Origin of the sequence: Mongoliibacter ruber (genome assembly GCF_003003005.1) — a bacterium.
GTDB lineage: Bacteria > Bacteroidota > Bacteroidia > Cytophagales > Cyclobacteriaceae > Mongoliibacter > Mongoliibacter ruber.
Genome location: NZ_PVTR01000004.1, coordinates 355788 through 399647, shown reverse-complemented (window position 1 = coordinate 399647; position 43860 = coordinate 355788). Strand labels below are relative to the sequence as shown.

Annotated in this window: 44 protein-coding genes, 1 tRNA gene and 1 pseudogene (1 of these 46 cut by a window edge); 38 read left to right on the top strand and 8 right to left on the bottom strand. The window is 38.5% G+C overall.

All coding sequences use genetic code 11. The annotated features are described in order from the left end of the window. Window positions 1-468: 468 nt before the first annotated feature. Entirely contained in the window at window positions 469-1845 is a 1377-nt protein-coding gene (locus tag CLW00_RS09130) for a TIGR00341 family protein (protein ID WP_106133365.1), read from the bottom strand. Window positions 1846-2375: 530 nt separating this feature from the next. On the opposite strand from CLW00_RS09130, the gene CLW00_RS09125 reads away from it, so the two are divergent. From CLW00_RS09125 to CLW00_RS09110, 4 genes are read left to right on the top strand one after another with little or no spacing between them, the layout of a single operon-like run. Further along, the gene (locus tag CLW00_RS09125; protein ID WP_106133364.1) at window positions 2376-2741 is read left to right on the top strand and encodes a response regulator; all 366 of its coding nucleotides are present in this window, start codon (window positions 2376-2378) and stop codon (window positions 2739-2741) included. 20 nt (window positions 2742-2761) lie between these two features. After that, complete coding sequence (locus CLW00_RS09120) at window positions 2762-3559, top strand: MlaE family ABC transporter permease (protein ID WP_106133363.1); 798 nt, start codon at window positions 2762-2764, stop codon at window positions 3557-3559. Continuing rightward, entirely contained in the window at window positions 3552-4313 is a 762-nt protein-coding gene (locus tag CLW00_RS09115; RefSeq protein ID WP_106133362.1) for an ABC transporter ATP-binding protein, read from the top strand. Before CLW00_RS09120 ends, CLW00_RS09115 begins: the two co-directional genes overlap by 8 nt. Then, on the top strand, window positions 4313-5284 hold the full coding sequence (locus tag CLW00_RS09110) for an MlaD family protein (protein WP_106133361.1): 972 nt from the start codon (window positions 4313-4315) through the stop codon (window positions 5282-5284). Before CLW00_RS09115 ends, CLW00_RS09110 begins: the two co-directional genes overlap by 1 nt. Window positions 5285-5335: 51 nt before the next feature. On the opposite strand, the gene CLW00_RS09105 is transcribed toward CLW00_RS09110, so the two are convergent. Next, entirely contained in the window at window positions 5336-6373 is a 1038-nt protein-coding gene (locus CLW00_RS09105; RefSeq protein WP_106133360.1) for an endonuclease/exonuclease/phosphatase family protein, read from the bottom strand. A gap of 133 nt (window positions 6374-6506) precedes the next feature. Here CLW00_RS09105 and acnA point away from each other — a divergent pair, with 133 nt between their 5' ends. The 6 genes from acnA to CLW00_RS09075 all read left to right on the top strand — a co-directional run bounded on the left by acnA (window position 6507) and on the right by CLW00_RS09075 (window position 14176). Further along, the gene (gene acnA, locus CLW00_RS09100) at window positions 6507-9281 is read left to right on the top strand and encodes an aconitate hydratase AcnA (RefSeq protein WP_106133359.1); all 2775 of its coding nucleotides are present in this window, start codon (window positions 6507-6509) and stop codon (window positions 9279-9281) included. A 194-nt stretch (window positions 9282-9475) separates the two neighbouring features. Then, complete coding sequence (locus CLW00_RS09095) at window positions 9476-9883, top strand: DUF2116 family Zn-ribbon domain-containing protein (RefSeq protein ID WP_106133358.1); 408 nt, start codon at window positions 9476-9478, stop codon at window positions 9881-9883. Between the two features lie 49 nt (window positions 9884-9932). Further along, window positions 9933-10682: an EcsC family protein gene (locus CLW00_RS09090; protein ID WP_106133357.1), complete on the top strand. Its 750-nt coding sequence runs from the start codon at window positions 9933-9935 to the stop codon at window positions 10680-10682. A gap of 563 nt (window positions 10683-11245) precedes the next feature. Then, the gene (locus tag CLW00_RS09085) at window positions 11246-13420 is read left to right on the top strand and encodes a DUF5916 domain-containing protein (protein WP_106133356.1); all 2175 of its coding nucleotides are present in this window, start codon (window positions 11246-11248) and stop codon (window positions 13418-13420) included. A 32-nt stretch (window positions 13421-13452) separates the two neighbouring features. Next, window positions 13453-13686 (top strand): VF530 family protein, encoded by a 234-nt coding sequence (locus tag CLW00_RS09080; protein ID WP_106133355.1) that lies wholly within the window; start codon window positions 13453-13455, stop codon window positions 13684-13686. A 271-nt stretch (window positions 13687-13957) separates the two neighbouring features. Continuing rightward, window positions 13958-14176 carry a hypothetical protein gene (locus tag CLW00_RS09075; protein WP_106133354.1) on the top strand — a complete coding sequence of 73 codons (219 nt, stop codon included), beginning with the start codon at window positions 13958-13960 and terminating at the stop codon, window positions 14174-14176. Between the two features lie 83 nt (window positions 14177-14259). On the opposite strand, the gene CLW00_RS09070 is transcribed toward CLW00_RS09075, so the two are convergent. Beyond that, window positions 14260-14877: a hypothetical protein gene (locus CLW00_RS09070; protein WP_106133353.1), complete on the bottom strand. Its 618-nt coding sequence runs from the start codon at window positions 14875-14877 to the stop codon at window positions 14260-14262. 230 nt (window positions 14878-15107) lie between these two features. Between CLW00_RS09070 and CLW00_RS09060 the strand changes: the two genes are divergently transcribed. Both CLW00_RS09060 and CLW00_RS09055 read left to right on the top strand, forming a co-directional pair. After that, complete coding sequence (locus CLW00_RS09060; RefSeq protein WP_106133351.1) at window positions 15108-15368, top strand: DUF2459 domain-containing protein; 261 nt, start codon at window positions 15108-15110, stop codon at window positions 15366-15368. A gap of 305 nt (window positions 15369-15673) precedes the next feature. Continuing rightward, window positions 15674-15758 (top strand) — tRNA-Ser (locus tag CLW00_RS09055). 212 nt (window positions 15759-15970) lie between these two features. On the opposite strand, the gene CLW00_RS09050 is transcribed toward CLW00_RS09055, so the two are convergent. After that, window positions 15971-16201 carry a type II toxin-antitoxin system Y4mF family antitoxin gene (locus tag CLW00_RS09050; protein ID WP_106133350.1) on the bottom strand — a complete coding sequence of 77 codons (231 nt, stop codon included), beginning with the start codon at window positions 16199-16201 and terminating at the stop codon, window positions 15971-15973. Between the two features lie 788 nt (window positions 16202-16989). On the opposite strand from CLW00_RS09050, the gene CLW00_RS09045 reads away from it, so the two are divergent. From CLW00_RS09045 to CLW00_RS09030, 4 genes are all read left to right on the top strand, one after another. Beyond that, window positions 16990-17349, top strand: coding sequence for a hypothetical protein (locus CLW00_RS09045; protein ID WP_106133349.1), 360 nt, complete (start codon window positions 16990-16992; stop codon window positions 17347-17349). 122 nt (window positions 17350-17471) lie between these two features. Then, a complete protein-coding gene (locus tag CLW00_RS09040) occupies window positions 17472-18002 on the top strand; it encodes a hypothetical protein (RefSeq protein ID WP_146131390.1) in 531 nt (176 codons plus the stop codon). A 134-nt stretch (window positions 18003-18136) separates the two neighbouring features. Further along, window positions 18137-18880, top strand: coding sequence for a TerC family protein (locus tag CLW00_RS09035; protein WP_106133347.1), 744 nt, complete (start codon window positions 18137-18139; stop codon window positions 18878-18880). A gap of 217 nt (window positions 18881-19097) precedes the next feature. Continuing rightward, window positions 19098-19280, top strand: coding sequence for a hypothetical protein (locus tag CLW00_RS09030; protein ID WP_211300175.1), 183 nt, complete (start codon window positions 19098-19100; stop codon window positions 19278-19280). Window positions 19281-19369: 89 nt separating this feature from the next. On the opposite strand, the gene CLW00_RS09025 is transcribed toward CLW00_RS09030, so the two are convergent. Next, window positions 19370-19813: a hypothetical protein gene (locus CLW00_RS09025; protein ID WP_106133346.1), complete on the bottom strand. Its 444-nt coding sequence runs from the start codon at window positions 19811-19813 to the stop codon at window positions 19370-19372. A 320-nt stretch (window positions 19814-20133) separates the two neighbouring features. Beyond that, the gene (locus CLW00_RS09020) at window positions 20134-20490 is read right to left on the bottom strand and encodes a LytTR family DNA-binding domain-containing protein (RefSeq protein WP_170073197.1); all 357 of its coding nucleotides are present in this window, start codon (window positions 20488-20490) and stop codon (window positions 20134-20136) included. Window positions 20491-20552: 62 nt separating this feature from the next. On the opposite strand from CLW00_RS09020, the gene CLW00_RS09015 reads away from it, so the two are divergent. From CLW00_RS09015 to CLW00_RS09005, 3 genes and pseudogenes are all read left to right on the top strand, one after another. Then, entirely contained in the window at window positions 20553-20942 is a 390-nt protein-coding gene (locus CLW00_RS09015) for a helix-turn-helix domain-containing protein (protein WP_106133344.1), read from the top strand. 88 nt (window positions 20943-21030) lie between these two features. Further along, window positions 21031-21093: pseudogene (locus CLW00_RS21845) on the top strand (STAS-like domain-containing protein); the annotation flags it as partial. 94 nt (window positions 21094-21187) lie between these two features. Then, entirely contained in the window at window positions 21188-21637 is a 450-nt protein-coding gene (locus CLW00_RS09005; protein ID WP_245917205.1) for a hypothetical protein, read from the top strand. Window positions 21638-22241: 604 nt separating this feature from the next. Here the strand turns inward: CLW00_RS09005 and CLW00_RS08995 are convergent. Next, window positions 22242-23462 (bottom strand): hypothetical protein, encoded by a 1221-nt coding sequence (locus CLW00_RS08995; protein ID WP_106133342.1) that lies wholly within the window; start codon window positions 23460-23462, stop codon window positions 22242-22244. Between the two features lie 450 nt (window positions 23463-23912). Next, the gene (locus tag CLW00_RS08990; protein WP_106133341.1) at window positions 23913-24272 is read right to left on the bottom strand and encodes a hypothetical protein; all 360 of its coding nucleotides are present in this window, start codon (window positions 24270-24272) and stop codon (window positions 23913-23915) included. Window positions 24273-24728: 456 nt separating this feature from the next. Between CLW00_RS08990 and CLW00_RS08985 the strand changes: the two genes are divergently transcribed. The 19 genes from CLW00_RS08985 to CLW00_RS08890 all read left to right on the top strand — a co-directional run. Continuing rightward, on the top strand, window positions 24729-25682 hold the full coding sequence (locus tag CLW00_RS08985) for a CobW family GTP-binding protein (protein ID WP_170073196.1): 954 nt from the start codon (window positions 24729-24731) through the stop codon (window positions 25680-25682). Between the two features lie 356 nt (window positions 25683-26038). Beyond that, on the top strand, window positions 26039-26617 hold the full coding sequence (locus CLW00_RS08975; RefSeq protein ID WP_106133338.1) for a YdeI/OmpD-associated family protein: 579 nt from the start codon (window positions 26039-26041) through the stop codon (window positions 26615-26617). Between the two features lie 145 nt (window positions 26618-26762). After that, a complete protein-coding gene (locus tag CLW00_RS21525) occupies window positions 26763-26924 on the top strand; it encodes a hypothetical protein (protein WP_211300174.1) in 162 nt (53 codons plus the stop codon). Window positions 26925-27093: 169 nt separating this feature from the next. Further along, the gene (locus tag CLW00_RS08965; RefSeq protein WP_106133337.1) at window positions 27094-27711 is read left to right on the top strand and encodes a TetR/AcrR family transcriptional regulator; all 618 of its coding nucleotides are present in this window, start codon (window positions 27094-27096) and stop codon (window positions 27709-27711) included. 52 nt (window positions 27712-27763) lie between these two features. Further along, window positions 27764-29104, top strand: coding sequence for a TolC family protein (locus CLW00_RS08960; RefSeq protein ID WP_106133336.1), 1341 nt, complete (start codon window positions 27764-27766; stop codon window positions 29102-29104). 2 nt (window positions 29105-29106) lie between these two features. Beyond that, the gene (locus CLW00_RS08955) at window positions 29107-30162 is read left to right on the top strand and encodes an efflux RND transporter periplasmic adaptor subunit (protein ID WP_245917204.1); all 1056 of its coding nucleotides are present in this window, start codon (window positions 29107-29109) and stop codon (window positions 30160-30162) included. Beyond that, the gene (locus CLW00_RS08950) at window positions 30159-33206 is read left to right on the top strand and encodes an efflux RND transporter permease subunit (RefSeq protein ID WP_106133335.1); all 3048 of its coding nucleotides are present in this window, start codon (window positions 30159-30161) and stop codon (window positions 33204-33206) included. The genes CLW00_RS08955 and CLW00_RS08950 overlap by 4 nt, the downstream gene beginning before the upstream one ends. A gap of 10 nt (window positions 33207-33216) precedes the next feature. After that, window positions 33217-33996, top strand: a complete 780-nt coding sequence (locus tag CLW00_RS08945; RefSeq protein ID WP_106133334.1) for an SDR family NAD(P)-dependent oxidoreductase — start codon at window positions 33217-33219, stop codon at window positions 33994-33996. Between the two features lie 602 nt (window positions 33997-34598). Then, window positions 34599-35237, top strand: a complete 639-nt coding sequence (locus tag CLW00_RS08940; RefSeq protein WP_106133333.1) for a Pvc16 family protein — start codon at window positions 34599-34601, stop codon at window positions 35235-35237. Further along, window positions 35234-36070 carry a hypothetical protein gene (locus CLW00_RS08935; RefSeq protein ID WP_146131389.1) on the top strand — a complete coding sequence of 279 codons (837 nt, stop codon included), beginning with the start codon at window positions 35234-35236 and terminating at the stop codon, window positions 36068-36070. The genes CLW00_RS08940 and CLW00_RS08935 overlap by 4 nt, the downstream gene beginning before the upstream one ends. A gap of 9 nt (window positions 36071-36079) precedes the next feature. Next, entirely contained in the window at window positions 36080-37585 is a 1506-nt protein-coding gene (locus tag CLW00_RS08930) for a phage tail sheath family protein (RefSeq protein WP_106133331.1), read from the top strand. Window positions 37586-37610: 25 nt separating this feature from the next. Continuing rightward, on the top strand, window positions 37611-38081 hold the full coding sequence (locus tag CLW00_RS08925) for a phage tail protein (RefSeq protein WP_106133330.1): 471 nt from the start codon (window positions 37611-37613) through the stop codon (window positions 38079-38081). A 98-nt stretch (window positions 38082-38179) separates the two neighbouring features. After that, the gene (locus CLW00_RS08920) at window positions 38180-38641 is read left to right on the top strand and encodes a phage tail protein (protein WP_106133329.1); all 462 of its coding nucleotides are present in this window, start codon (window positions 38180-38182) and stop codon (window positions 38639-38641) included. Between the two features lie 11 nt (window positions 38642-38652). Then, window positions 38653-38847: a DUF5908 family protein gene (locus CLW00_RS08915; RefSeq protein ID WP_106133328.1), complete on the top strand. Its 195-nt coding sequence runs from the start codon at window positions 38653-38655 to the stop codon at window positions 38845-38847. Next, window positions 38847-39563, top strand: coding sequence for a CIS tube protein (locus CLW00_RS08910; RefSeq protein ID WP_106133327.1), 717 nt, complete (start codon window positions 38847-38849; stop codon window positions 39561-39563). The genes CLW00_RS08915 and CLW00_RS08910 overlap by 1 nt, the downstream gene beginning before the upstream one ends. 6 nt (window positions 39564-39569) lie before the next feature. Next, window positions 39570-41366 (top strand): phage baseplate assembly protein V, encoded by a 1797-nt coding sequence (locus CLW00_RS08905; protein WP_106133326.1) that lies wholly within the window; start codon window positions 39570-39572, stop codon window positions 41364-41366. Window positions 41367-41373: 7 nt separating this feature from the next. Further along, window positions 41374-41700, top strand: a complete 327-nt coding sequence (locus CLW00_RS08900; protein WP_106133325.1) for a PAAR domain-containing protein — start codon at window positions 41374-41376, stop codon at window positions 41698-41700. A gap of 1 nt (window position 41701) precedes the next feature. Then, window positions 41702-42118 carry a GPW/gp25 family protein gene (locus CLW00_RS08895; protein WP_106133324.1) on the top strand — a complete coding sequence of 139 codons (417 nt, stop codon included), beginning with the start codon at window positions 41702-41704 and terminating at the stop codon, window positions 42116-42118. Between the two features lie 38 nt (window positions 42119-42156). Next, window positions 42157-43860, top strand: partial view of a baseplate J/gp47 family protein gene (locus CLW00_RS08890; protein ID WP_106133323.1) — the 5' portion only. 2022 nt of this gene lie beyond the right edge of the window; 1704 of the gene's 3726 nt are visible here — the first part of the coding sequence; its start codon is at window positions 42157-42159; its stop codon lies off the right edge, out of view.

The following is a 43860-nucleotide window of genomic DNA, read 5'->3' as shown; positions in this document are numbered from 1 at the left end:
CCCTGGTCAGGTAGCGGGTACGTACTTCTATATTTTCAGAGGGACGGACAGGACAGGCAGGACACATGAGTTCAAAGGCTGGATCCAGGTGGTCAAGGAACAGGATTAAAGTGAAATGACGGATTGACCAATAATGGAAAGTAAAACTGCCGGGGGTGAAAACTCCCGGCAGTTTTTGTTTGGAATGTTTTAGGGATACATGATACCATTTTTTTGCCTTATAAAAATGACACCATACTCTTGGTCAAAATTGTATCCTTGATTATCGTACTAGGACACCCTTGTTAAAAACCGAGTTTTTCCCAATCTCTGTTCTTCTGACAGGATTATAGGTTTTCTGACAATATTGTTGATAGGAAAAATTAGATTTTAAGCTTACACTGAGGGAAACTAAACTGTATAATAGAAGGTCTTTAATAAGCTTTTGAATTCCTATCTTTAGCCTTGAATATGATGCCATCTCCCAGTCTAATCCACTATCAAAGTAAGAGAGTCAGATTTGGTTCTTAGCTTTAGCCATTCTTCAAATTTAATCAGTTCCTGTCTGTTTGGGAGCCGGCCAAACTTTGCATAAGCCATCAGGATGGTGTCTTGTCTATTTTCTGTGAGATTAGCGATGACAGCCCTATTCATAGAGAAATTTTCCAAGCTAGTGTGGTTTACCCTAGCCTCTTTTGCTATATCCATGACTTGCTTGTTGCTTTGTCCATATTCTTCCAGTTCTCTTTCAAGCAAAGCAATTCGCCTATCCTTATCCTGGATCTGAAGTTCGTTTCTTTCATACAAGTCCTTGAGGATATCAGACCTGAGGATGTTAAGGTCTGTTCCAGAGTCACCACTTTGTTTAATATTAAGATATGTCTTTTGTAAATTGAAAGCCTCTAATTTCCTCTGTAAAATGCCTATTTCCGCATCGGATACCCTTTCTCCAATCAAGCTGATATCAATGACTGCAGAATCTGAATCATAATTCAAATTGGAGGACAAGACCTGAGTATTCGGAAATTCTAGTTCGGTTGTGATAAATTGGTTTGCGGATTTTTCCCAGATGGTCCTTTTTACAATATTGTAAGCAAGATAGACACTAGGAACAATGGTTAGAATTGTGAAAACGGTGATGTAGGTTTTTACTGTTTTTTCCCGCTTACGATCCATAAATTCCTTTTGGGGGAATTTCATAAACCTTACAATAATATAAGTCGAAAGGCTGATGAAAACTGAATTGATGAAAAAGAGATAAAAAGCACCAAGGAAATAGTAAAGATTTCCAGTAGCCAAGCCATAGCCAGCAGTACATAAAGGAGGCATCAAAGCCGTGGCAATAGCCACACCTGGAATTGCGTTGCTTTTCTCTTTTCGTGATCCAGCAACTATTCCGGCAAGGCCTCCAAACAATGCAATCAAGACATCCCAAATGGTAGGTTCCGTCCTGGCTAATAGTTCGGATTGGGCATCATCGAGCGGAGTAAAAGAGAAATAGATTGTGCTAGTCAAGATTGATATCAAAACAGCGATACCTAAGTTTTTTAATGATTTTTGCAACAGCTCAAAGTCATTGATTCCTGCTGCTAACCCTATCCCCATGATAGGTCCCATGAGTGGAGAAATCAACATGGCGCCGATAATGACAGCGGTGGAATTCACATTCAAACCAACCGAAGCTACAAAAATTGCGAAGATCAAAATCCAAAGATTTGCACCTTTGAACTCGACATTTTTTTTGATGTAGTCGATGGTTTCAAGTTCATCTTCTTTACCTTCATGCAAGTCAAACCTGTCCTTGAAGAAGAGTAGAGTTTGTAAAATTCTTCTTCTAATGTCTAAAGCTTTTTTGTTTGCTTCCATATATTCTGATGCTTCGAATTAAGTGGCAATCTAATTAAATCCTTAATATTAGAAATGGTAAAAATTACTTTTAGTGTGGACTTTTTTATAATTCCATTGTGGAATCTGTGATCCAAATTGAGGTCAATAGGCTATGCCAAAAGCCTAAATCTTTTCGCGATTTGATTGACATCGTATTGCTATTGATGGGTAATTAAAGCGATAATTGCTTTTTAATTATCAAATTTTTTCCTTAAATAAGTATAATATTGGTAGCGATAAAATGCTTAATTTAATTTGAGTTTACTATTGTTAAATAGTTGATTTAAAGATTTATATAGATGTTTTAGTCGGGGCTTATATAGGGGTGACTAAATAAATTAGATAAGACTAAAAAATGAAATCAAGTAAGATTTATCCTCTGTCCCTATCAATTGTTTTTATATTTGTATCAGATCAAAAATTCAAGCTTGCATGAAATTTGAATGTTTATGATCTAATGTTGGTAAATTTTCGTTTTTAAAATTCGATTTGGTTCAAACAACTAGCTTATGATTAATAGAATTATTTTCGTAGATGATGATACCATACAGCATATGATTAACAAGAAAAACCTGATGAGGTTGAAGCCGGAGTTGGAGCTTTTCTTTTTTGAAAATCCATATAAAGCTTTGGAATGGTTGGAATCAAATCAAGCGGATATGCTGATATTGGATGTAAATATGCCAGAGATGAGAGGTTGGGATTTTTTGGATTTGATGAATGCCAAAGGAATAAAGATGGAGGTAAAAATGTTAACCTCTTCGATGGATCCTGAGGATATTCAGACAAGTATGAATTATGACATGGTTTCAGGTTTTCTGATCAAACCTTTGAAAAATGAAATCATGGCGGAAATACTAGAAATTGAAAACTAATTGTATTTGAAAAGTTTTATATGTCTTTAACAAGTAATGATAACAAACCTGTAATCAGCAAAAAAATAGACCGGTTTTTCATAGGTCTTGCCAGTGCATTTACCTTTGTCAAACGTTTTTTTCAGGAGGTTTTTAAACCTCCTTTTGAGTTCAGGGAAATCATGCGGCAATGTTATGAAATAGGGTACAGGTCACTTCCATTAATATCTCTTACAGGTTTTATTGTAGGGATAGTATTTACAAACCAATCCAGACCATCTCTCTCGGAATTTGGTGCTACAAGTTGGCTTCCTGCCTTGATATCCATAGCGGTTGTTAGGGCAATGGGGCCATTGGTGACAGCATTGATTGCAGCGGGAAAGGTTGGATCTGGAATAGGTGCTGAAATAGCATCCATGAAGGTGACAGAGCAGATAGATGCAATGGAAGTTTCGGCAATCAATCCATTCAAGTTTTTGGTCGTCACACGTACGGTAGCCACCACTTTGATGATACCTGTGTTGGTGATGTATACTGATTTTGTGGCTTTGATAGGGTCCTTTCTTAGTGTAAATTCAAAAGAACTGGTCAGCTTGTCCACATTCTTTGTGCAGGTATTTGAGGCCATATCCTTTTTAGATGTGTTTTCATCCATCATCAAGTCACTGGTCTTTGGATTTACGATCGGAATAGTAGGTTGCTATAAAGGCTATAACTCATCTAAAGGAACAGAGGGAGTAGGAAAAGCTGCCAATGCATCTGTTGTAATGGCGATGTTTTTAATCTTCATAGAGGAATTGTTAGGTCTTCAAATCGTAAACGCCATTCGAAATGCTTAAAGAAGAAAGAGAATTGGTGGTAAAAATGAGAGGCCTGAAAAAGTCTTTCGACGAGAATCATGTACTGACGGGTGTGGACCTGGACTTGTATAAAGGTGAAAATCTTGTGGTCTTGGGAAAGTCCGGAAGTGGAAAGTCTGTCTTGATTAAGATAATGGTGGGGCTTTTACAGCAAGATGAGGGAACTATCGAAATTCTAGGGAAAAATACAGCAGGACTTTCGCTGAAAGAATTGAATAAACTCAGGTTAAAAGTTGGTTTTTCATTCCAACATTCAGCTTTATATGATAGTATGACAGTCAAGGAAAACCTTGTGTTTCCTTTGACCCGAAATGTAAAAGGTCTTACCAGGAAAGAAATTGACAAAAAAGTAGATGAGTTGTTAGATGCGGTTGGATTACCTCAGTCGGTCAATCAAATGCCTTCCGAATTGTCTGGTGGTCAGAAAAAGAGAATCGGTGTGGCACGTACCTTGATTTTGAATCCCGAAATCATGTTGTACGATGAGCCTACAGCCGGACTTGATCCCATCACTTGCGTAGAGATCAACAACCTTATTGTACAGGTCAAAGAGCAATTCAACACTTCATCTATTGTTATTACACACGATTTGACCTGCGCAAAAACTACAGGGGACAGAATGGCCGTATTATTGGATGGGCAATTTAAAGCTGTGGGTCCGTTTGACGAGGTTTTTACCAATGCGATTGACCAAAGAGTGAAATCATTTTACGACTATAACTTCATTAAGTAATGAGAAACGATAATAAAAAATCAGTCATTGTAGGCATATTCGTACTGATAGGAATAGCCATTTTGGTTGCCGGAATTATGACTATGGGCGGGCAACAGAAAAAATTTGTTAAAAGTATATCTTTAAATGCTGTCTTTGATGACGTGGCAGGATTGCAGGTTGGTAACAATGTGTGGTTCTCCGGTGTGAAAATCGGTACCGTAAGAAGGGTTAATTTTTATGGAGATTCTCAAGTAGAAATCATCATGAATGTAGAAGAAAAAGTAAGGGAGTTTATCCGTAAAGACTCTAAAGCTACCATAGGTTCCGATGGTCTGATAGGTAACAAAATTATCGTGATCTATGGCGGAACCACTCAAGCCCCATCTGTTGAAAATGGTGATAGGTTACAAGCCGAGATGCCTTTGGATACTGACAGGATGATGGAAACACTTCAGGAGAACAACCTTAACCTTGTCACCATTACTGAAAACCTTAAAGTTTTAACTTCTAAAATAGCTGAAGGACAGGGTATAGTCGGGACAGTAATGACAGATAGCCTTTTGGGAGAAAACTTCAAAAATACGCTTAAGAATCTTGAAATAGCCTCTGTCAATAGCAACAAGATGATTGCTGAGATGAATAAGTTTGCACAAAACCTGAATCAGGAAGGCAATCTATTCAACGACCTTGCTAAAGACAAAGAACTTTACAAGACCCTTCAAGAATCTGTCAATGAACTTCAGGCCACAGCCACGAACGCCAATAAGATGACAAGTGACCTGTCCAAGGTTACCGAAAAACTCAATGAACAGGATAATACTTTGGGCATGATGCTCAATGATCCGGAATTCGCAGATAGATTGAAGCAAACCTTAATTTATGCGGACAGCTCAGCAATGAATCTTAACAAAGGTTTGGAAGCACTTGAGTACACTTGGCCCTTCAGAAGAGGGTTTAAAAGAATGGAAAGAGCCAATGAAGACAATTGATTTGCATCACATTCGATAAACAAAAAAACCGGTTAATTCCGGTTTTTTTGTTTATGCTTTTTTGATCTTTTCCTTAGCTTCCAATTTATCACTTAGCGTAGCCTTCAAGCCTTCATTTTTATTGACTGGATTGAGGGTGAAATGTCCGCTGATGGGGAAATGATCTGATCCGATGTTAGGGTGTAATCTCAAGCTTTTCAATGTGAAGTGTTTGCTCACAAAAATATGATCCAATGGCCAGCGCATAAAGAAATACTTTGCGTGGAAGGTGCTGAACATACCTCTTCCCCTTCGCGGGTCAAGCATACCACTGACCTTCAGGAATAATTCGCTAGTATGAGACCAACCGACATCATTCAAATCACCAAGGACAAGCACAGGCTTATGCAACTTCTTTACTTTTTTACCCACCATTAGGATCTCTGCATCTCTTTCAGTACTCTTTGTGTTTTCGCTCGGTACAGGTGGTGTTGGGTGCAAGGCGTATATCGTCATCTCACCTAGCTTAGGATCATCCAATGTCACTTCTATTGAAGGAACATCCTCTTCGATCAAGTAGCGTACATACTCTTCAGAGATTTTTATTTTTGAATAAAAGAGCATGCCATAGGTGTTGTCTTTTGGGATTTCGATAAAAAAGGGATAGCCCTTTTTGAAATCTGTCATCTGATCTGCCCATTCCTGATCTGTTTCTACCAAAAGGAATAAATCCGGTTTTTCCTTTTTAAGTAAGTCGATGACTTTTTGATATTGCTGATTCTCTTGATAGACATTGATGACCATTACAGAAAAGTTATATCCAGTATCCCCGGTGCTGTCTTTTATCATTTTCTTGGCAAAAGGAGTGAAAGGAAAAACTTGGTAGGCAAGAAAAAGTACACTTATAATCAAGCCACTAAAGGCCGCGATATGAAGTGGGTTATTTTCAACCCCAAAGACCAACCACAGAATCAAAATCATAAGGGAAAGAGTGATTTTTTGAAATCTTGGATAATCAAACACACGGAAGGTCCAATAATCTTTTTTGATGACCGGGATAAAGGTGGCCAAAATCAAAATTGCGCTTAAAATTAAAAGTACTGTTTTCATAGTTCGAGTTTCCCTGATTTCAAAAAAAATGCTTTTCAAAACCGTAATGGGCAGAATTTAAGTAAATTGAGAATTAATCTGCTGGAATTCCAGTTAATAATACAAATCATCTTTTTAATAAAAACCAATTCTTATGAAAATTCATCCACATGACACCAAACAACAATTAGATTCAAGTGCCGGAAAACTTACCTACTGGAGTTTGAATGCTCTTCAGGATGCCGGTTATGATATTGAATCCCTTCCTTTTTCAATTCGGATATTGCTGGAAAATGCCCTGAGGAATTTTGACGATTTTGGTATTACCAAAGAACATATAGAAACCTTGGCTACATGGTCACCTGAGCCTTCGGATAAAGATATTCCGTTCAAACCAGCTAGGGTATTGATGCAGGATTTCACAGGCGTTCCTGCAGTAGTTGATATCGCATCGCTAAGGGCAGAGGCAGTTAGAAAGGGCAAAAATCCAGATAAGATCAACCCTTTGATTCCCGTAGATTTAGTTATTGACCATTCAGTTCAGGTTGACTTTTTTGGAACCAATTATTCTTTTCAAAAAAATGTAGAAGTTGAATACGAAAGAAACGGCGAACGTTATCAGTTTTTGAAATGGGCACAGAAAGCATTTGATAACTTTTCTGTGGTACCTCCCGGGATGGGGATCTGTCATCAGGTAAACTTAGAATATTTGGCTCAAGGAGTAATTTCCCGAGATGGGAATGTTTTTCCGGACACTTTGGTAGGTACCGATTCACATACTCCCATGGTAAATGGAATAGGTGTAGTGGCTTGGGGAGTCGGCGGGATTGAAGCTGAAGCTGCGATTTTGGGTCAACCAATTTATTTTATAATGCCTGAAGTGGTAGGCTTGAAACTCACAGGGAAACTTTCCTTGGGTATTACTGCTACTGATATGGTGTTGACGATCACGGAGCTGTTGAGAAAACATGGTGTCGTCGGTAAATTTGTAGAGGTTTTTGGTTCAGGTCTTGATAATCTTTCAGTACCGGATAGAGCTACCATTTCTAACATGTCACCTGAATTTGGTTGTACGGTTACTTATTTTCCTATCGATGACAGAACTTTGGATTATATGGGTAAAACCAACAGAAGTGCAGAACAGATTGATCTGGTGAAAAGGTACTGTCAGTCAAACCTCCTTTGGAGAGAAAATGAAGACAAAATCAAATACAGTTCACTTTTGGAGCTAGACCTTAGCAGTGTAGAGCCAACTGTATCAGGTCCTAAAAGACCCCAAGACAAGATTTTGCTTAAGGAATTTAAGAGCAAGTTTGGTGAATTGTTAGAGAAAGTACATGGGAGAGAATATATTCCAATTGACAAAAGAGATGTAGGTCGTTGGCATGGAGAAGGAGGAAGCCAACCTGGAGAAAACAGGGGTGGCAACCCTGATGGAGTTGAGTATGAGACAAAAGTGAAAAATGGTCTTAAAACAGTTGTGGTGAAGCTACACAATGAGAAGTTTGCCCTTCATGATGGTTCTATCGTCATTGCTGCAATCACTTCCTGTACCAATACCTCCAATCCATCAGTAATGTTGGGTGCGGGCTTGGTGGCCAAAAAAGCAAGACAGAGAGGTTTGGATGTCAAGCCATGGGTAAAAACATCCCTTGCTCCCGGCTCTAAAGTGGTAACCGACTATCTCGAGAAATCGGGTCTTCTGGATGATCTTGAAGCATTACGCTTTCATGTTGTAGGATATGGCTGTACCTCATGCATAGGTAACTCAGGCCCCCTTCCTAGACATATAGCGAGTGCTGTAGAGGACAATGACCTGGTGGTAAGTTCTGTTCTTTCGGGAAATAGAAACTTCGAAGCTCGGGTTCATCCTCAAGTAAAGATGAATTACCTCATGTCTCCAATGCTTGTAGTGGCATATGCATTGGCTGGGAGGGTAGATATAGATTTGCTCAACGAGCCAATCGGACATGATCCTAATTTGGAACCGGTTTATCTGAAAGATATTTGGCCTTCAAATGATGAAATCAGTGATGTGATGAGTCAGGTGCTAACTCCAAAAGATTATGCCAACAGTTATGGAGAGATTTTCGAAGGAAACGAGATGTGGAAGAAACTGGAAGCTCCGAAAGACAAGATTTATCAATGGTCATCAGAAAGTACCTATATCAAAGAAGCACCTTTCTTTGAGGGGATTTCTGAGGAAGTAGCAGAACCTAAGGATATCAATGCAGGCAGAGTACTCCTGAAGTTAGGTGACTCTATCACCACAGATCATATTTCTCCGGCCGGATCATTTGCTGAATCCAGTCCTGCAGGTCAGTATTTGGTTGGAAGAGGAGTGGAGCGGAAGGATTTCAACTCTTATGGATCAAGAAGGGGAAATGATGAGGTAATGGTCAGAGGTACCTTTGCCAATGTAAGGATCAAAAATCAACTGGCAGAAAGAGAAGGAGGTTATACAGTTCATATTCCTAGCGGTGAAGAAATGAGCGTCTTTGAAGCTTCCGAAAAATATAGACAAGGAAGCACACCCTTGTTGGTATTGGCGGGTAAAGAATATGGAAGTGGCTCTTCAAGAGATTGGGCGGCCAAGGGTACTAATCTATTAGGAATCAAAGCGGTGATCGCTGAGAGTTATGAAAGGATTCACAGGAGCAATCTAGTGGGAATGGGTGTCTTGCCCTTACAGTATAAAGCGGGGGAAACGGCTGAAAGTCTTGGATTAAGCGGGAAAGAAGCATTTACCATCACTGGGATTTCAAATGGACTTTCACCATTGAAGCAACTTCACGTCGTGGCAGACAGAGAAGATGGTACCACCCTAGAGTTTAAGGTGCTATGCAGGCTTGATTCAGCTATTGAAGTGGAATATTACAAAAATGGAGGTATCCTGCATTATGTGCTTAGAGATTTCTTGAAAAAATAGGCATCAGAACGCTTGATAAATAAAAAGGCCGGGTTTTTTTCCGGTCTTTTTTTATTTAATCTATATTGATATTTCACTTTTTAATAGGCTTTAAAAAATTCTCCATATTGAGTATTGCGCTTAAGTTGACAATTTGTTATCTTACCTTAAGTTTTCATTATCAGGGTTTTCTTCAAATTTTTGATTTTACTTTTATGGAAGTACAAAGAAGACATTGCCTTTATTGTGGATCAGTAATTCATGGAAGGTCTGACAAAAAATTTTGTAATGACAATTGCAGGAGCAGTCATAACAATCAGAACAAGGAAGAAGATGGTAACCAAGTCAAAACAATCAATTTTATATTGAGGTCAAACAGGAAGATTTTGATGCTTGTCTTGAAGGATGGAGTAGAGACAGTAAAAGTACCTAAGGAGCGCCTGTCCCAACTTGGATTCAATTTTAAGTACCATACCCATCATTTTCCCCATTCTCCATCCAAAAATTTCTGGTTTTGTTTTGATTATGGATTTCTTGATTTTTGGGATGGATGGGTATTGGTGGTAAGAGATATGGGAGAAAGCTATCTTCAAAACTTAAACTCGAAAGTGAAGGGGCTTTGATATCTAATCGTCCTGTAATGCGTATACCCATTTGTTATATTTTATAAAAATGGAAACCGACACTTATTTAAAGGATGACATGTACGAGGAGTTGGCCTTTACAGAAATGTCCGCATGGCTTGCAAAAAATCATCAACGACCTTCCTTAATCAACCTAATTACAAAGGGTACCCAAAAAACCATAAATCAGATCATTCCGGAGAAGGTACATCAAGCCATCACGTTTGCTATTGAAAATATGATAAAGGGAGTTCTTTTTGGAACAAAATATATTACTCCTAAACCTCTGGAAGGCATTTCCCTGCAGTCTAGGGAATTGAAAGTCAGAAAAATCATCAAGTTTTATAAAAACACAGCTTCCGCTGAAGGAGCTATTACAGGGGCAGGAGGGATTTTAATGGGGATTGCAGATTTCCCTGCGTTTTTGACCATTAAGATGAAAATGCTCTTTGAGATATCTGCAGCTTATGGCAAAGATGTTAAAAATTTCAGAGAAAGACTCTTTATGTTATATGTTTTCAAACTCGCTTTTTCCAGTCAGGAATCCCGCAATGATACCATAAAAATTATTGAAGACTGGGATCAGGAAATTGTAAACATCCCCCAATCTGTAGAGGACTTTGATTGGCGGGCTTTTCAGTTGGAATACAGGGATTATATGGATTTGGCTAAGTTGGCCCAATTGATCCCCATCATCGGTGCAGGAGTGGGTGCAGTAGCCAATTATCAATTGAGTGGGAAGTTAGGAGATACTGCTTTGCAAAGTTATCGCGTCAGGCATTTTAGATGGGATTTATAAAGCTGACAATTGCATAATGATACCCGAAATTTTGTAATGAAAGCTAAGTAGTTTATTTGAATACTAATTCATACTAGAGTCTGTCTGATACCTGCCGACCTTAGGCAGTTTTTACTAAAACGATCAATGAGATTGTTGCCAGAGAAGTCTAAAGGCATAAAAAGAGGGAAGCGATGCTAGCAACACTTCCCTCTAAAAAAACCGTGACTAAAAAATGGAATAAGATGTAATAAAGATAAGCAAAGCCCAAAAACCTTGAAATACCCTGTAGAGGGTATTTTTTTAGGTTTTCGAATCAAAAAATTCAATTTTTAAAGAGAATAATTCTTTTTTTATTTTCAACCGCATTTTCCCAATCTAATCAGTGAAAAAAAACATTAAAACACGGACTAATCAGGTATTCCCATCCGACCTGAAAAAGAGCGTCTGATTCAAAAAGGAGAAACAAGATTCAGCCCTTATATTTTCCATCCTTACCAACATGGTGACTTTTGCAAAAAAATCAATCAAGTAAAAAACATACTTTATACTTTTGATTTCAATTAAAACCCACCATAGCCATTATGAAAAAAGCCATTTTATTGGTTTTTACACTCGTCACCTTTATTGCCTCAGTAAGTGCCCAGCGAAAGATCAATTCTGATTATAGGTTACACATCAAAGAAATCTCAGATCCCGTTATTATCGATGGCATAATTGACGAAAAGACTTGGGCAGACGCTGAAATTGCCACCGATTTTTTTATGATCATCCCCATGGACACATCCTATTCTAATGTTCGCACGGATGTCAGAATGGCCTACGATGACAAACATTTATATCTTCTGGTTGAAAATTTCCATGCCGTCGATGGACCATACATGGTTGAGTCGCTGCGCAGGGATTTTTCTTTCGGGAAAAACGACAACTTCTTATTGTTTTTAGATCCCTTCGATGATCAGTTGAATGGGTTCTCATTTGGTGCCAATGCTGCAGGTGCGCAGTGGGATGGTATCATGTTTAATGGAGGGCAGATTGACTTGAGTTGGGACAATAAGTGGGTTTCAAAAGTCCAAAATTACGATGATAAATGGGTGTTTGAGGCTGCCATTCCTTTTAAATCAATTCGCTACAAAGACGGCATCACAGAGTGGGGTATCAACTTTAGCCGGATGGATTTGAAAACTACCGAAAAATCAGGTTGGGCTCCTGTTCCTCGTCAGTTCCCATCGGCCTCTTTAGCCTACACAGGAGTTTTGGTATGGGACAATCCACCACCTTCACCTGGTCCAAATGTATCAGTGATACCTTATGCCTTAGGAGGAATGAACAGGAATATCCAAGAAGGTCAGTCCGCTGATTACAGAAACTCCTTTGGAATGGATGCCAAAATCGGATTAAGTTCTTCACTAAACCTGGACTTGACTGTCAATCCCGATTTTTCTCAGGTAGAAGTAGACAGACAAGTCACCAACTTGGAGCGCTTTGAATTGTTCTTTCCTGAAAGAAGACAATTCTTTCTCGAAAACGGTGACATTTTCGGGAATTTCGGGTATGAAACAGTCCGCCCATTCTTTTCCCGAAGGGTAGGCTTGGATGCTCCGATCATTGGAGGGGCAAGGCTGAGTGGTAGGGTCAATAAAGACTGGAGGGTAGGGGCGATGAGTATGCAGACTGCCGCAGTGCCCGAAAATAACCTTGGAGGTCAGAATTATTCGGTTATTTCACTGCAAAGGAGGGTTTTTTCCAGATCAAATATAGGAGCCATCATTGTGAACAGGCAATCAGCAGCATTTGACCCCGGTCTTGGTGAGGACAGGAGATTCAGTGAATACAACCGGAACTTAGGATTGGAGTTTAATTATGCTTCTTCGAATAACCTTTGGACAGGAAAAGCATTTGTATTGAATTCCTTTAGCCCCATTCAGGGTCGAGGTGTTGCTTATGCTTCCAACCTTCGATATGCTTCGGGAAACCTGACTTGGAACTGGAGGCATGAATATGTGTCCGAGAACTACACAGCAGAGGTGGGGTTTGTGCCCCGAACAGGATTTTACAAAGCCAGTCCTAGTGTTGGCTACCTCTTTTTCCCAAAGAGTAAACATATTCTAAGTCATGGGCCTGAATTGAATGTCAACCTTTTTTACAATACCAATTGGCAACTCACCGATAATGAGTCTTTCATGGTCTACCGGGTACGTTTTAGGAGTCAGAGTAATCTATTTGTATGGGGAGCGTATGACTATATTCAATTACAAAGACCATTTGATCCTACCAATTTTTCCGGACAGCAATTAGAAGCGGGAACGGATCATCAATGGTACTCCTTGGGTGGAGAATTCACCTCTAAACCTCAGAGTATATTCACTTATGCAGTATCAGGAAGGGTGGGAGGTTATTTTGCAGACGGTGACAGGTACAACGTGGCCGGAGAGATGGGGTACAGGTTTCAGCCTTACTTCAGCCTTACGATGAGCGCCAACTACAATGAGATTCACTTGCCGGAACCTTGGTCAGTGACTTCTTTTTGGTTGGTGGGACCTAGGATGGATTTGACCTTGACCAATAAGTTTTTCATCACCACCTTTGTGCAATACAATGAACAAATTGAGAATATCAATCTCAATGCCCGCTTGCAGTGGCGATTTGCACCCGCTTCAGATATCTTCCTGGTAGTGACTGACAATTACCTGCCTGCCCCATTTTATGCCAAAGATCGTTCAGTGGCATTGAAATTCACCTATTGGTGGAATTTGTAAGGGAGAATGCGAAGGATTGATTAGCTTTGAGTATGGAAAATCATCAAGAAAAACAGCCTAACAATCCCCTACATGGAGTGCGTCTGATTGATATTTTGGAGCATTTGGTAAACAAATATGGATGGGAAGAACTTGGCGAAAGGATCAGTATCCGTTGCTTTACCCATGAGCCTTCGATCAATTCTAGTTTGAAGTTTTTGCGTAAGACCGATTGGGCAAGAAAAAAAGTGGAGGAGCTCTACCTTAAGTCCTTGAAAAGGAGGTAAAGCAGAAAGTGATGAAAACCAATGTGTTAGGTTTTATTTTTTTTCTGAAAATAGTTTAAAAAATCAAAATGCTTGAAATGAAGTACCATTTACAGTTTTTAAAATTCAAAATGCATTTTTTTTAACTCGCTCATTTTCAGCAGTTCTTATAGGTTGATTTCAAGTAATAAATAATTTTTTTATTGATTTTTTTGTATCATCTTAGCCCTTGGAAATAAAAGATTGAGTCTATGTCTTTTACGGACGATCACCCAATAAAATTTAATCCACTATGAAAAACACAACAAAATTGATCTTTGCCAACATGTTTGCATTGGTAGCGGTCATTACGATTTTCTCAATTAGCAAAGCGCTTGGTATTGAAATGGGATTAGGTTCCCAAGCATTGGTTCCAGCAATTTTATTGTTGGCAGTTCCTCAAATGGGATTTATTTACCTATACTTCAAGTCCCTGACAGAAGAGAAAAAGGCATTGGCCTCTCTTAAGTAGTATTTAATCACCCTGATTACATAATGAAAAAACCCGTTTCAGCCTCCGCTGCAGACGGGTTTTGTTGTTTACACCTTTCAACTTCAATCTTTTATTTTGATAGATTTACTGGGGAACAATTCCGGCAGACCACTTTTGTACTGCACTATATCAAAGCCGTTGCTGGTCGGAACAATAGCTTGAGAAGGGGCTAGGCTTTGAATACCATTTTGGGTGGGGTGCACCATTAAGGTGCCAAAAGGATCGGACTTAATGGTTTTGCTCGGACTGATATCAGGGATACCATTTGATGTTTCGAATACGTCAAATCCTCCATAGTGATTTGGTTTGATCACTTGCGCAGGAGTAATTTCAGGTATGCCATTATTGGTATTAAACACCTGTTTGACACCATTCTGTGGATTTGTTTTGATAACCTGAGAAGGGAATATTTCCTGAATACCATAATTGTTGTGGCTATAGACATTCTGCGTGTTAGGAGCTACATTCTTGATGGTTTGATTTGGGAAAATCGAAGTGATACCATTTTGGGTATTAAAAGTCTGGACAGTTTGGGCAGAAAGCAAGCCAAAAATCACAGAAAAGCACAAGGTTAATACTTGGGTTTTCACCTGGTTTCTAATTGATTTTTTATGGTCAGATGGAATCTCACATATTGAAATCATTGTGCGGAGGAAAGCTATCATACTATTCGATTTCATGGCGATGATCGTTTGGTTGTACTATAATATAAGTAAAAAACAGGAGAAGGTTTTGTTTTTATGGGGATATTAGAAGAAAATGTGTAATCTTGAAATTCTACAAATAGACAAATGCCCCAGAAAACCCCATTGACAGGCTTTTTGTTTTTTGATCTTGGTTTGGTGATGTAAGGCGAATTATAAATCATGAATTGAACCTCAAAAACCGTGTTATGTAAGGATAAACTACCATGGGAAAATTTGCATGCTATTTTTGGACAATGTTCTTTCTTGGTTTTGCTGTCCCTGTAAATGCTCAGAAAGTGACCAAAGACAAACATGTTATTTATGTGAGCAGTATCAGCTGGCATACTGGCATTGTCATTTCAGCTTCCAGTTTACCGGGTAGTATATGGAGAGAAGGAGACGGATTTAGCGATGTTCCGTACCTGGAAATCGGCTTAGGTGAGGCAGATTTTTATCCCGATCCTAAATTCAATCTTTGTTATTGAACAAGGCTGAGGATTTTGGAGAGCTTGTTGTGGATAAAACTCTATAAATTGGTCCAAGGTGGAGTACGAGAAAGTTTCGGAGCTCGTGAGGATTTGAAATTAAAAATTCAGGAAATCAAGTATTTAAAGAATTCTGGAGATTTTTTGAGGTAAGTAGGTTTGCAAAATCAAAGTTAAAGACTACATTTGCAATCCGTAAAGCGAACGAGTTTTACGCAAATAATAAAGAAGTGGCAAAGTGGTCTCCCAATATCTATCGGGGGCGGTGGTCATGAAAAGAAGTCAAATTAAATACAAGTAGACCTAGAGGAGTGGCAGAGTGGTCGAATGCGGCGGTCTTGAAAACCGTTGTACCGCAAGGTACCGGGGGTTCGAATCCCTCCTCCTCTGCAACTAAATAGCCTAGCGAAAGCTAGGCTATTTTCGTTTCTAGTTGCAGGGAGCGGCGCTGTATGCTGGTCTTCAGCTAAAAATTTCCACTGGACATTTTTTTTCACGCTTCGTTCTCTCCTCCTCTGCATAATTGAAGCTTAACGCAACGTGTTGGACTTTTTTTATTTAAGTTCCTCTGCAATCCGGAGCATACTCCTGCCAGAATATCTTTATAGTAAATCTCCGCTTGTCTCATCGTTCAAAGTTTTACTGTTTACCGGGGCCAGCTCGTGACCAAACATCTTGAGTACCAGGTTGACCTTATCCAAGTTGAGATTGGTCTTTCCTTGTTCTATCTTTCTGATCACTGTCAAGGCTACTCCAGAACGTTCTGCAAACTCCTCCTGGGTCATTCCTGTTTCCTTTCTTCGTTCCTTTACAAAGGCTGCAAGTTTTTTCATTATATGTAGTTAGATATAATTTAGAACAAATATATACGATTATATGTGAAAGAGTATAATTTATGCCATATAATTATTTTTATATGCTTTTAGATATAAAAATATGAGATGTTGAAAGAGTTGAACGAGGGTAATATTTACACTTGAACTCAGAAGGAGGCTAAAAATTGAAGAAAATTACCATCGTTTCATCTTCCCAATAGATTCCTGGTGATAGAAGTGGTAGAAGATTATATCTTGTATATCTGTCCGTTTCTAGAAAGCAGAGGAGACCCCTTTTTCAGTCATTGAGGGAAAGTTGCTTGAATTGTATTAGCCTCAAGAACACCCATTCAAAGCAGTGGTCGGATCTGAAGTGAATCATCAAATGAAGAATAACTAAGCCCGACACTTAGAGTTTATCATTGTCCTTTTTTTCCAATAGAAAACCCAAATACACTGATAGGAACAAATGCACAAAAAGTAAAACCCACAGCTTCACACAAACTTTCACACCCTTTTTTTCAACTCTTTCACTAATGTTTTAATATTTAGTCTTTTGGGAATTTTTAGGCTAAGTTAAATACTTTCAAAGTCACAGGGAATAGCACTTATAAAGCTTAAGAATTCAAAGGGAAACATAACTTATATTCTACTGTTTTTCATTTGTTAAATCTATAATAAAGCATGAACGCCAGTATCAATTAATTTTAGTTAGGACAGGGTGAAACTTTATTTTCAAAGGACTATATTTTTGATAAATCTTGGTATTAGTTTTGTCATTATAAGAATGAGTTCTTCACCGTAAAATGGCATTACTTTTAAGACAATTGTTTGGGTTTTCCATGGGGCTATATTTTATAGTCCTTGCATTGATTTTTCCCATCATTCACCAACCAATAGATTTTTCAGGTGCTGAAAGTAAAAATACCATTTCCGCTGTTTCTTTTTGGGAAAATTTTGATGTCGATAATGCAGTTATCAGTGCAGACCTGACATCAGCACCTTCCCAGAAAGAGTATTCAGGTGAAAACCCCTACTTTGATACTTATATTGCACATGCTTACTGCTTGGCATCATTTATCAAATGCCGGATAGAAATTACCGCGCGTGTCTTTGTGGCTTTTGGCATCAAGGAACTCAAATTTCCAAGTCATTATTTTTGGTAGAATATGAATCCCTCTTTCTGTGAGGGTGATTTTTAAAGTCAGAAACACGTATTCTGACTGCCTTTCAATTTCCAAATTCTAACCTGACAGCCAGTTATGGCTGTCCAATGACTTCTAGTATCATGTTTGAAATAGATATTCCATCCATACTGATTGCCGCTGCAGCAATTTTGGCATTTATTGCCCCCTTTTATATCCAATATTTGAGGGTGAAAAAAACGAGGCTTAGAAAAGCCTTAACGCTGAATAAATTTCTTGAAGAAAACAGTCTTTGGATCAATGATTTTGATTTTTGGAGAGGCTTCTATTATATGGGTATAGACTCCTCACAGATGAAACTGGTTTACGCAACGGGTTCTGAGCAGTTCAGCAATGATATCATTGACCTGAAAGATATCAACTATGCGAAAATCAGAGAATCATCCAGGATCCTTGGGGAGAAAGAATCAAAGCGAAAGGTCATTGACCAGCTGACTTTGGAGCTCATAGATGCCTCAGGAAATGTCAGGCATATACTTGAGTTTTATGATGGAGAGAAGTACTCTGATCTTTTGGGCGAGACTGTCTTGGCTAAAAAATGGCAAGACCAAGTCAATTCAGTCTTAAAGAAAAGTAGAGGGAGCAACTCCAACCCTTTGCTGGCAGTAGCTTAAATTTTGTATCCTGTTCACACGAATGGATTTTTTGGAATCCAATACCGAAAAGGATACAGTTCTATAATTTGACAGGGGGATAGTTGATATCCCCTTGTTATAAAACTCCGTAACAAAATACAGTTTAGATTGTCATGGAAATTTTCCTGCTTACTGAAACCTGGGTGGCTTTGGCCACGCTTACATTTCTGGAGATCGTTCTAGGAGTGGACAACATTATCTTTATCTCTATCCTTTCCAATAAACTGCCGGAACACCAACAAGGTAAAGCCAGGGTTTTGGGGCTAAGCTTTGCCATGCTGTTTCGGATTGGGCTTTTATTGGGCATTTCCTATATCATCAGGCTCAATGAGCCTTTACTTTCTGTGATCGGCTTTGAATTAAGTGGCAAGGATCTGATTTTGGCTTTTGGCGGATTGTTTTTGCTGTTCAAATCCACGCTGGAAATTCACCACAAAATGGAGGGCAAACCAGAAGAGATCAAAGCCAATTCTGCCTCAAGTATGGCAAGGGTGATTTTTCAAATCATCCTGTTGGACATCATCTTTTCATTTGACAGTATTCTGACTGCGGTTGGTTTGGTAGACCAGGTTTTGATCATGATTGTAGCCGTAGTTCTGGCGATGATCGTGATGATGGTTTCTGCTGGTAAAATCAGCAAATTCATCAACCAAAATCCTACTTTACAAATACTTGCTTTGTCTTTTCTGATTCTGATCGGCTTTATGCTTTTGGTGGAAGGATTGCATGTTGAAGTTCCGAAAGGATACATTTACTTCGCAGTGTTCTTCTCTTTGAGTGTGGAATTGGTCAATATGAGAATTCGGAATAATCAGGGGAAAAAGGTAGAACTAAACCCAAGGATTACCCAAAAATAAGTTGTTCATAATTGGCAGCTTATCAATTCAGGCCAGGTATTTCAGTGTTGGGAATGGTTTTTTGAAAAGAAAAAAAGACAGGGTTGAGATTTTTGGAAATAGAAAAAATAATTTCAAAAATATTCGGCTTAAAACGCTAAACCTTAAAAAGTTAGCACACATATTGAAGTGTATTTTTTGTCCGGGAAGGACATTAAACCAATTGAAAATGAAAAAAATGCTTGTCTTAATGCTGGTTGCCGGAATGGCAGTATTGGCATCATGTGGAAACAAAACCGCAGAAGATACTCTGGTTGAACCGGAGCAAACTGAACAGGTTCCTTTACCTGAAGAGACTTCAGCAGAAGTAGATTCAGCAGAGGTAGAAGTTCAGCCAACGGAATTGGATTCTATCGATTAAAATGAGTGAAATTTCAGGCCTGCTGGGAAGCAGGCCTTTTTTTATTTTTTCAAAGTGTGAAAATAACAGACTTAGGTTTTTTTAAGATTTTAATAAAAATACTTTCTTGTCATTACCAAAGGCAGTCCAATCAAAATCAGGGCAAATAGATTGATGATGATGATATTGTGAATAGCCTTGTAGTACATGGAGATACTGCTGTCAATCAAAAACCAGGAGAGAAGAGCCAACCACATGGCCTGATAAGCCCATAACTCTTTTTTCTTGAAGCTATTTTCAGAAATCATCACCATCAGGATATGAAAGCCTACAATTGTTCCTCCAATAATTCCAAAAAGCCAATTTTTCAGAGCCATTGTCTCATGATTTAATGTCTGCCCATCAAAAAACACTTCAATAGTGTATTTATTGTGTAAATCAAAGACCCAGGAATTGCCTGCAAAAGCTACCAACAACCCTATTCCTATGGTCAGTACATTGGCATAAGTCAACCATTTTTGCCAAAAGTAAAAGCATTTGTCTTCCCTATTCATATATAGATTTCTTAAAGAATTCAAGGATAATAAAATTTTAAATCCTCATCACCTTAGATTCCATTTTTATTAATTATCAAAGTAGCTAATAATTGATATTTAGAAATTAAAAATATGAAATGTTAAGCAGGATTTTTCCTGATTGCTCATTCCTTGCTTTTCTTCTCGAATGGTCTACGGTGAATAAGGTTTGTGAAGCGATAGAAGAAAAGGCTCTATAAACAGTCAGGTAAACAAGAAAAAATGACCGAAAGTGAACCTTCCAATGAAGTGGCTAATATCAAAAAGATTGCCCGACGTTTTCCTAAACTCTGTTTACCTTAGCTCTCCACCCAATTTTTGAAAGCTGCTGTATTTGCCTGACTACTGATCAGTTTTTTGTCTGAACCTTTTACCTTTATGGCCAGACTGTTTTTGCCATAGCGCTCCATGCGAAGGATAGCAGCCTTGGAAACCAACTCAGCTCGGTTGATTCGAAAAAATAGCTCAGGATTGATCTCTGTTGCAATGTCTTTCAATGTGGTGAGGCCTAAAAGGTGACTTTTGCCTTCTATATCAATGGCTTTGACGACTCCTGTCTCCGCAAGAAAATAAGCAATGGATTCGACAGGAAGAAAATAGCTATCCTTTGCAGTTTGAATGATGATCCTGCTTTTGAATTTTGGTTTTCTTTTCAAAGTGAAGATCAGTATAATGAATACTTATTGAGTATTGAATAAGTATTGAAAATCCTCCATTCATGCATTGGAACAAACCCATCACCACAACCCAAGAATACGAAAAAGCTTTAAAGAGACTTTCTTCAATATTTAATGCCAATCCAGATAGTCCTGAAGGAATGGAGGCAGAACTATTGGTCACACTTATAGATAAATATGAAAAAGAGCACTATCCTATCGCTTTACCTGAGCCTATCACTGCTATCAAAGAAGCCATGGAAATGAAAGGGCTAAAAGATAAAGACTTGATTCCTGCTATTGGTAGTAAGACTACGGTTAGTCTTGTACTCAACCGTAAACGGGCTCTAACCATTGATATGATCAGAAATCTTCATGAACTCTTAAGATTGCCAGTAGAGGTTTTGATACAGCCTTATGAATTGAATGGTAGTCAGGAGTTGGTGAAATAATTTATAGGTTGATTAGAGTTGTACATATCGTCAAGGAGACCTTTACGAATCATACTGGAAATGATTTCTATCTTTACCTAAAGAAGTATTGAAACAGGGTGAATCTATTGAAGTTTCATTCAAGGAGGCTTCTGTACCTTCTTCTTCATTTTTAAATTCTTCTTTTGGTGCTCCAATTGAAAAGATTGGCTTGGAAAATATCCTTAATTTGAATTTTTTAAATCAGTCGAATAAATATGTCACGCATGTTTGCAATAACATTAATTATTTGTGGAGTTGTAGCCGTAGGTTCAGGAGTTTGGATGCTCGGAAAGGAGAGGTCTCCTTCACTGGATCAGAAAAGCATGGAAGATGCCATTGCTGCTGCATTGAAGGATGCAAATTTCTCTTCAAAAGAAGAAAGGCTTATTCGTGATACAGCCAATCATGAAGGCAAAAATCCTGAACCCATCATTAAAAAAATCAAAGAAGATTTTAAGGCTTCTGAGGAAGAACCGGAAACTGGGTTGATCGATGTAAATGCCAAAGCAGGATTGGATTTTGAAAAATTCATAGTCATTTTAGCAAGTCGCAAAAAGAATATATTCAATGAGTCCGATTGGCTCAAGGATTTGTTCAAAAGAACTCAGTCCCATAAGCAAAAAGATCTGTATCAACTTTTACCTTCAAACTTGGAAGAATACCGGCCTAAATGAAAATCCATGCCGTACAAGATGGAGTTGGTCGCATGGATACAAATCAATCGATAAGTGGTTGAGAAATGCACAGCATTCATGAACACCTTTAAAAAATAAACTCATTGTGAATAAACTGACTTCGCTACTGTATCTGGTTCCGAAAACTTTCGGGAGAAAAAGCCCGAGCGGAAACGTGAAAATGTGATAAGAATGGGAGTGGATCAAGATCATGGATATGCATGGAAGGGCCGAGCTTCAAGAAAATGTCCCAATGGAAATTTTTAGCGAAGGAGCCAGACTGTAGTGGAGGTAGGAAAGGAGGATGGGCAGTTGCCCAAAGTCCGATTCTGATCATGTATGTTAAATTGTTTTTTAACGGCAACATGGAATCTCGCATAATGAGTTTTTCCTAGGTGTAAGTTTAATTGTTTGCTCGATTTCCGATTACCTCAAATCGGAACCTAAAATCTGGGGAACAACTCCCGTTAAAAATTGGGAAGACCCATATGCCTATATCCTCGATAAATATTAGGTGCAGTGGTGTGAGAGGCGCATCGTGGATTTGTAGTTAACGGCCTTCTAATTATTAGTGGCTGGTTTTCTGTTTATGAAGGATTTGTATTCAGTAATTTACCTTATCATAACTGTCATTTGGGGGCAATAAAAGCAAGTCATAATTTAGTAATTCAAAAGTATATTGTTCATTTGTTTTTATTAAGTTTTTGATAAGCTGTTCTCTTAATGGTCTTAAATCAACAACCGTCCACTCATCCTTTTTGCCAAGTTGTAAAAACATCCCTACAGACTCCCAACCCGACTTCCCGATTAAACTTTTCCCATTTCGATAAGCAACCATTTGGCGAATAGATAGAAAACCTGTCCCATTATCCTCAGCTTTTTTTGTAAGGAATTTACCCAAATCGTCAACTCCAAACGGAGATATTCCTCTTGTTAAATGTACACTTCCGAATTTAAAAAATACTTTGGGCTTTGATTCTTCTTGGGTGTTGTAGAAATATTCGAAATTCTGTTTCATATAATTCGCTCTCTGTTGATTACTTCCCACGCCTGTTGCCGACTTACAATGGATATCCCAACTTTCTCTAAGGTCAGCGACAATTTTTTCTGTCTCAGGAATTCCTCCTAAAGCGTCCAAACAATCATTAATGAGTTGGTTGGATTGATACCAACAAGCTAAAAACTCGCCGTTAACTTTTTTCCTAAACCCATATTTCTTTATCATTTTTTTTGCTTCGTCATAACAAGCTTTTTGTTGACTATTCGGTTTAGTTTGAAGGGCTAAGAGCCTATCCAAAAGCATTTCAGGGGCATAAACGAATTCTTGGTCTAACCCCCATATATTGTAATCCAAATCGAATGCTTTTTGTATAAAAAGAGCGTCATATTTTTTGTTGATAAAAATGATAGGGGGTTTATTCCTTTTTCCATAGTACCTGTTTAATGACCTAATGTCATTTTTAATACTGCTGGAATTTGCAAATTCATTGAGGATTTTAGCTGAGTTAGGCCCCACTTCCAATGCAAAATTGTTAAAGCCTTTTTCATTTAACACACTCAAAATAGCTGTAGTAAATACACTTTTCTGAACAGATTTATGTATTTCTGCTAAACCTACAAATTGATTGTCACTTATATAAGAAATCCATTTTTCTTTAGCATTTTGACTAAGACTATTTTCTTTATCAATGGTAAAACGAAAGGCATATTCCTCCATCATTTCAGAGGTTAGTTCAACTTGGGCAAAAAGCTGACTACTTAGGAGTATGGATATTACAAAAAATGTTTTTATAAACAGGTTACCTACATTTTTGATTGATTTCATTTTCAATTAGTTTCTTTTAAGTATTCCACTGAAAGCAGATTGTGAAAAAAGTCTCTCCTAACTTTTAGTTCAACTCTTTTTGAAATATAAACTAAAAGTCAAATATTTCAATCTGTCTCGAACCCAAGCCATTCTACATCAATATCAAGAATCAGATGATCAGCGAAATATTTTTTCTGGCACCTATGTTATTGATAAATAAATGTCAGGATATTATTCTTTATTTGAAGACTCTGTACTGGCGCCAAACTGGATAACAAAGACCTTTAGAAAAGAAATTGAATGATAGTTCCTTACTGTGAGATCACTTCCGAGTAACCTCTGTTGCCGCCAACCCTTTTCAATTCACTTTTACAAACTTTATCAAAAAAAGCCTGTATCGATGAGATACGGGCTCTTTTGCGTTTTGGTGTCAAAATCACCAAAATTTGCAAGAATTGATAAAATTAATTACTTGATCCGTTTTCCCATTACAGGGAATTGATCAACCAAATAACCCGAGACAGCATCATCCCCATCAGGTTTTACGGTCATGTACAGGTCATATCCCTCAGCAAAGAAATATAGTGTGATTCCATTATCCTGTTCACTTACAGTGGTACTGGTTTCTTGGTCGGATCCCACTTGCTTGAATTTGGCTTTCATTTTCCCATCTTCTTTTTCAATCGTCAGATGGACATTCACTGTTCCCTGAGGTGTGTCCTGTACAGTTACCTCCCAGGTGCCGATAAGCTTGTCATTGTCCATGGCCATAACTCCTGAGAAAAGAAAAAGGAATAAGATAGCTGTTAAGAAATAGAGTTTTTTCATCTTGTTTTAGTTTATCTACTCAAATAAGTTCTTTTTTTATTAAAAAAAAAGTCAGTGACATCGTTATAAACTATTTACTTTAAGCACTTCCTGATAATTATTTTACTCTAATCCCTATCCGCATAAACTTGATAGTATTTTGTGGAGCATCCATTACGGCCACTGTTTTTAAAGTGTTTAATCCTGATGTTGGATTCATGAGCCTTACATTCAAATAATGACTCCAAATGACTGATTCTATATACTCCCTCTCCGTTTATTCAAATAGAGGCAATTCTACAAAAGGATCTTTTTTTTCTTGATATCTCCAAATAATCGTCATCAACAATGCTAAGGTCAGCAAATAACACTTTTTCATAAACTAATTTTGATTTATTGGCAAAAGTGAAGGGTGAACATATTAATGCAACAATGTTGCAAATAGTATTTAAATCTTCTAGATTGCTAAAAAAAACGATGCAGAAAAGAATAACTACCTATATTCTTACTGGATTTTTAGGTGCTGGGAAAACCACGCTTCTAAATTACCTGTTGGAATTAAAAAAAGATGCGTTAAACTATGTGATTGAGAATGAGTTTGGAAAAGTATCAGTGGATGGGAATTTAGTCACTAAAAACTATCAAGAACTTTTTGAATTGAACAATGGATGTATATGCTGTTCACTGGATGGGGAATTGGTTGCCGTATTGGAACAGATGATCCAAGCGAAAAACTTGCCTAACAACTTATTTATTGAGGCCTCGGGGGTAGCCGATGCAGGCCAACTGGCATCTATATTTAAAAGAGAAGATGTGATGAAGTATTTTGACCTTCAACAAATAATATGTTTGGTCGATGCGGAAAACTTTGAAGATCGTGTCAAAGAAGTACCAGAAATGTACAGGCAAATCATTTCTTCTGATATCATATTGATCAATAAGAGTGATTTGGTTCAGAAAAGCTACATCTCTAATATTTCCTCACAAATTGGAAGGATTAATCCTTTTGCTAAATTATCAAATACGGTTTTTGGTGAAATTGAATCTTCCTTATTGGAAGACAAACACCTACCTTCAAAAATCAGTGATCAAATTGGGGAATATCCTTTAATAGAGGATGGGCATCGTATGAAAAGTATAGCTATTGAAGTTCCTGGTGAATTTGATAGGACCCAACTTTATGTCACGCTCTCTATGTCCATTTTTCTACATTATCATCAAATTTATAGGATCAAAGGATTCGTAAGGTTAACCGGAGAAGAAAATCCTGTTTTGGTACAATCCACAGGGAATAAACTTACAATCAATCCCTTACCTGAAGGGGAGAAAAGTCCGGAATTGATAATGGTTTTTATTGGTAGAGATATAGACCGTAAAGGACTGCAAAGACTGATTCACAAAGCTTTTTTAAAGCAGCCTATACCGAATTGATATGATTTTATTTCCCCCGACTTGGTTTCTTTTTTCATTCAAAAAAGAAAGGAAGGTTTGTCCACTCCATTTATCCTAGTCATGATCATGCTGCATTATTTGCCCCGACTTCAAAAACCTCTACCCACCTCCCTTTGGGCAGAAAAGTTAATAGGCAGAAAGCCTGCCGATTTTCCATAATTTGTGGAAAGGGAGAAAGCTGTTTGGCTAAATTAGAAGTGGGAAATTGCGTATTGGAATCTCTTTCAAAAGAGTGATAAAGTTCACCTACATGATGGGAAAATAAAAAAACATGTCGGGTGGACACCTTCAGGTGATGCCATGAACAAAATAAAAATTCCAGTAGTTAGGCTTTCATGATCCAAACCGAAAACTTCCATAAAGTCCAAGTCTCTTCCAGTCAGGAACTGAGAGCATGGCTGCAACAGCACCATGGTCAAAAAGAAAGCGTATGGCTAGTCACCTTTAAGAAAACAGTTCCGGAAAAATACCTCTCCACTTCTGAGGTGCTTGACGAGTTGTTATGTTTTGGTTGGATAGACGGGATCAGGAGAAAATTGGATGACAATAAAACAATGCAGCTGATATCCCCTAGGAAAGTGGAGCATTGGGCAAAGACTTACAAAGACCGAGCAGCCAAATTGATTGAAGAAGGGAAAATGCAAGATGCAGGCTTTAGATCCATTGAGCTTTCTAAGCAGGCTGGCTTATGGGATTTTATGGAGGATGTTGACAATTTGGTTGTTCCCGAAGACTTGCAAAAAGCATTGAAGAAATATGAAGGAGCCACTGAATTTTTCTACGCCATCAATGATTCCAGCAAAAGGTTTGTGTTAAGGTATATCAAACTTGCCAAAACGGAGAAAACCAGAGTCTCAAGAATTGAACAAATTGCAGTCCTTGCTTCAAGGGGTGAGAAATTAAAAGGGAGTTAACTTATAAAAATGAATAAGGGTATTTGGATTTATTCCTTTTGGTGGAACACACTATCTATATATTGAGAAAATCGATGATGAAAACCATACCATAGCTAGCAAAGAATGGGATAGGGGAGCCAAGGTCTGGAATCACAATGTGATCATGAAAGACCTAGGAGATGGAAAAATATATTATGAAGACTCCATCACGATTTATGGTGGCCTATTGACAGGTATGATCACCTCATTTGCCAAAAGGTTTTACAAACACAGGCAAAAAAGATGGCAGGTAGTGGCTGAGGAAAATCTTGTGTTTTATGAGTAAAGAAACTAAAGGAGACTTGGTTGTAAAGTGCTTTTGTGGCACTTGTTTTTTGAATTATTTATCAATAATTACTACTGAATTTTATAAGTTAGTTAGTTAAAAAAAATCAAATACCGTTTGATTTTTTGAACACTGTTCATTATGTTTGTATTGTTCATTAAATAAGATCATGGGAACTGCTGAGAGAAAAGCTAAGGAAAAAGAAGAATTGAAAGCACTGATATTGGGTGCTGCCAAGAAGCTTTTTGCTGAGAAGGGAATAGAAGAGACGACAATAAGGAGTATTGCCAAAGAAATAGAATATAGCGTTGGGACGGTATATGTCTATTACAAAGACAAAACTGAAATCCTTCATGATCTCCATCAACAAGGTTTTGCCCAGCTGGGAGGTGAATTTCGGGCACTATTTCATGTATCAGATCCTATGGAGCGCTTAAAGGCTCTTGGACGAATTTATATGAAGTTTGCCCTCGAAAACACCCAAATGTATGATCTGATGTTCAATATGAAAGCCCCAATGGACTTTATCAAGGCAAATGAAGAACATCATTGGAAGGAAGGAAATGCAACTTTTGATGCGCTTAGAAAAACCGTCCAGGAATGTATGGATCAAGGTTACTTCAATGGTCATCAATTGGAACCGCTTTCCTTTGCCATCTGGGGAAGTGTACACGGTATGTGCTCTTTATATATAAGGGATCGCGTTAAAGCAGCTACAGGACAGGAACCAGATCCATTGATGAATAAGGCTTTTGAAGACCTGATGTTGATGTTCAGTAAAAAATAAAATTTTTTGGCTATTTAATGAACAATGTTCATAAATAAAACAATATTCATTTATGCAAAAATTCTTATGCACCCTTTTGATTTTCTGGGCTTTTCCGGTTCAAAGTCAACAAGCTTTGGAAGCCTATATCAGGCTTGGGCTTGAGAATAATGAAGTGCTGAAACAGCAGGATTTCAATCTGCAAAAGAGCATCTATGCTCTGAAAGAGGCAAATGGATTGTTTCTTCCAAAAATTAGCTTGGAGGGGAATTATTTCCTTGCCGGTGGAGGACGAACAGTTGACTTTCCGGCCGGTGATATTCTCAATCCTGTCTATTCCACACTCAATCAACTTACCGAAAGCAATATTTTCCCAATGATTGAAAACCAGCGCATCCTTCTCAATCCCGACAATTTCTATGATGTCAGGGTCAGGACCTCTATGCCGCTTTTCAAAGCGGAGCTCTTTTATAACCGAAGGATAAAGTCTGAAATGGTAAGTATGCAACAATTGGAAAGAGCTATTTACCAAAGGGAATTGGTAAAGGATATCAAGACGGCTTACTACAATTATTTAAAATCTCTGGAAGCCATCAAGATTTTTGAAACGGCACTTCAATCTGTTGAGGAAAACAGGAGGATAAATGCTGCTCTATTTCAAAATAACCAAGTAAACCGGGGAGTACTGATCAGGGCTGAAAATGAAGTCATTCGATTTCAGACTCAGATTGATGCTGCCATCCAGGAGTCTTACAGTGCCCAATCATATTTCAATTTCTTACTCAACCGCAAGTTGGACGAAAGCATTTATGTGGATGAAATGGAGCCTATTATAGAAAATTTTGAGTATTCCGAAAATTCTTCAGACAGGGAGGAATTGCATCAGCTGGACCTTTCGAATCAGATCAACGAACACCTACTGGGACTATCCAAGTCTTATCTTTTACCGCAGTTAAGCGCTTTTATAGATTTGGGTTCCCAAGGCTTTGACTGGGAATACAACAATAAGACCCAGTATTATTTTTTCGGAGCGGCCATTCAATGGAACATTTTCGCAGGAGGACAGAACAAATACCGAAAAAAGCAGGCTAAAATGGACCAGACCATCACTTATTCGCAAAGGGATAACGTCGCGGAGCAATTGCTGCTTCAGCAAAAGGTAAGTATTTACAATTTTAAAGCTGCTTACAGCAAGTATAATGGAGCGGCTAAACAGGCAGAGAGTTCAGAACGCGCATACAAAGATGCCTCAAAGCGCTACAAGGCTGCGCAAATCCTCTTCATTGAACTTCTGGACGACCAAAATCAATGGATTTCAGCACAGTTACAGGAGAACATATCGCTATATGAGTGCCTGATTAAAGTCGCTGAAATCGAACGTGCCAATGCTTCTTTTAACCTCAACACAAATTAACAATGAAGAATAACCTATCCATTATTCTATGTGCCTGCCTGATGACTTTGGCTGGTTGCAACAAAAAAAATGAAAACAAAGGTTTTGACTCTTCTGGTGATGAAATAGCTGTTAGCCTTCTGAAAGTTTTGGAGTTGGAACAGGAATATACCATCAGTGGCAGTGGCTTGCTGAGTACAGAAAATGAAATGCGCCAGGCATTCAAAATAGGAGGAATCATCGACCGCATTTATGTCAATGAAGGCCAAAGTTTTAAGCAAGGTCAATTGCTAGCCAGTCTCAAACTCACTGAAATAGAATCAGGCTATACTCAAGCTGAATTGAGCCTTGCAAAAGCCCAAAGAGATTATTCCCGGGTAGAAAATCTCTATGCAGACAGCGTCGCCACGCTGGAACAGTTGCAAAACAGTCAGACTGCACTTGAGCTTGCGAAGCAACAACTTGCATCTGTGGCATTTGACAAAAAGTACGCATTTATATATGCTGAAAAGCCCGGCTTTGTGGTGAACAAGCTGGCCAATGAAGGGGAGGTGATAGCAGGAGGAACTCCTGTCTTGGCAAGCAGCGAGAATGGCAGTAAAAGTTGGGAACTAAAAATCGGGCTTTCCGATAAAGAATGGGCAAAAGTGGCCATTGGAAACAAAGCCAAAGTCATCCTGGAAGCATTTCCGGAGATCTGGTGGGAAGCCCATGTGTTTCGCAAATCAGGAGCAGCAGATATGGGAACAGGCTCCTTTGAAGTGGAACTCAAGTTGGATGACCTTACCGAGTCAGCCGCGATAGGGATGTTTGGCAAAGCCATCATACAAACCGGTCAGCAACAAAAATCCAAATTGATTCCTTATGAAGCATTGATCGAAGCAGATGGGAAGCGGGCTTATGTGTTTGTCCCCAATGGTAAAAACAAAGTCAAAAAACTGCCTGTGCTTATTGGGAGCTTTTCCGAATCCGGAGTCAGCATTAGTGAAGGCCTTGATGGAGTAAGCGAAATCATCTTGGGCAATTCCGCTTTTCTCAATGAATTTTCTACTATCCAATTCATCAATAAACAGCCATGAACCTGACAGATTTTTCAGTAAAAAATTACCAGTTTACCTTGGTGATGTTTGTGATGGTGGCAGTCATTGGATTGGTGACCTTGCTGACCATGCCCCGGGCAGAGGATCCGCAGATTAATCCTCCGACTTATCCCATTGCGGTGGTTTATCCTGGAACCAGCCCACAGGACATGGAGGAGCTGGTGGTGAAGCCTATCGAGAACAAAATCTACGAGCTAGAGAACATTGACAAAATCGTGACTGCCATAGAAGATGGATTGGCTGTGATCCGGGTGGAGTTCAAGTATGGAGTAGATGTAGATGACAAGTATCAGGAAGTGGTTCGGGAAATAAATTCATTGCGCAATGAGCTACCGGAAGATATTTTCTCAATTGAAATCCGAAAAGTGGATCCAAGTGATGTAAATATCCTACAAGTGGCCCTGGTGAGTGAAAATGCCTCTTACCGTCAACTGAAGAAACAGGCAGAGGACCTTCAGGATCAGTTGGAAAAAGTAGTGGACTTGAAAAAAGTGAAAATATCGGGGGTTCCTGATGAAGAGGTTCGGATTGATTTGAAACTGGAACGCATTGCTGCTTTTCAGATACCGCTCAATGTAGTTTTGGGAAGTATTCAAAGTGAAGCTGTCAATATTCCCGGAGGAAGTCTCACTGCAGGCAACAAAACCTTCAATGTCAAGACAAGTGGCAAGTTTTTAAGCCTTGAAGAAATTGAAAACACTGTCATCAGCAATGCCAATGGCAAAATTATCCTGTTGAAGGAAGTAGCGGAGGTTGATTTCAAGTATGAAGAGGAGAAACATATTACCCGTCTCAATGGTAAAAGAGCTGTTTTGGTGAATGCCGCCCAAAAGGTGGGGAGCAATATTGCCAGCACACAAGCAAAATATGAACCTATTGTCACAGCATTTGAAAACAGTCTTCCCGAAAATATCAAGCTTTATAAGCATTTTGACCAAGCCGAAAATGTTTCCAGACGATTATCCGGATTAGGACTTGATTTCCTAATTGCTATTGTGCTGGTATTGTTTACCTTATCCCCCTTAGGTATTCGTGCTTCTTTGGTTGTGATGCTGGCCATTCCGCTTTCTCTTGCTTTGGGCCTAGTAGGCTTGAATGCCTTTGATATTTCTTTGAATCAGCTGAGTATTGTTGGACTGGTTGTGTCTCTGGGCCTGCTTGTAGATGACAGTATCGTAGTGGTGGAAAACATCGAGCGATGGCTGAGGGATGGTTTTTCCAGAAAAGAGGCAGCGATAAAGGCCACCAAGCAGATCACTTTGCCGGTAATAGCCACCACAGCAACCTTGATTATTGCCTTTTTGCCTCTGGTTTTTCTGCCCGGTGGACCGGGTGAATTTGTCCGTGGGTTGCCGCTTGCTGTGATTTGCAGTGTCTTGGCTTCTACGGTGGTTTCGCTCACTATAGTGCCATTTATTGCAAGTAGGTTTTTGAGGGAACATGAAAATCCCGAAGGCAATATTTTCCTCCGTGCCTTGAAAAAAGTAATCGGAGCTACCTACGCAAAAGTAATGAAAGTGGCGTTGAGGAACCCTGCAAAAACGCTGGCTTTTTCATTCCTTTTATTTGGAGGATCCATGGTGCTTTTCCCTATCATCGGATTTAAACTATTTCCAACTTCTGAAAAGCCCATCTTTTTGATCAATGTGAAAATGCCTTTGCAGACCAGTCTGCATGAAGGCAATCGTATTACGCGCATGGTGGAAGATAGCTTGCAACAAAATCAATTGATTAAGTATTTCACAACCAATGTAGGAAAAGGAAATCCTCAGATTTATTACAATGTACCACAGCAAGAAGAGAAGTTTGATTTTGCCCAAATCTATATTCAAATGGACCCTGAAGCCAAACCAGTACTGAAAAACAAATTGATCAATCAGCTTAGAAACCAGTTTGCTGCCTTTCCTTATGCCAAGATTGAAGTTCAGGATTTTGAACAGGGGCCACCGATTGAAGCACCGATTTCCATCCGGGTTTTTGGAGAAAATCTCGACAGTCTGCGCAAGTTGTCTTTTGAGGTGGAGAGGATTCTATCCGCCAGCGATGGGGCATTATACATTAACAATGAATTGAATACACTCAAAACTGATTTAAAAATCAACATCAACAAAGAAAAAGCAAGAACACTGGGTGTATTTACCGCAGATATTGACAGGACTGTTCGATTAGCTGTGGCAGGACTCACTATGGGCACATATACCAATGAAATTGGGGATGATTTTGATATTGTAGTCACTTCACCTAAGGGGAAATACAGGGCTTTGGATGCATTGGAAAATTTGTATGTAAACAATGCCCAGGGGACAGCCATCCCGCTGAAGCAGTTGGCTAGCATTGACTTTGAAACTTCTCCTACTACTATCAATCACTTCAACAAAAACCGATTTGTAAAAGTAACTTCCTCTACCCAAAAAGGAATATTGGCCAATGACGTATTGGCAGAGGTAGTTCCTCAGTTGGATGCTATGGAAATGCCATCGGGATACTTTTACAAATTGTCTGGTGAGGCAGAAAGTGAAGATGATGCATTTGGAGGCGGTTTTATCACCGTGATTTTAATTACAGTATTTCTTTTTGTGGCAGTATTGATCCTGCAATTTAAAACCTTCAAAGGTCTTTTGATTGTGCTTTCGGTAATTCCACTAGGTGTCATTGGAGGCGTGAGTTTACTCTGGTTGACCGGAAATCCAATGTCTTTTATTGCCATTATAGGATTCATTGGATTGGCAGGGATAGAAGTTAAAAATTCCATACTGTTGGTTGACTTTACCAATCAACTGCGCAAAGAAGGAGTGGCATTACAGACTGCAATTGAGCAGGCAGGAGAACTTCGGTTCCTTCCTGTGGTACTAACTTCTTTGACTGCCATAGGAGGACTTTTGCCACTCGCCCTAAACCCTAACCCACAAATATCACCATTGGCTATAGTCCTAATCGGTGGTCTGATCAGTTCCACCATCCTTTCGAGGATTGTGACACCCGTGATGTACAAGTTGATTCCACCAAAAATCGAAACACTTTAACCCTTAAAAAATGAAAAAATACATCTTAATCACTGGAGCTTCTTCTGGCATAGGCTATGAAATGGCTCAACTGTTGGCTGCTAAAAAATTCAATTTGATACTAGTGGCAAGAAGCAATCATATACTGCAAAAGATGCAGATGGAATTATCGAGTAAATACAATATAGAAGTCAAGTATTTTCAGGTTGACCTAGCTGATGTTCAAGCAACCCAGGAATTTTATGAGGTGATCAAAGTCCATGAATTACAGGTAAGCCATTTGGTCAACAATGCAGGATTTGGGGACTACGGAAGTTTTTTGCAAACTTCCTTGGAGAAGGAATTGGATATGGTTCACCTGAACATCAGCAGTCTGATGATACTCACCAAGCTTTTTGCACAAGAGATGGCTGATAAAAAATCCGGTCGGATCATGAACGTAGCCTCGTTGCTGTCCTTCATTCCTTTTCCTTATTACTCAGTATATTCTGCAACCAAGGCCTTTGTTTTGGCATTCTCCGAAACCATAGCAGCAGAACTGGAGGATTCAGGAGTTGTTGTTACGACCTTATGTCCAGGAACAGTTGAAACGCCCTTTCATACCCAAGAAATGCGGAAAACCAACGCTATGAACACAAATAGGCCAATGCCAGCAAAAGATGTAGCTGAGGCCGGTGTGAAATTGTTGCTTTACGGTAAAGGAAAGAAGGTTGTTGGTTTCAATAATTGGTTTATCTCCAATTTACCTAGGGTCACGCCTTCAGTTATCATGATGAAGATTAAGAAAAAACTAGCCAGTCCAAAATTATGATAGCTATGTTAAGCTTTGTCGATGAACTAAAAGAAAGGAATGCAACGCTCTATCAAAAAGAAGCCTAGAAACTGAAACTACTAGAATCGATAAAATAATGGATAAATAAATTCTCTTCAGTTCATTCTACATGTGCATAGTTTATTATGTTCAAAACTTTTTAACAGTTTAATTTTTACCTCTCATTGCTCAATAATTTGTCCTTCAGGAACACGATTTTGATTTTTTGAAGACCTTCAATACTGTTAATTTACAATAAGAAGCCAATTCTAGTTGATCTAAATTTTAATCTATAAGTTTCTAAAAAATAGGCAAAAACAACAATTGTTGTGGAAAGCCTAATTATGAAATTCTACAGGTAAAATTTTAATGAATTCATTTCTTCAAGAAATACTTCTTCTACTTCTCTATACTGTTTTAGCAGTGATATGCCTCCCACTTTATTTGTATTTAGTGTGGTTGGTTGAGGATTTGACTGTATTTCGCGAAGTTTTCATATTACCCAACGTTATTGCGGGAGTGCTTTCCCTATTACTTGGTTTTTACTTTACGAGATGGGTTCTTTCATTTTTAAGATCCTTGAAGGTTAATTCAAAAAGGCCATGATACATCAAGTAATATCTACGGTGGTAGCCACTCTCAACGAATTTATTTTGAATGAATTAAACCTTCAGGAAGACAGGGTGATATTGGCAAATCCAGTGGATATCAAGGGCAGTCTCAATATGGAAATTGAAAACAAGGTCTGTGTGTTTTTGCAGCATATAGAAGAGGAGCGTGTGATAAAAAACGGGGCCAATCCATACAATTCTGGTTCCAATCCACCTATGCATTTCAACCTCTATTTGATGATTGTTGCTAATTTTCCTGAACCCAACTATTCAGAGTCACTAAGATATATTTCCTTGGTTCTGGAGTTTTTTCAAGGCAATCATTTTTTTGACAGATCCAACATGCCTTTACTGTCATCTAATGTAGAAAAGCTGAGTTTTGAATATGTCAATCTAGATTTTCGAGAATTGAGTAATCTCTGGGGTCTGATGGGACTCAAGTACATGCCTTCGGCCATATTTAAGCTCAAAAGGCTAACCTTTACTGATAACCTGATTAGAGAGGATGTTCCTTCTATTATAAAAAGGTCACCCAAAAGGAAAGAAATTAACCAGGATTTTATTGATACGACAGCCAGAGAAGCCTTTGGTCAAGTAGGAGCAGCATTTTCAAAGGGAGAGAAAGAATGATGCTCCAAGGTACATATCGCCATACTACTAGGTACATCGAGATTTTTTCTTGTGTGTTTTTGCATGATTATTATAAAAATGGCATATGCAATGAAATCGAGGTAAGACCTACTTTCACTACTGATACATTACTTAAAAATTATCACCTAATATTTAGACCATCAAGAGGCGGTTTTTCTATTGCTGCTGATGGATCTCGAGACTATAGTAATGCCATTTTTAAGGACTCCTTTTATTTAGATTTTGAGTTCAAATTCACAAACATCTATTTCCATACTTTTACGGATCTATGTGAAGATCCGGAAGCAAAATATTTTTTAGAGGATGACAGTGATATAGTTGTTCTAAATCAACAAAAAGCCAGTACTGAACCGAGTTTTGATAGGGCTGGAATCTCTGGTGTTTTAAGAATAGAGCATACCAAAGAGAGACCAATTTTGCCGTTCCAATTAGAAAATGAAACGGATTTTGTACCAAGGACTAAAGTAGTGCATCTGAGGTCAAGAGAATTCAAGTTGGTGTATATCTGCTATGCCTCTACAGAAAAAATAAACCGATTTTCAAACCTGAATATTGAAAGTGAGGGTGTTTTTAAAGGGCTTCTCCTATTTGGTCAGCCTGAGCGAATAGATGCAAAATTAGGTTTTCCTGCTTACAAATTTACTTCTAAGAATTCAATACCCATGAGGAACTCTTGGGATGGTTATATCACATTGGAGAAAAGCGATCAATTTGGATTTTATAAAAAGAGTTTGCCTAACCCAAGCCCCCAAAGTTTAAAATTAGACTCAAATACCAATTCATTTATATCAGAAAACTATGTCAAACTTTAAATCAAATTTATGGCAACTGTATTAGCAACCCCAGGAGTTTACATCGAAGAAAAAAGTGCATTTGCCTCTTCGGTAGTTCCTGTAGCCACAGCGATTCCTGCATTTTTGGGTTACACTCAAAAGGCTGCCAGGGGAACCAAATCGTTAAAAAATATACCTACCAGAATCTCTTCATTTGCTGAGTTCGAACAGTTTTTTGGAGGTGCTCCAAAGGTGAAGTTCAATATTTCCGCTGACGAAAAAAGTGTCACGGGGTACAAACTGGAGGTCGAGCCAAACAGCCGATACATACTTCACGCCGCTGTTAAGTTCTTCTATTCCAACGGTGGTGGTAACTGCTACATTCAGTCTGTAGGCGACTATTCAGCTGGTATAGAAGCCAAAGATTTCAATGATGATGCTTCAGGGGCTGGCTTACCTCAATTGTTAAAATACAATGAACCTACAATCCTTGTCATTCCGGAAGCTGTTCTTTTACCAAAAAATGATTGCTATTCATTGCAACAAGCAATGTTGAGCCATTGTGGATTTGCAACCAAAAACAGGTTTGCAATTCTTGATGTTTTTGATGGCTTCAAAGACAGGACTTACGATGAGAATGATATCATCAATCAGTTTAGAGAAGGTGTAGGAGCAAACTTCCTTCAGTGGGGTGCCGCTTATTATCCTTTTGTACAGACTACTATTACTTCTGCTTCTGATATCAACTTTACCAATGTTGCTAACAGTGCTGATTTAATAGCAATACTTTCAAAAGATGTCGATGATGACTTAGAAAGTGGAAGAATTAACGAAGCAAGGGCAAACGCAATCAAAGAAGAATTGGCTAAAATAGAAGCTGCTTCTACCACAGAAGAGATTAGCTCTCTACAGTCTACTTTAAAAGTGGTAAGCCCGAAGTTAAATTCGATTTTGGGAGAAATCGCAGAGTTTCTAAACCAATTACCTCCTAGCTCTGGTATGGCGGGTGTCTACGCAATGGTGGACAGTTCAATTAATGTGGCAAAGTCTCCTGCTAATTTATCTTTAGGATCTGTGATTGCCCCAAGCGTGCAAATCACAAAAGATACACAAGAAGAATTGAACTTACCTCTAAATGGTAAAGCCATAAATGCAATCAGAACCTTCCAGGGTAAAGGTGTATTGGTATGGGGTGCAAGAACACTTGATGGCAATAGTCAGGACTGGAGATATATCTCAGTACGTAGGACGATGACTTTTATCGAACAAAGCATCAAGTCTGCCGCGGAAGGGTTTGTATTTGACCCCAATAATGCGACTACCTGGTCTACCTTGAAGGCTACAGTGACTAACTTTTTGGCAAACCAATGGCAATCCGGAATCCTAGCTGGTCAGAGTACTGATGATGCTTTTTCAGTGGAAATCGGTCTCGGTACGACCATGACACCAAATGACATATTAGATGGGATATTGAAAATGACTATAAGAGTAGCTATCGTAAGACCGGCTGAATTTATAGTAATCACATTTGAACAACAACAACAAAAATCTTAATTACTTAAACTTAAAATTTTAAATTATGGCAGCACCAACCGCAGGTAGTGGTAATGAACAAGATCAGTTTTGGCCATTACCAAAGTTTTATTTCTCTGTTGATATAGGTGACCAGACTGATTTACCTTTTCAAGAGGTTTCTGGCTTAGATATAGATACAGATATCATAGAGTATAGACATGGAAACAGTCCTGTACATTCCACCATCAAAATGCCCGGTTTGATGAAATACGGAGATATTACATTGAAAAAAGGGGTGTTTACAAACGATTCTAAATTCTTCGATTGGATCTCTAAAATCAGCTTGAATACTTACGAAAGATTGACTGTAGTAATCCGATTATTGGATGAGCAAGGACAGCCAAAAATGACTTGGTCCTTGACCAATGCTTTCCCTAAGCAAGTTACACCGACTGATATGAACTCTCAGAGTAGTGAAGCGGCTATTGAAACAATAGTATTGGCTCACGAGGGATTAAAAATCGAAGCGGCTTAATACTTTATTATTCAATGAGTTGTTGCCAATTATTCCAATATAGAATAAGGGGGTAACAACTCATTTTGATTTATTCAAACCACTTGCAGACAAAACCCATGAATATAACTGTAGTTGACCCACCTGTTTCATATAATTTTGCCGTCCGTATCGTATCCTCTGAGTTTAACAAATTGGAAGATACCTATTTCAGCGAAATATCAGGAATCTCTGCAGAGTTAGAGGTTGAAGAAAAGCGTAGTGGAGGAATCAGTGATTTGGTGTTCCATTTACCAAAAAGTACAAAAGGGAGTCGCATTACTCTCAAAAGAGCATTAGCTCCTATGAATTCGGATATCATTAAATGGTGTTTCAATACTATCAATAATGATATTACCAAAATTTCGCCCAAAGGAGTAACCATTTCTTTACTCGATAGGAACACCGGGAGCCCCGTGATGACTTGGGTGTTTTATAATGCATTTCCAGTAAAATGGTCTATGGGTGATTTTGATGCCAAGGAGTCAAAAATAGCCATAGAGTCAATGGAATTGGTCTTTTCTTATATGGAAATTCAATAAATGATAAATAAGTGGCAATTAAAATTAAAGAGCTGATCATCAAGGCTATTTGTGGAGACAACACACCACAGCCCGAAAACAAAAAACAGGAAACTATAGCCCCTGACCAAAGTGGGTTAAAATTAAGTTACCTGCAGCGGAAAAGCATAATTGATGAATGCACCAGTGAGGTTTTGGATAGAATTAAGAGAATGAATGATTATTAATGGCAGAAAGTTTAGCAATATTAAAACTTACGGCATTTGAAAGATTCAAAGACGGTTCTGCAGCTTCTCCTCTAAGCGGAGGTGAATATTCTTTACAGCTCAATCCTGAAGAAGTTGATTTGACTTTCGATATCAAAAAAAATTCTTCAGATGAAGATGAGGAACCTACCTCAGCTGCTGGTATGCCCGTAAATGATAAAAACAAATTATACAATAGACAGAAAATAAGTATTGAATTCATTATCGACAATACTGGTGCCATACCTGTTTTTCCGGATGGGATTGGTACCAAGGTAGCCGGTAAATCTATCAAAGAATCCATTGATTTGTTGAAAAAAGTAACGGTCAAGCCTACTAGGGCTTCACATAGACCTCCTTTTATCAAACTAGAGTGGGGTAAGCTGCTCTTAGTGGGTGTAGTAGATAGTCTTGCAATCAAATATACTTTATTCAATACCAGTGGTGATCCGGTCAGAGCTTTAGTGAAATTTAGCATGGAGGAGGAGGTGGATGAAAAAGTCATTAGCAGGGAATTTCAAAGTCCTGATATCACCAGAATCATCACCATCAAAGACGGAGATAATCTTAACGCCATGTGTGATTCATTTTATGATGACCCAAGATATTATATATCCATAGCATCATATAACGACCTCCCCTCATTTAGAAAGCTTAAAATTGGCTCCGCACTTCAATTTCCCCCTTTAGAAAAATAATTACCAATGGTGAAATCACCCAATGATTCATTGCAATTAGGAATCTCTTTTGAAATCAAAGTAGGAGGAAAGTCTCTGCCTAAAGATTTGGTGGTCATGAAAATCAGGGTGAACACTGAAGTCAATAAAATCGCTAAGGCTACAGTCGCTATTTTGGGTGGAAACTCCTACGAAAGTCTATTTAAGGAAAGTGAAACACCGGAGTTTGAGCCTGGAAAAGAGATAGAAATATCTATTGGGTATGCCGAAAAAAACACCAAAGTTTTTTCGGGCATTATTCAAAAACATCGCTTGGCTATTGATGAGGGATACCTCAATTATTCTTCCCGGAGTAAGTTAGTGTTAGAAGCGACAGACAAAGCTTTCAAAATGAAGCTTGAAAAAAAATCTGATCTCTACGAAAAGAAAAAGGATAGCGAGATCTTGAGCACCTTGATAGCTGGAGCGGGGCTTTCAAAAAAAATCCAAAACACGAGTTTCCAGCATGAAAGTATTTCTAGGCATCATGTAAGCGATTGGGAATTTTTGCTCCATAGAGCCAAAGCGAATGGTATGCTGGTGCTCAATTCTTTCAATAAAATTACGGTCGAAACACCCAAGGTATCAGGCTCTGCAAAGGTTAAGTTGATTTATGGAAAAGATGCTTACAGCTTTCATGCGGATCTGGATGCCGGTGAGCAGCTACAACAAATCGAGTCTGCTGCCTACGATATTTTTAATGAAAAAAGTATTAAACAAAACAGTGCAGAACCTGCTCAACTTGACAAACCTGGGAGTATTGTGGGGAAAAATCTGGGTAAAGTCTTTGCCCCGCAAAAATTCAATTGGCCTACAATGGTACCTGTAGAGAGTAAAGAATTGAAATTTTTAGCTGATTCAGCATTAATATTTTCTAGGTTGAAAAGGATCAAGGGTGACATCAGTTTCAAAGGAGTGGCGGATATAAACCTTGGAGACATTGTTGAGCTGGAAGGTTTCGGGAAATTATTTAATGGCTCTGTATATGTAACTGCTGTAGAGCATAAGGTTGAAAATGGTGATTTTATCACTACCCTCAAGTTTGGGATCAATGATGACTGGTTCAAAAAAGAGTCTTTTTTGGATCTTAATGTATTACCCCCGATTTCGGGATTGCATGTAGGTATAGTAAAGAAAATCGACGGTGATCCAGATAAGAAGGGTAGGATTCAGGTTATGATTCCTTCTATTAAAAATTCCGGAAATGGAATCTGGGCAGTTTTATCGCATTTTCATGCCAATAACCAATCAGGTAGTTTTTTCATACCTGAAGTAAATGCGGAAGTGATAGTAGGATTTTTAAATGATGACCCGAGGTTTCCAATCGTTTTGGGATCATTATATAGTAAAAACAACAAAGCTAAAGACAGCATAGAAAAACAAAATAGCACCAAGAGTATTGTTACAAAATCGGGGCTTAGACTAGAGTTTAACGATAAGGATAAATTCTTCAAAGTGACCACGCCGGGTAAGAATACACTTCTGATATCAGATAAAGACAAGGGGGTCAAAATAGAAGACCAGAATGGGAATGAAATCGTCACTTCTGCCAAAAGTCTGAGCCTAAAGTCTAAAAAAGACATCCTATTAACTGCTACTGGTAAATTGGAGCTTAAAGGCACTAAAGGTGTCGTGATGAGTTCCTCTACAGGAGACGTCAGCATAGAAGGCAAAAAGGTAGGACTGAAAGCCAAAGCCAAATTTGAGGCAAGTGGCAGTGCCGGCGCAGATATTAAATCTTCCGGTGTAGTCAATATCAAAGGTTCAATGGTCAATGTAAACTAAATTTAATATGGGAAATGCAGTAGCAAGCTTATTATCAATGCACAAATGTGACATGCCGGATGCGGCAGGTACACATGTGGAAATTCCTATTTTTTTTCCATGTAGCAACAAGGTGAAAGTATTGAAAATGAATGCGGGTGTTCAGGGTGATATGACACTGTGCCTGCATAGAATACCTACTCCGGCTGGACCTGTGCCCATCCCTATGCCCAACACAGTCAAAAAAGGATCCTTAAAGGTCAAATTTGGAGGAAAACCTGCTGCAAGAGAAAAAGACATGATGGCACATGGAGGCAAAATATCCAAGGGGATTCCTCTGGTCAAAATAGGATAAAATGGCAGAAGAAAAAAGCTTCCTAGGTAGGGGGTGGGCATACCCCGTCACTTTCAATAAATTATTGGGTAAAGTCAATATGGTTAGTGATGAAGAAGACATCAGACAAAGTCTACAGATATACCTGAAAACCAATAGGGGTGAGCGGATTCTGCGTCTGGATTATGGAACTGTGATGCAGGAGCATGTCTTTGATCTTGGAGGGATAGCTAACTTAAACTACCTCTGTGAGCTTTTGAAAAATGATATCAGAATATATGAGCCGCGAATCATAGTACTGAATGTGGATGCTGATGGTAGTCAATTGCGCGACGGTATTGTGCACTTTAATGTCGAATACGAAATCCAATCTACCAATATCAGGGATAATATAGTATACCCCTTTTATATTTTGGAAGGAACTAATATACCAGGTTAATCAAATTGAAAAATACAAACCATCATATAGATCATAAAATGGACAAGGCTTCACTCAATCCTTTAGATGAAAGGTATTTCTTACCTGATGAAAGAAGGCTGAGTGATTTTCTTAAGTTCGTCAATCGAATCTCGAAGAAGGTGAATTTTATTGATGAAAACCTAAATCCAAATGGAGATTGGTTTGACTTTTTTATCTCAGATGAATTGTTCTTACTCGCCGAAATAGGAAGCTTTGACCTGAAATTTATAGAGCAGGAAAGAACTAAAATCCTTTTGAAGTTTGAAAATTCAGATAACCAAGATGAAAAGAAATCATTGATCACACAATTGTTCGCCCAAATCAAGACAATGCTTAAGACCATTGATGAATGGTATCTTATTTCTTCAAAATTCAACAAACAAAGACAAAGTACACCTCTTGAACTCGAACTAGTAGCGGCCATTACATACAGATGCAAGGACGTATATGGGCAATTGTTGTTCATCAATGAGGAGTTGATTAATTCAACAGAGAAATATGATTTTGGATTATCCAGCGATGATTTTCATTCATTGTGGAATGTAGATTTAGATCCTAAAAAGTATTCCAGTTTGGCTTTTGGCTCTGATTTGGTGAATCCGGACTACTTGTACAAACAACTTCTCCTTCTCCACAGACCTGTATTCAAAACATTGATCAATCTTATTGATCGGTCGGGCCAACTGATTCGAGACAACCTTCAGAACAAAGAAGATCACGAACCTCATATTGGTCTTATACTCGCTTTTTTTAATCTATTCCAAAAACTTCAGGGTGAACTAAATGAAATCCCTGTCAGACTTCTCAACTTTTATTATAAGGATGTGTTAGGCCAAAACCTTAAACCACAAGAACCTGATACTATACTTTGCTATGTCAATTTGGATCCTGATTACCAAGAGGTTGTAATACCCAAGAATACGGTCATTTTGGCAGGGCAAAACATTGATGGACAAGATGTTAAGTATGCCGTGAATGAGAAGGTCAAAGTGTCTGATGTGAATTTGGCTGGAATCTATACCTTCTTTGTGTCGCGAAACAAGCTCATAGATCCTGGGACTACATTTGAGACGATAAATGGGATTTACTCTAAGTACATAGAACCGAATCTGGATAAGACGGTATTTACAGCTTTAGGTGAGGAACAGAGATTTCTTAGTGACGAAAACAGAACCATGGATGATGTTTACCTAGGTTTTATTATTTCTTCACCCACACTCAAATTGAAAGGTGGCTCAAGAAAAGTTCTAATCAGTTTCACCTTTTTAGGCGAGAGTTTTCAATATTTCTTGACCATGCTTATATCAGTAGCCAAGGTCAATAAATCCACTCCTGAAGAAGTGTTCTACCAGATTTTTTCGGACTCTTTGGACCTAAAATATACCAGTACCAAGGGATGGCAAAATATTGAGCAGTTTGAGGTGATTGCACCTCAAGAATGGAACGAAAATGGTTTCAAAATTAGCTTTGAATTAGGGCCTGCCATGCCTGAATTCAATGGTTATAAGGAAGATTTACACAAGGATAAAATCGACCTTTTCCATCCGGCACTGAAGGTTCTGTTAAACAATAAAAGCGTTTTTCATCCATATTCTTTTTTGCAATTTTTGGAAATTGAGCAGATCAATATAGAGGTTGAAGTGAGCCAACTCAAGAAGCTTACATTGCACAGTAGTTATGGCCCATTGGATCAATCTATTCCTTTCGATTTACTAGGCCCG

What these genes read in the sequence shown, in the direction of transcription:
- CLW00_RS09035 (WP_106133347.1), top strand. Translation starts at nt 18,137, where the DNA reads ATGGAAATTTTCCTGCTTACTGAAACCTGGGTGGCTTTGGCCACGCTT.
- CLW00_RS09060 (WP_106133351.1), top strand. Translation starts at nt 15,108, where the DNA reads ATGGGAAAATTTGCATGCTATTTTTGGACAATGTTCTTTCTTGGTTTT.
- CLW00_RS09080 (WP_106133355.1), top strand. Translation starts at nt 13,453, where the DNA reads ATGGAAAATCATCAAGAAAAACAGCCTAACAATCCCCTACATGGAGTG.
- CLW00_RS09085 (WP_106133356.1), top strand. Translation starts at nt 11,246, where the DNA reads ATGAAAAAAGCCATTTTATTGGTTTTTACACTCGTCACCTTTATTGCC.
- CLW00_RS08895 (WP_106133324.1), top strand. Translation starts at nt 41,702, where the DNA reads ATGGCAGAAGAAAAAAGCTTCCTAGGTAGGGGGTGGGCATACCCCGTC.
- CLW00_RS09110 (WP_106133361.1), top strand. Translation starts at nt 4,313, where the DNA reads ATGAGAAACGATAATAAAAAATCAGTCATTGTAGGCATATTCGTACTG.
- CLW00_RS08955 (WP_245917204.1), top strand. Translation starts at nt 29,107, where the DNA reads ATGAAGAATAACCTATCCATTATTCTATGTGCCTGCCTGATGACTTTG.
- CLW00_RS08910 (WP_106133327.1), top strand. Translation starts at nt 38,847, where the DNA reads ATGGCAGAAAGTTTAGCAATATTAAAACTTACGGCATTTGAAAGATTC.
- CLW00_RS08940 (WP_106133333.1), top strand. Translation starts at nt 34,599, where the DNA reads ATGATACATCAAGTAATATCTACGGTGGTAGCCACTCTCAACGAATTT.
- CLW00_RS09050 (WP_106133350.1), bottom strand. Translation starts at nt 16,201, where the DNA reads ATGAAAAAACTTGCAGCCTTTGTAAAGGAACGAAGAAAGGAAACAGGA.
- CLW00_RS09040 (WP_146131390.1), top strand. Translation starts at nt 17,472, where the DNA reads ATGTTTGAAATAGATATTCCATCCATACTGATTGCCGCTGCAGCAATT.
- CLW00_RS08920 (WP_106133329.1), top strand. Translation starts at nt 38,180, where the DNA reads ATGAATATAACTGTAGTTGACCCACCTGTTTCATATAATTTTGCCGTC.
- CLW00_RS21525 (WP_211300174.1), top strand. Translation starts at nt 26,763, where the DNA reads ATGAAAGACCTAGGAGATGGAAAAATATATTATGAAGACTCCATCACG.
- CLW00_RS09125 (WP_106133364.1), top strand. Translation starts at nt 2,376, where the DNA reads ATGATTAATAGAATTATTTTCGTAGATGATGATACCATACAGCATATG.
- CLW00_RS08975 (WP_106133338.1), top strand. Translation starts at nt 26,039, where the DNA reads ATGATCCAAACCGAAAACTTCCATAAAGTCCAAGTCTCTTCCAGTCAG.
- acnA (WP_106133359.1), top strand. Translation starts at nt 6,507, where the DNA reads ATGAAAATTCATCCACATGACACCAAACAACAATTAGATTCAAGTGCC.
- CLW00_RS09130 (WP_106133365.1), bottom strand. Translation starts at nt 1,845, where the DNA reads ATGGAAGCAAACAAAAAAGCTTTAGACATTAGAAGAAGAATTTTACAA.
- CLW00_RS09015 (WP_106133344.1), top strand. Translation starts at nt 20,553, where the DNA reads ATGCATTGGAACAAACCCATCACCACAACCCAAGAATACGAAAAAGCT.
- CLW00_RS08925 (WP_106133330.1), top strand. Translation starts at nt 37,611, where the DNA reads ATGGCAGCACCAACCGCAGGTAGTGGTAATGAACAAGATCAGTTTTGG.
- CLW00_RS08950 (WP_106133335.1), top strand. Translation starts at nt 30,159, where the DNA reads ATGAACCTGACAGATTTTTCAGTAAAAAATTACCAGTTTACCTTGGTG.
- CLW00_RS08930 (WP_106133331.1), top strand. Translation starts at nt 36,080, where the DNA reads ATGGCAACTGTATTAGCAACCCCAGGAGTTTACATCGAAGAAAAAAGT.
- CLW00_RS08965 (WP_106133337.1), top strand. Translation starts at nt 27,094, where the DNA reads ATGGGAACTGCTGAGAGAAAAGCTAAGGAAAAAGAAGAATTGAAAGCA.
- CLW00_RS08985 (WP_170073196.1), top strand. Translation starts at nt 24,729, where the DNA reads ATGCAGAAAAGAATAACTACCTATATTCTTACTGGATTTTTAGGTGCT.
- CLW00_RS09090 (WP_106133357.1), top strand. Translation starts at nt 9,933, where the DNA reads ATGGAAACCGACACTTATTTAAAGGATGACATGTACGAGGAGTTGGCC.
- CLW00_RS08990 (WP_106133341.1), bottom strand. Translation starts at nt 24,272, where the DNA reads ATGAAAAAACTCTATTTCTTAACAGCTATCTTATTCCTTTTTCTTTTC.
- CLW00_RS08905 (WP_106133326.1), top strand. Translation starts at nt 39,570, where the DNA reads ATGGTGAAATCACCCAATGATTCATTGCAATTAGGAATCTCTTTTGAA.
- CLW00_RS09025 (WP_106133346.1), bottom strand. Translation starts at nt 19,813, where the DNA reads ATGAATAGGGAAGACAAATGCTTTTACTTTTGGCAAAAATGGTTGACT.
- CLW00_RS09070 (WP_106133353.1), bottom strand. Translation starts at nt 14,877, where the DNA reads ATGAAATCGAATAGTATGATAGCTTTCCTCCGCACAATGATTTCAATA.
- CLW00_RS08945 (WP_106133334.1), top strand. Translation starts at nt 33,217, where the DNA reads ATGAAAAAATACATCTTAATCACTGGAGCTTCTTCTGGCATAGGCTAT.
- CLW00_RS09045 (WP_106133349.1), top strand. Translation starts at nt 16,990, where the DNA reads ATGGCATTACTTTTAAGACAATTGTTTGGGTTTTCCATGGGGCTATAT.
- CLW00_RS09075 (WP_106133354.1), top strand. Translation starts at nt 13,958, where the DNA reads ATGAAAAACACAACAAAATTGATCTTTGCCAACATGTTTGCATTGGTA.
- CLW00_RS09105 (WP_106133360.1), bottom strand. Translation starts at nt 6,373, where the DNA reads ATGAAAACAGTACTTTTAATTTTAAGCGCAATTTTGATTTTGGCCACC.
- CLW00_RS08900 (WP_106133325.1), top strand. Translation starts at nt 41,374, where the DNA reads ATGGGAAATGCAGTAGCAAGCTTATTATCAATGCACAAATGTGACATG.
- CLW00_RS08960 (WP_106133336.1), top strand. Translation starts at nt 27,764, where the DNA reads ATGCAAAAATTCTTATGCACCCTTTTGATTTTCTGGGCTTTTCCGGTT.
- CLW00_RS09005 (WP_245917205.1), top strand. Translation starts at nt 21,188, where the DNA reads ATGTTTGCAATAACATTAATTATTTGTGGAGTTGTAGCCGTAGGTTCA.
- CLW00_RS09095 (WP_106133358.1), top strand. Translation starts at nt 9,476, where the DNA reads ATGGAAGTACAAAGAAGACATTGCCTTTATTGTGGATCAGTAATTCAT.
- CLW00_RS09030 (WP_211300175.1), top strand. Translation starts at nt 19,098, where the DNA reads ATGCTTGTCTTAATGCTGGTTGCCGGAATGGCAGTATTGGCATCATGT.
- CLW00_RS09120 (WP_106133363.1), top strand. Translation starts at nt 2,762, where the DNA reads ATGTCTTTAACAAGTAATGATAACAAACCTGTAATCAGCAAAAAAATA.
- CLW00_RS08935 (WP_146131389.1), top strand. Translation starts at nt 35,234, where the DNA reads ATGATGCTCCAAGGTACATATCGCCATACTACTAGGTACATCGAGATT.
- CLW00_RS09115 (WP_106133362.1), top strand. Translation starts at nt 3,552, where the DNA reads ATGCTTAAAGAAGAAAGAGAATTGGTGGTAAAAATGAGAGGCCTGAAA.
- CLW00_RS08995 (WP_106133342.1), bottom strand. Translation starts at nt 23,462, where the DNA reads ATGAAATCAATCAAAAATGTAGGTAACCTGTTTATAAAAACATTTTTT.